This window comes from Microcystis aeruginosa NIES-4325, from assembly GCF_008974145.1.
In the GTDB taxonomy this organism is placed as follows: domain Bacteria; phylum Cyanobacteriota; class Cyanobacteriia; order Cyanobacteriales; family Microcystaceae; genus Microcystis; species Microcystis aeruginosa_G.
The window spans coordinates 128,647-179,410 of record NZ_BJKP01000003.1; the positions used below are offsets into that span (position 1 = coordinate 128,647).

Sequence of the window (50,764 nt, forward strand, 5' to 3'; positions counted from 1 at the left end):
CTTTTTTGCTTTTGCCTATCTTAATCAAGAAGTTAATTTTGTCCTATTGCTTATTGTCCCTATCTGAGCTTATCACTAATTTTCTGGCTGAATTGTTTGGGCTAATCCTTGCTCTAAAGTAAAGGGAGGTTGCCAATTCAGGGTTTTTTGAATATAGCTAGAGTCAACGGCAAGAGAACCAAGCAAGCGTTCGATATTATAGCTGTTAAAAGGTAGGTTTTTCCCTGTGATGGATTCTATGCTATCACCCAGATAACCTAAGAATCTAAGTAGGGTAGTGGGGACGGGCAGCAATTGACAGGGTTGTTGAATTTGTTGAGCAATGAGTCGAATTAATTGGGGAGTAGAAACAGCTTGGTTATCGCTAATTAAAAAGATTTGATTAGCGGCATTAGGATGATCTAAACAGGTAATAATGGCAGCAACTAAGTTACCCACAAAGACAAAACTACGGCGATTTTTGATCGCACCAAAAGGTAAGGGTAATCCCCGTTTAATTAGTTTCATCAAGCGCTCCATATTACCGGGATTACCTGGCCCGTAAACTAGAGTAGGACGAAGGATCGTCCAAGTAATGTTACTATCTTTGGCAAGGTTAATTAAAGCTTGTTCTGCTTGCAGTTTACTACGACCATAGGGACTATCGGGATGACAAGGAGAGTTTTCTGTGAGTATCCTATCGCTTTGAGTTGTCATCGCACCGATAGAACTGATAAAAATAAAGTGTTTAACTCCTGCTTGAATTGATTGTTGAACTAAGTTAGCTGTACCTTGAGTATTAACCTTAATAAACTCCGCTTCTGGATTGGGAATAGTTTCGTTGATAATATGAGCGCGGGCCGCTAGATGGATGACTATATCAATTCCCTGTAGTGCCTCTTGCCAATTAGTTTTTTCATCGATATTGCCAACTTTGATAGTTTTAATTGGGATAGATAAGGACTGAGACAAATTCTTTCGTACTGCCGCAGTAATCTGGAATTGATGCTGAGATAAAATTGGTAGAAGATAGCTACCGATAAAGCCTGTTGCGCCAGTAATTAGAAGTTTTTGCATAAAAAATCAATACAGTTAACATGGTTTGTTTTAATCTTTATTAAGTTGTTTGAGCAAAAATATCTCGGAAAAGTTGTTTATATTTCTGATCAGCAAGATCAAAATTATATTTAGTTTTAGATATTACAGCAGCTCTGTCGCCCATTTGTTTACATATATCAGGATGAGATGCGGCAAATTCAATAGTTTCCACTAATTTATCAAGATTTCCTGGTGCAACTACCCAGCCAATATTTTCTTCTTGAACAACCTGAGCTAGTTCAGACGAATCATCGGTGATTGCAATAATCGGTTTACCAGCAGCCATTTGATTATACATCCGACAAGGAACCGATACACCAGTCATTCCTGGGACAAATCCAATAAAAGCGATGTCACAAGCATTAAGAGAGGTGATTAGCTCGGAACGGGGTAGAAAAGATATAAGGCTGATATTTTCTAGATTTTTAGTTGCTGTATATTCAACTAACCAATCTTTTTTAGCACCATAGCCAATGACTATAAAGTGAATATTTTGATAATTTATTAGTTTTTCCGCTGCTTGAGCAAGGTATTCTATACCATGGGTTCTACCTATATTACCAGAATAAAGAACTATAAATCGATCACCAACATTTAGTTTTTCTAAGAGAGAATTATTCAGCCTGTCCGCAGGTTCTATCTCATCGTCAGACCAGTTAGGAATAAGAGCAATTTTTTCTAATTTTTTTTCTGACAACTTACTAGCAATTAATTGATTCATATCTCTGCCCAGAGAGATAATTTTTATAGAATTTTCATAAACTATTTTATTAACGATATTCAGTAACTTAACTAGCCAAGATGATGAAGACACCAGTTGAGTTGCTATTAGTGCCTCTGGGTAAACATCATGAACTAGCAAAACATAACGGCAATTCTTTAACCATTTGATTAGTAAAGCAACAAGGGGTAAAAGGGGAGGATTGGTAACTACTAATAAGCAATCTTCTTGCTTGCACAAAATCAAGCATTTCAAAAAAATTGCTATAGTCCGAGTCAGGATATTTAATATTCTGCCCCAAAAATAATCCTTATTAAAAGTTGTTCCTACACAGCGAATAACATCGACATTGTTAATGGTTTCCTGTGGAGGCGATTTCTCTGCTAAAAAGAAGTTTGTTGCTGGACCAGTGATGACCTTAACTTTATATTCTTTCGCTAGTCCTTCAGCAGTTTTCGTCAGTAAGTATCCTGTGGAGGTTTGTTCAGGAAAGTATAGTTCTGTCAGTATGATGATTCTGCTCATGATTTAAATTAAATGCTAAACTACATTAATAGTTGTCAAAGTATTTTGTGGCTCTCCTAGACTGGTTATAGCAAATTAGTAGTTTAAATGAGCCTAAACCCTTAAATAGCATGGAATCCAACAAAGCAAAAAGCTTTTTTTATTAAAATTGCTTTTTTGAATTATGGTTATCCTTACTTAGCAAGGCTTGCGTGGATTATTTTCTGCTAATATATCATAACTACTCTAGAAGATACTATTTTGTCAATAAAATAACCCTTGATAAACGTCTAACGTTTTTTTTGCGGCTATTTCCCAAGTAAAGTAATTTTGCTGTCTAAATTTTGCATTTTTCATGAGTTCCATTCGTCTAGACTGATTAGATAATAGTGACTCGACAGCATTCAGAAAACTTTCAAAATCGCCTGATTATTTGCGTAAAAATCGTCTGAATTGAGAATGCCAATAATATCTCCAGTTGCTAGGTTTAAACCTTTATTCATGGCATCATAAATCCCTTGATCTGGTTCGGAAATAAATTTGGCTATCTTTTCACTATAAGACTGAATAATTTCTATGGTACTGTCAGTAGAAGCACCATCAATTACAATATATTCAATATCTGGGTAGTCTTGGCTTAAGACAGAACTAATTGCATAGGCAATAGTTGCCTGATTATTGTAAACAAAAGTAATGATCGATACCTTCATTGTTAATAAGTAATGGCAGGTTGGCTGTTTAATCAGAACCTCATTATAGCATAAAATTTTAGCAATTCGGTTCTACAGGACATATTGTGCTAGATTCCCAAAAAGCCAGACGGGGCAAGGATTTTGTGTGCAGATAGATTTTTTAGTCTGAATTGCTTGCCCCGTCTGGCTTTCATCAATTCAGCGTATTATTGACACAGTAAATCGATAAATTTATTCGCAACTTCATCCCAACTATTAGGAATTTTTGCTAAAGCTTGTTTCCAGTTAACTTGCCATTTATCAGCCATTCTACGGTGCAACTCTTCGATTGCTTCACAAGCTGATTTAGCACTCAGGGGATCGAAGTAAATAGCTTGCTCTTCACATAGCCAACGAGCATAGGGAAGATCAGAACAAATAATTGGTAAACCTGCTATCATTGCTTCAACTAATGGTAATCCATAGCTTTCCAACAATGAAGGAAAAAATAAGGCTGTAACTTGCTCATATTGCTTTAAACATTCTTCTGGGGTTAATCTACCAACACACTTAAGCCAATTCAACTTGGCAATACTTGGCGATATTTCTGTAGAATTTAATGTTACGATTACTTGTACAGGAAATTCTATTTGATTAACAAAATCATTCATAGCTTCAAATATTTTAAAGTTTTTGTGAGGATAATTGTTGGCAGGATAAAATAAAGTAATGGAATCTTCTTGAAGTTTCCTATTAATCATTCTTCTATTAAACCAGACAGGAGCAGGCTGAGGGATGATTGTGACTCTGTCAGTCAACTCAGGATATGAAGCAATAATCTGCTCTTTCATTACTCCTGTTTGTACAACTATATGTTTGACAAATTTTAGATTGCTTTTAAATATCCAGCGAGCAATTCTATATTTAATATTGCGCCCCGAATAAGGGTTAATCTTAGGAGAAATTAAATTCGGTTGATGGACTAAAACAACTTGGTTGTCAAAGCCTCTGAGGGGAAGATCGCCCAAAATTAGTGATCGCTCTGTTTTTTTAAAGTACAATGGAGATAAAAGACTTTCACTGACACGAGATAAGCTATTCGGTAAAAATCGCTTTAATCTATGTACTTTTATTGAATCTAATTCCCCTGGTTCCCCTGGCTCAAACATAGAATCTTTCAAAGGCAAATAGAGTTCAATTTTTTGAGCTTTAAATTGCTTTATTAAGGAAGTAATTAAGGATTTAACTACCTGACAAGCCCCTAGTCCACTGATATTAGTACCATGAATCATGAGTTGTTTGTTCATCTTGATTGGTCTTGGCTCCGCTTAGGCTATGTTTGAGGAATAAGGCAGGGGTGAATTGGCAAAATAAAATTTAATCTGCATAATTGCTTTAAACTGCCTGAAAATTAAGTTAATTTTATTGGGTAATTTGCTACTGGTTAATTCACGAAAAATATTAATTTACATAAATATCTGTAGACTTAGTTATCTTCATCTTCCCCGCCAACAAAGATTGTCTTAAAAATCTCATTATGTAATGAGGCAAGTTATTTAATCTCCATTGTGTGAATACAACCCAGTCCTGTAATTGAGCAGGTTGAATGGGTGAATAAATTTGCTGTCTTTCAGCTTCCATAGCTTCTCTTTTCTTATTCGTCAATTGGTTTTCATGAATCCGAAAACAACTTATACTTTCACCAGAAAACCGAGAAAATTTTAAATTCGATAACAAAGCTCTCAGGTAAAAATCCGCATCCGAACTCAAAGAATAATCTTCTTTAAACCCCTTGAGCTTTTGGTAAACTCTATTCCGGAAAATCGCTGCTGGTTGAGCAAAGCCAAATATACCGATTCGGAACAGTGAAAGCAACTGCTCGGGTCTAGCGGCGGACATAGAATAGACGAAACGACCATAACCATCAGTATAGTCACAACTTCCATAGACTATATCTGCTTTGGTATCTTTTCCAAAAGTCGTTAGTCGATTCACGCTATCTGGATATAACCAATCATCGGAATTAATGTAGCCCAGCCATTCCGTATAACATTCCCGTAGCCCAGTGTTAATTGCTCGATACATATTGCCCGGTTCAGCGTACAAAGTTTTGACATTCCAGCGTTTACATATCTCTAGAGTACCATCGGTTGAGCCGCTGTCTACTACGATGATATTAACATCTACGTCTTTCTGCGATCGTAAAGAGAGCAAGGTCATATCCAGTGTAGCCGCACTATTCAATGTTGGAATCACATAACTAATCTCGCTTATTTGGCTCATTGGTTATCCTAGAAAATAACTTTAGACATTGTACCCTAATTAAGTAAATCTAGTCAAATCGTTTCATTTCCATTCCTTCCCTTTCCCTAATGAAAGCAAAAAAGTTTGATTTAAAACAAATCCCAAATAGCAAAGGCAAGACAATATTCCAGTAACTAGGACGGTTGAGCATTACAAATGCTAATTCTGCCATAGCACCTAAAGAGATTGCTACGCCAAGTTTAGCCCAATGCTCATAAACATTTCTTAGGTAAGGATTCGCAGTGAGTTTGCTTTCAGCTATAAGGTCTCTGATTTGACTTGCTCTACTGCCAAAGATATAGATAAAGATTATGAGTCCTGCTAACCCAGTTTCAACGATTAGTCGGGATAGCATAGAATAGCCGTCATGTTGGTTTAGACGAGCTAAAATGCCTGCTTTTAAAGGCGCAGCCTCCTGAAAAGCATAAGCAAAATTACCTAAGCCAATTCCTAGCAAAGGATTTTTTTGTAAAGCATAGATTGTGGTACTATAACTGTTTAAAATAGACCCCACACTTATATTTGTGATTTCACTATCTTTTAAAGCAAAAGGATCGATAAATTTTCCCGAACTCCAGAAAAGTTCTAATTCATCAAGTCTAGATCCAATAGTTGGACTAAATTGATTAATATCCTCTTTATAGGTAAACATAACAATCACCAAAAAGAATATAATTGCAAACAAAGGAATAACTTTAGTTAAACATAATTGTATTAAACTTTGTTTTGAAAATTTTCTAATTCGCCATTTTCGATTAATAAAAATAAAATAAGCTATCAGTAAAGAGAGAGCAAATATATTTGTTACTGACTGAGTTAAGGTGACAGAAGTTACAATAATAATCAAGGAGATAGTAGCAAAAATCCTCTTGTTTTTTTTGAAATATCCTGACAATAGCATCTGGCTAATAATTGCGAAGGCTGGCATAGCATAAATTCCTATATCTCCAGGTTCAGTAAGTACTCCTGAATGCCGTCCTCCCCCTAAAGACAGAGAATAATCCTCATCCGCCGCAGCAACCCTCACTGAATAGGGGAGAAGCCGAGCTATAGAAGCTAGGATACCAGCTACATAATCCCTACCAGTAAAGGAAACTATGAAAAATTGTAAAACAACCATAGAGCAAATAAATACAGATACCCTCACAAAGTCTTGGGCTAATATTTTTGAAGTAGCAGGATTTGTTGTTACCCATGATACAGTATAATAAACAGAAAATAGAATTAGAAGCGACATTAAAACTCCTAAAGACTTTCTGGTACTGTAAAAATTATCCGTAATAAAACTTAAAAATGTTGATATGATAATCAATGAAAAGAAAAATATAATAAGATTTATATATGTGCTTTTCCCAAAGGCTCGTTTAAACTGAAATCCTCGCAAAAATATCGATAGAATAAATACTATCAAAATTGGAACAAGTGCTGGCTCTATAAATCCAAACCCTGCTTCATGAACTCCCAGGCTAACAAGAGGCAAAAGGTAGATTGCCAATCTAATAAGCCAGCCTTCTAACAATTTGGTTTCGTTTCTCATATTTATCGACAGTGACAACTGGAACTTTTAAATTAGTGTTAACAGATTTTGTCCTATCTATCTAGGGCTTAAGGGTTACTTTATTCTCAATAATCCCCGCTTCCTACTGTGGCTAATTACAGGCAATTGGCTCTTCTGGTTTCTGTGTGGAAACGAAATCTATACTAATAGTTTCTTCCGCAAAATAGTCTTAAAAGTCTTGTCCGGTAAGCATTTTGCGTTCTATAAGCAAAAATTATCACACAAAGTCGAGAAGAGCCGGCAATTTAATTAACTAACCAGTTCAAGACCCGATTCAGGCGAGTAATCTTCAAGCAATCATCCAGAAAGAACCGGGTAATCGATCTTCATGATAAGCATTGATACTCTCAAGAAACACAGAATTCTTATAATAAGATAGCATAGATAAGGATGCCAAAACTTCAAACTTTTTGTTAAATTGCAGAAAGGTCTCTAAAAAGTATTGCTCGTTCCAGTATCGTGATTCTTTGAGATTCCATTCGATGGGATAATCATAGGGAAAAAATATATCGTGAATGTGAACTAAGACTCCTGTTTCTAAACGGGGATAAACTTGGAGAAATTCAAACTCCACATCACTACCAGACTTAAATACATGACTAGAATCAACGAACAGAATATCATTGGTTTGCAGGGATTCAAAAACAGACAAATCTACGGCTTCTACTTTCTGGGTAAGCAAACTAAATTCTAGAAAATCTTTACTAACATTAGCAAAGTCTTTTAAAAAATCTTGAGGATAAGGCTCGATCGAGATCAGTTGTGATTTTTGGGAATTTTCTATAAAATTCATTCTTAAAGCTGCGGCGATAATCTTAGTGCTACCACCTGAGCCAATTTCAATTACCCGATTAGGTTTTTTTTCTCTGACCATAGCATAGAGGACTTCCGCATCACCACTAATGAGACCAGAACTATCTTCGGAATAACCAAACGCTGAAAAAATTTCTTTATTGTTAAATTCTAAAGCATATTTTTCTAGTAAATATTTAACCAGTTCAGTTTGCTTGTCTAGATGCCATTCAATTGAGCTAAGAGGCCTTTCTTTGCCCGCGTATGTCATAATTTCCTGACGGTTAGGTATCGGCTGATAAAAATGGTCAGTAATTAGGGTGTAGCCAATATTTCTTAAGAGGGGATTGAATATTTTCCTAGCTAGGGCAAATTTAATATTTTTTCTACCCTGTTCGGTTTGCATACGGTTAAGTAATTTTTTCAACATTGTCAACCTTTACACTACTAATATTTACTGTCATGTTTTGTCGTCAAAGCTAACTGGGAACTGGTATTCTCGATCAAAATATTACTAGCTGGTTGCCTCCTATTAAATCTTGATAAAATACTTCTAGGGCAGGGTATCAATCATAATGGGCAATTTAATTAACCGACCAGTTCAAGACCGGATTCAATGGGCATAATTTGCTAGATTATACCTGATGATCAACTTTTTGTAAAGAAAATTTTTCATCAGCTAATATCTAGATTTATTCTGGCAAATCTCCAAAACGCTCTCGATAGCGTTGAAGCAATGCTTCTAAATCCTCAGCCCGCATCCTTTCCTGTTGGGCCCGCATTCTTTCCTGTTCGGTTAGCTCCGACTCCGTGGGCAGTAAATCGCCAGCAAAAGTCGCCCAACGCAGCCAAACTGCCTCAACTCCCTTATACTCTCCTTGCCAGCGTCCCAAAGTTAACCCTAGCCTTTGACTGAAAAATCTTTCTCCCATCTCTAGAGATAATGGCTCGTAGTTGCCGTCTCTGAGGGTAAAACCTGCCCAGTCTTCAGGATTGAAGAGATCGTACCAGAAATATTCTGGCACTCGCAAACGGTCTTGATAGATGGCTTTCTTTTCAGTTTTATCCTGTTGAGCGGTACTTTCAGAAAGGAGTTCGATAACCACATCGGGAGCTTTCCCCTCTTGCCAAACCACCCAACTTTTTCTTTCCGCTTTGGGAACCCCCAGGACAGCAAAGAAATCAGGCCCGCGAAATTCCTCGTTTTTTAACTGTGCGGCACTGAAATAAACGAACATATTGCCGCCTACATAGCCATCTTCCCTAGCAGCTAACCAGGGTAACAAGGTATCTATGAGTATATCCATCTGGAGTTTATGTCGTTGGGTTTCCATAGGAACGCCGTCATCGCAGGGCAATTCATCTTGGGTAGGCAGTGAAAGTCGAGAAGGGGCAATAGTTGAAGTCATCGGAGTTACCCTGGTGACTAGACTTATGGGGATTTTTCCTCTAGCACTAGGGAAAATGTCTGGCGGCTAGAATTCAGACAGGGGCAAAACATCACGGCAATTATAGCCTAAATGTATTATTGCTCATTCTTCTCTTCTGAATGGAAATATAAGTGGACTCTATCTGATGTCCAAGTTGGAACCCCTGTTCCAAAGAAATCTTGATCTTCCGTCCAGATCGGGCAGTTAAAAAGAAGGGCGGTTGCTAAAATCGGCCAGTCATCAAGATCTCTTTGTTTTATGCGTTTTATGGCCTCTGATTGATGTTGACTATAGAGCGAAGCTGGCACAACCTCTACAATGTTCGACACGCGGCCGAATCCTTCTCTAACAAGTGCCAGATCAAGTCCCTTGGAAGCCGCTATTTTAGGAATGTATTCTTGTGCATCATCAAGACAGACATCGGGAGTTAGAAAACAAGCGTTGTCGCCGACAGATTGCATCAACCTCGCCACCTTCACCCCAAATACACTTCTTATGATGATATTAGCGTCAAGAACGACGAATTTGAGTCTCACTTGTCCAAATCCTTTCTCTGATTCGCTCTGTCCGCTTCACGCATCTGACGAAACTCACGAACAATATCGTCTTCGGAAATTCCCTTTTGACTTAACAGGTACTCAAATTGAGCGGCCACCGCTTGTAAGGCAGCGATATCTGCGCTTTTACTCCCCTGTTTAACCGGGAAATAGAACCCAACAGTATGACCGTGACGTAGTACCTCAACGGGAGTCTCACCGTATATGTATTTAGGGAGTTCGCTCCGAAATTCTCGCACCCCAATTTTCTCAATGTCATGCTTATCCATAGTCTCTCTCGTTGTGTTCATACTGTGTACACAGTGTAGCACTATTTGAGAAGGGATATCAACAAATAAATTTGCTCATGTTTTACCATAGAGTAGTCACCCAACTTTTTCTTTCCGCTTTGGGAACTCCCAGGACAGCAAAAAAATCAGGACCGCGAAATTCCTCGCTTTTTAACTGTGCGGCACTGAAATAAACGAACATATTGCCCCCCACATAGCCATCTTCCCTCGCCGCTAACCAGGGGAACAAGGCATCAATGAGGATATCCATCTGGAGTTTATGTCGTTGGGTTTCCATGGGAACGCCGTCATCGCAGGGCAATTCATCTTGGGTGGGCAGTGAAAGTCGAGAAGGGGCAATGGTTGAAGTCATGGTAGCTACGCTGGTGACTAGACTTATGGGGATTTTTCCTCTAGCACTAGGGAAAATATCTAGCCGCTAGAATTCAGACAGGGGCAAAATATTATGGTCATTATAGCCTAAATGTATTATTGCTCTTGCTCAAGATATCACTGTATAACTCTAAATATTTTTCTGCCTGTAACTCTAAAGTAAATTCTTGCTCCACTTTTTGCCTTGCCTGAATACACAATTTGTTATACCTTTCTGTATCTTCTAATACCCAATTAATTCCGCTTGCTAAGTCTTCCACCTCGAAGGGGTGAGCCAGATAACCATTCTCTTGATGTTCGATCAGATCAGGCATTCCACCAATTTTAAAGGCCACAGAGGGAGTGGCACAGGCGAGAGCTTCCATGACTGTATTGGGAAGATTATCCTCGATTGAGGGAGCAACAAAAATATCGGCGGCGGCATAGACTAAAGCTAGGGAAATATCATCATTTAATCTGCCTAAATAATGGGTTTTCAAGCCAAAATCAGGCGGATTAACTGGTTCAGAAGCACCGAAGACCACTAACTCTAATTTATGCTGCCATATTTCCCACTGACTGAGTTTTTTTATGGCAGGTAGCAGCAGATGAAATCCTTTTCGGTTATCGCTTGTTGCCGTCATAGCACCAAAGAGAATAAGCTGTTTATCTTGGGGTAATCCTAAGAGATGGCGAGCAATTTTTTTCTCGATTGGTTTATACCTTTGAATATCTAAGCCATTGGCAATTACTTCTATCCGTAAATCCCGAAATAGAGAACTATTTCTAGCACAATCTGCTAACCATTGACTGGGGGTAACAATAGTCAGATTTAGATTTTTCCAAGCTTGAGATTTTCGCCACCAAACCCAACGAGAAATATCCCCATCTTGCTGACTTTTTAATTGAGGACAATGACCACAGGATTGGGTATAGCGATCACATTCTCCACTATAATGACAACCACCCGTAAAAGGCCACATATCGTGAGCCGTCCAAACAAGAGGTTGCTTAAATTTGGCTAGGGTTTCAATTTGTAAAAACCCGGCATTAATCCAGTGTAAGTTAATAATATCTGGACTAATTTGGGCTACTCTAGAAACAAGGCGATCGGGAAGCCATTGGATAGAATAAGGTGTTCTCTCTCTTTGAGAATATAATGACAAGGGCAAGTGATCAACCCCAGGTATTAGCTTTGTCCACCCCTTCATTAATTTATTTGCCGGCGATAAAACAGTATAGTCATCACGAGTTTTATCACCAACTAACAGAGTCGAATCTGTACCAGTTTCCCGCAAGCCTTGATGTAAACGATAAACGGCTGCATAGGCACCTCCCCGACCATCAGAATTACTTAGTAAACATACTTTCATGACTTAAAAAATATCCCGTCGATTTGTAATAGTCTTCCAGTCTGTTTATCAGCAAAGTTCGGAATAATCGTATATAGCTCGTAGCCAATTTCTCTCATAAACTCTAGCATATCTTCAAAGAGTATTTGCTGGTCATATAGTGGCACTAAAGACATTTCTATTTGAATCCCTTTAACTAAAGGAAGAATCTGAACAGCACCTTCAATAACTTGCTTTTCAAATCCCTGCACATCTATCTTCAAAAATATTGATTTAGTACCCTCTGTAACGTAGTCTTTAGCTAAAGTATCTAGCCGTCTTAATTGTACTACTTCGGAACCACAATAAGCTGATTCAGGAGCCGCTTGCAGATGAGAATCCAACATCGACAATACGGAGCTACTTTGACTATTCCCAGCAATATTAATGGTGATTTCACCTTCTTGGTTTCCCAAAGCGCAGCGAGGAGCAATTTCCCACAAGTTATCTTCCTTGCTAAGAGTAAGTAATTGGGAGTAAGCACTGGATAAAGGTTCAAAGGATACTATTTTGCCTTGATAACCACAGTCTCGCAGAAAACTAGCATACTGTCCACAGTTAGCACCCACGTCAAAGATTAGCTCTATCTGATGATATTCCAATAACCTTTCCATCAGAGCCACTTGTGAAGTATTAAGATTATATCTCTTGACTTCCAATCCCAGTTTTCTGAATAGTTTTTTAACGATATTTTTTGTCATCTTTTAGTTCTTGTAAAATTTATCAATGTTTTGAAGTTTAATTTAGTGTATTTATTTCTAGGGTTTCATCGCCTCCATAAATAAAGAGTCTGGTTTGCGAATTTTGCCCTCTATCATATCTAAACCGTAACTATTAAAATCTGGTATTCTACTATCATCAGCACGACAAATACGCACATCAATAAATCCCACTTGCTCCAGCAGCCGCTTTAAGGAATAGCGATCATACATCCAAAGATGAATTTCCCCTGAATTCCGAAATATACCCTCTTCAAAAGATTTTTTAGCTTCATTTCCTGCCACAAGTGCTACTAGATATTTAGCTATGATAATTCTCAGTTTCTGTAAAAACCAAGCGGTACTCTTAGCCATTATTCTCTCCCTCATGGACTTTTGATGAGCTTGAATTTCCCAAAACTTTTCCGCTTCCGCACCAATTCGATAACGCACGAAATCCTTATTATTAATACTGGGGTTTAGCAGAAAATCTCTCATTTTGCCTCCGCCAACACTGCGAACAGTTTGATCATAAAGTTCCAGCATCATCCAGTCATAGTCAGGTTCCGCTTCTTTAATACCTGAATCGACTTTTTCTAAAGTGGACAAATATTCTCTAGCTATTGCTTCGAGATCAGGGACAACGACTCTTATTATACCCTTACATTTGAGAATTCGGTAACATTCAGTCAGCAGTTTTCTTGCCTCATCTTGTTGAAAGTGTTCTAAGACATGGGAACTATAACAGGCATCAAATTCAGCATCTGGGTAGGGCAAGTTTTTACGAATATCATATTCTCTAACTTCCGGTGAAGATGACGCTATATCAATATTCACCCAAGCAGGATGAAAGGTGGAGCCACAGCCAAAATTTAATAATCTCATATTTTTACAATGTGTAAACGATTTTTTCTATAGAATTTATAATCATTCTTTTTGTTCCGAAAATATAAATCTACTGCTTTTTTACAGCCTGAATAGTAATAGTAATCATCTATTACTAAAGTTCCACCACGAGATAAATAAGGCTCGATTCGACTTAAACAACACATGACAGAATCATACCAATCACAATCAATATGGGCGAATGAGACGGGACTATTAATTTTCAAGGTATGTTGATATAGACCTTTAATGAAATTAACGTTATTCTCTTGAGGCTCAATTGAAAATTTCTTAAATGACTGTATAACTCTAGTATATAAATCATCTTCATACCCATAATATTTTTCTCCTCCTATACCACTAGAATTACCACTTGCTATAACCTCATAACGATTCTGAGCATCTATTCCATCTTGTTCTGATGGTGGAGGTATCGTTCCAAAGACATCATAAACATACAAAGGTCTTTCTTTGCTCTTGGCGCTTGCAATAGCTATAGCAGAACCACCTAAAGCACAACCAGCTTCAATAATAATTCCCTTTACCCCTTTCCTTTCATTATTTATGGCTATTTTTACCAGATCACAAATAGTTTGCTTTTCCAGATAACTTAACTTTTGTAGAATAATTGCTTCTATGATACTAGCTATTTCTGGATTTTTCATGCAAAATATTTTGAAATCAATCTTGGAAAATAATGATCTTGATGTAGCAACCACTTCTTTTATGTTTAGTTCAGGCATATAAATTTCTCCAATACTTGTTTATGTTTTATGACTGAAATTGAGATTTCCACTGATTAATGCTAGACCAAGGAAGTCTAATTCGAGTTTCATAGGCTGATTCTATCCAAGATGTTATACTTTTCCAATCGTTTCTAGATACTACAGGTAAATTAGTATCTTTATAAATTTCTATAGCTCGGTTATCTACCGCCAGAATTAATGTTCTCTTTTTGTTTTGCAAAGCTCTAACACCAGCGTGTAATCTTGTCCCAATGTAATCAAGTTCGAGAGTTAATACTTGATCTAATGCTTGCAGGCTAGGTTGAACATATATTGCTTTATTTCCATAAATGCTATACATATACTTGTAGTCTTTTGGCTGCTGAGTCCAAAAATAAATATTACTATATTTTTCTCTTAGGAGTTCAATTAAATTAGAATCATATTCTTGATTTTGGTTATATTCTGTAAATGTGACTAAGACAGAATCTGATTTCCTTTTAGGAATATCTTCACAGTGTTCATCAGTTAATGACCACATAGTTGGACAAGCAGTATTAACTACATTGTTGATCCCTATAGATTCTAACTGTCTTTTTGTATAATTATCTCTCACGGAATGCAAATAGCCTTTATGGAGAACCCTATGATACAATATCTTGGTGTATAAATTAGGCTTGTTTTGGTATTGCCACCACCCCACCCCCATCAAAATTACATCCCTAATAAATAAGCTGTCCCATAAATTAATTTTCCATTGATTGTAGTAATTCATATTAGAGGATAGCAAATTTGTCCCTCCAATAATTTTAATATCACTATTTTCTAGATACCTGTAAGAGGTTTTAGATAGAACATCTTGAGTTTGAATTTTTATCAAGAACAAATTTTGAAATATATCATCTAATATTTTTTGCACCGAATCTACAATAATTTGATCGCCAAGATTTGGACTACAGATTGATGGGTCTAGAAGAGCTACATATTTGAAATTAGTCATTTTATTAAATGTTTTTTAACACAATTTTAAGTCTTAACTTTTGTTGGTCAAGAAATTTAGTTTTTGTCATGATATTCTTAGTAAACTTTAAGTTTTCATTAACTTGTCAAAATATTCTTTATCAACAACAGAAGGATTGATTTTGAGAGTAAATTCAAGGGAAGTTGTAGTTAGGTTGGCCAATTCTGCGATGGTCAGAAAAGTGGTAATTTTTTCGAGAATAATAGCTTTCTCAATTTGTTCAAAAACTCATGTAATCCCCGTGACTGGACGTTGACCACATCCTACTAAATCTACATTTAGCATAATTCCTCAATACCTGACAATTTCACTTCACGCTTTCGATAATAGCACGAACTGCCTTACACTTCTCAATATTATCGGCTCTATCTGGACGAAGGCCATAGGCAACGACTAATAATCAAGGTGGTTTAGCCTGACGGATGACTTCAAACACCTTTTCCGTCGTATATGATCGATTGAAAATCAAAAACGCCATTGGCGTTTTTAGTTGAAGTTCGCCCATAGTAGAAAAATTTGTGGTTAATATGGTAGTTGATTGCATTACAGTTGTCAAGTTATTTTTGTCTCTCCCGGCGGACATCTCTTGAAGATTATCGAAGCCACAAAATCCTCACTAAACAGTTGTTGAATATCAAATCGATTTAAGGTTTACTGACAAATTTGTATATTACTCATTAAATATACTATTAGTATCATCTGGAATAGAGTATTTTTTTAAACTGGCGCATATAAATTAGATTTTGCTGATAACGGAAAGGTATAAATAAAGCCCGGGTCAACATTAACCCCATCTCAAACGTTGCTGGATACAATAACATGGAAACATAATAGGCTAAGGACAGAGAAATAGTTGTTGCTATTGCCGCACCCACACCACCATAAGAAGGAATAAGCAAAAAATTAAGTAAGATATTAACTACAGCACCTAAGGTAGTGGTCAAGAAATTAAACTGATTCATATTTTCCGCCAGCAACCATTTACCACGAGCAATACCCAAAAAGACAAAGGGTCCCGCCCAAATGTGCCATGCTAAAATCCTACCAGCTTCAGCATACTCTTGACCCAACAAGTTTACTATCAAAGGGAGAGAAAAAAAGTTCATAGAAACTGCAATCAAAATTGCTATCCAAGCCATTATATCGTAAAGCTGTTGCAGTCTGGCATAATATTCACTTTTACTGCGCTGTTTAGCTCGCATGATGGCAGGAAAAACTGAAGAACAGACAGCCATGGGAATAAAATACCAAATTTCTGAAAATCTTACCGCTACTGAATAGTTGCCAACTGCTTCTATACTAGCCATATTGCCTAACATTACTTGATCGATCTTCATATAAATAGTAACCATTACACCTGCAAGCATTAAAGTCCAGGAATCTGTTAACATCTCTGTCCCTTTTGACCAATTGAATCGCCATTGCAGCAAAGATTGATTTTGCTGATAATAAACCCAGATTATTCCAAGCATTTTAATAAACTGATCGACTAGAAGTAACCAAACAAAAGCCATAAGAGGCAGATGAAAAGCAATGAATAAAACTTTAACCAGAGAACTCAGAATCAATTGGACAATTGCAACAACAGCTACAATTCCTGAACGTACCTGTGATTGAAACCAAAATTCAATGACATCAAAGGCACTAAACAATAAACCAAAGGCAATCACCAAAACCATAAAACGGGTGTCGGATTGGCTATTAAACCACCAATTCGCTCCACCAATTAGAATAATCGTGGCGCAACTAGCCATTAGCTTCAACAGAAAGGATGTTCCCAAAATTTCTGGAGTTGCCCTTTCTTCTTGGACAAGATTACGGACAACAATCCCATTCAGTCCCAAACCAGAAATAATACCAAAAAGAGCAACAAAACTGCTACTGTAGCTTAACTGACCGAAGTTTTCTGCCCCTAGATACCTAATCACATAAATCCCTACCCCAAACGCCACTATCATGGTCAACAGACGCTCGGCAAATAGCCAACCGAAATTGCCCAGAATATTTCGCAATCCAGGACTCAGTTTTTCCATCACCGCTCTCCACTTTGCCCCCATTTAGCCCCTATGTCTTAACATATCGCTCTGTGTCCCAAGCTGTTTAAAAGCTAAATATACACTATAGAAACCGAAAGGGCAAGCCCATGACCAAATCCCTACCAAGCATCCCTAGCAAGCTCAGATATTTGAGGACACCGCTCTAGATTCTTCGATCCAGAGTAGGATGACAGGGATCACAGTTCGAGTAGAATGAGAATAATTTGAGAATATCCCTATGTCAACACAGAGGAAGGATAGTTGGCAATTTCTGCCACAGTGGTATAGCATAGCCGATTATCACCAGTTAACCTTAACCAGACCTCCTGACACCTAACCGCAAGAGAGATTTTAAGATAAATTTACCTACAGAGTAAATCATAGATTAATGATGAACAACCAACAAAACGGGGCTTTGAAAACCCAAAGCCAAGGAAATCTACCAGTTTTTGCTCAACCGGCTTTTATCCCCTCCGTGACGCAGGAAGAAGAGGAACTCAACCTGCGCCAAGTTCTTTCCGTGATCAAGCATCGCTGGTGGTTAATCGCTGGCATCACCCTAGGAGTGGCGGGGGCGATCGCTGCTTGGACTTTCTTAAAAACCCCTATCTATCAAGGCAAATTCTTGCTGCTCATCGGTCAACCGATTGAGGAAAATAAAAGTTCTTCCACACTGGCAGCCCAAGATATCCTGCCTCAGTTGGGTGGAGAGAACATCGATTATGATACCCAAATCGCCGTTTTAACAAGTCCTCAACTCCTTAACCCCATACTTGGTAAAATAACTCCTAAATATCCCGACTTTACCTACAGTGACTTAATCAGTAAAACTGGCAAATCTGATCTCAAAATTAGTCAATTAAAAAAGACGAAAGTTTTAGAAATTTCCTATCAAGATGCGGAACCGGAAAAAATCAAGCTGGTTTTAGATAATTTAGCCCGTCATTACCTAAACTATAGTTCTCAGGAACGGAAGACCGAAATTAATCAAGGGTTAGATTTTGTTAACGCTCAATTGCCCGTGCTGCGGGAACGAGTTAATACTCTACAAAAACAAATGCAGCAATTCCGGCAGCAATACAATTTCCTCGATCCTGATAAAGAAGCGACTCGTTTATCACAACAGTTAACCGCTACCGAACAAGATTATCGGGCAGCCCAAGTCGCCCTTAACGAAATTAACTCTCGCTATCAAGCTTTACAGCAACAGGTGGGATTGGCCCCTAATCAAGCAATTATCGCTACTTATCTCAGTGAATCTCCCGGTTATCAAGATTTGCTCAAGCAGCTACAGGAAGTAGAAGTGGAATTGGCCAAACAATCGGCGGTTTTCGCCAAAGATAGCCCTATAATCGCCACCCTAGAGGAAAAACGGGCTAATTTACTGCCCTTACTGCAAAACGAAGCCCAGAGAACCCTAGGGGAAAAACTGCCCCAGACAGTGGGTAATTCCCCGGCTTTGGTATCTCAGAGCGCTTTGCGAGTACAATTAACCCAACAATTGGTGGAAGCCGCTAACAGTCGCCAAACCCTAGAAATTAAGGTAGAATCCCTTGCCCGGGCCCTCGAACAACAGAAAGCCTCGGTCAAAAATCTGGCGGTTTTAGCCCGTCGCTATACGGATTTGCAGCGAGAATTGGAAATTGCCACCACCAGTCTCGGCCGTTTTCTGGAGGAACAACAAAAATTACAGCTACAGGTGGCACAACAAGTGGTGCCTTGGCAACTGATTGCCCCTCCAGAAGTAGAGGAAGATTTCGTTTCTCCTAAACCCGTGCGAAATCTAGCTTTAGGGGTTATCGGTGGCCTGTTACTAGGTATGGGGGCGGCCTTTTTAGCTGAAAGATTAGACCCCGTTCATCATAGTGCAGATGAACTAAAAGAAGATACCAAACTACCCCTTTTAGGCGCAATTCCTTGGCAAAAAGACCTCGGTACGATCGAAAAAGTGATCACCGCCGCCCTACCCCAGTTAACAGTCGGCGATCGCAAACTTACTATCCCTAATGCTACCCCAAAATCAGCCAACGAAAACCCCTCCTACTATAATTTCTCCCCCTTCTCGGAAGCTTTCCGCACTCTTAACACCAATATTCGTCTCCTCGGTTCCGATTCCCCCCTCAAGTCCCTCGTGATTAGTTCTGTATCACCGGGAGATGGTAAAACCACCATATCAATAAATATCGCTAAGGCGGCCGCTAGTATGGGACAAAGAGTCTTGCTGGTGGATGCCGACCTGCGACGACCCCAAATTCATCTGCGACTTAATCTCGATAACGACCACGGCCTTAGTAATGTCATCGCCGAGGGTCTCGATTGGAACGAGGCAATTCAATCCCTACCCCGCTACGAGAATTTATCGATTCTTACCGCTGGTCCAATTCCCCCGGATCCCACCCGTTTGCTTTCTTCCCAGAGAATGCAGGAGATGATCTCGCAATTACAGCAAGACCACGCCTTCGATCTAATTATCTACGATCTACCACCGATCGCCGCTTTTGCCGATGGGAAAATTCTCGCCGCCATGGCCACCGGACTGATTCTCGTCACCAAATTGGGCAAAACCGATCGCTTTGCGCTGAAAAATCTGCTCGAAGATCTGAAATTATCCCACATTTCCGTGTTAGGTTTAGTGGCTAATAACGTTAGTCGAAAAGACCACAATTATCGTTACTATGGCCATTACTACGGGAAAAGATAATTAAATCCCATCCCAGTTACTATTTATCAGTTATCAACTTTTAATTGATGTTAAATGCGAGTTTTAATCTGGTATCGCAATGATCTGCGGCTTCACGATCACGAGGCAATTTATCAAGCCATTCAAGAACAATTAGAGATAATTCCCTTCTATTGTTTTGATGAGCGTCAATTTGGTTTTACTTCCTACGGGTTTCCAAAAACTGGCAAGTTCCGGGCTAGATTTTTATTAGAAAGCGTAGCCAATTTGCGACAATCTCTGGAAAGTTTAGGCGGTAATTTAATTATCCGACGGGGAAAACCAGAAGACATTATCCCGCAATTAGTTCAAGAATTGCAGATAGGCAAGGTTTATTATCATCAAGAGGTAACAGCAGAGGAATTAGCGGTAGAAAAAGCGGTAAATAAGGCTTTATCCGGGGTTCCTGTGCAGATAAAAACTTTTTGGACAGCCACTTTATGTCATCCTGATGACTTACCTTTTACCCTTAATCAACTGCCAGAATTATTTACTAATTTTCGTAAACAAGTCGAACGTCATTGGGAAATAAGAACAACTTATCCCAGTCCGAAAAAGTTGACAAAATTACCTAAAATAGATTTAGGAAATCTTCCTAGTTTAAACGATTTAGGCTTAACAGAACCAATTCTAGATCAGGGAGGTGTTTTGTCGTTTCAAGGGGGTGAAATGGCAGGAAAATCACGGGTTAAAGAATATATTTGGGATAGTGATTCCTTAAAAACCTATAAGGAAACCCGCAATGAAATGTTAGGGACTAATTATTCCTCAAAGTTCTCAGCTTGGTTAAGTTTTGGCTGTCTTTCCCCCCGTTATATCTATGAGGAAGTAAAAAAATATGAGCAAACAAGAGTAAAAAATGACTCTACCTATTGGCTGATTTTTGAATTATTATGGCGAGATTTTTTCCGATTTATTTGCAGTAAACACGGTAATAAAATCTTCTATAAATCTGGATTGCAAGAACTTAATTTGCCTTGGTTAGAAGATTGGGAAAGATTTAATCTTTGGTGTCAGGGAAAAACTGGTTATCCCCTTGTGGATGCTAACATGAGAGAGTTAGCCGCTACAGGATTTATGTCAAATCGGGGCCGGCAAAATGTCGCTAGTTTTCTGACCAAAAATCTCGGTATTGATTGGTGTATGGGAGCAGAATGGTTCGAGTCATTATTAATTGATTACGATGTCTGTAGTAATTGGGGTAATTGGAATTACACAGCTGGTGTCGGCAATGACGCACGAGGATTTCGTTATTTTAATATCCCGAAACAGTCGAAAGACTATGATCCCAAAGGTGATTATTTACGTCACTGGTTGCCCGAATTATCCCTAATAAAAGGCGATAAAATTCACGAACCCTATAAATTATCCCCAGAGGAACAAAAGCGTTATGGGTTGATTTTAGGGGTTAATTATCCTCGTCCCATTGTCGATTTTTTTCAATCGATTAAACACAATGAAAAAATTTATCTTCAGTATTTCAGTAATCAGTAATCAGTGGATATTGACTTAATATTATCTCAAGACTATAATTCCTTCTAGACAAGAAACTTATCCAAATACAAATGATTTTTATTGCTCCGTATTTTTTCAGTTAAATTGAATGAACAACGATAGATATACATTTCAGTCATCCAACTATTTATACTCAACGGATTTAGTATTATTGCGCCATCTGATAACTGATAACTGATAACTGATAACTGATAACTGATAACTGATAACTGATAACTGATAACTGATTAAGACATTTCTAACATTCTTTGAATCGGCAACAGCGCCTTAATTCTTAAATCTTCAGAAATAGTAATTTCTGGAGTTTTATCTCGCATACAGAGATACAATTTTTCGAGAGTGTTCAGTCTCATGTAGGGACACTCATTACAAGCACAGTTATTTAAAGCTGGTGCGGGGATAAATACCTTCTCTGGGGCGTATTTTTGCATCTGGTGAATAATCCCTGGTTCTGTGGCGACAATAAAGGTTTTTTCAGAACTTTTCAGGGAATAATTTAATAGTGCCGTCGTGGAACCAATATAATCGGCATGGCGTAAAACCGATGCTTCACACTCAGGATGGGCGATAATTTTTGCTTCTGGATGGGCAACTTTTAATTCTATTATCTTGCGTTCGGAAAAAGTTTCATGGACAATACAACTACCCTGCCAGAGAACTAAATCTCTACCAGTTTGCTGACTGACGTAACGGCCTAAATTGCGATCGGGAGCGAATATAATCGGTTGATGGACAGGGATTTGATTGACTATTTTGACTGCATTGGAACTGGTGCAGATAATATCACTCATGGCTTTAATTTCTGCACTGCAATTAATATAGGAAATCACGATATGATCGGGATATTGGGCTTGAAAACGAGCAAAATCTTCAGGATGACAACTATCTGCTAAAGAACATCCTGCATCTAAATCCGGCAGCAATACCAACTTATCTGGATTTAAGATTTTAGCTGTTTCTGCCATGAAGTGAACCCCCGCAAATACGATCACATCTGCTGGCGTTTGGGCAGCCTGTTGGGATAAACCTAGAGAATCACCAATATAATCAGCTATATCCTGTATGTCAGAATTTTGATAGTAGTGAGCCAGAATAACGGCGTTTAATTCCTGTTTAAGCTCTTTAATTGCTATAAATAGGTCATCAGGTAAGCTCGATCGATTTGCGGGTTGAACAGTTGTGAACACGGTGGAATTTATGGTTATTTTTACCAAATACTAAATGAGTCTCTACATCATAGCAAATTTTTTTAAAGTGATTAGGGAGTGGGAATTATGAATTATGAATTGGGGAGGAGTGGGCTGACAGGTGTAGGTTTATTACAAAGAGGTGAGCAGTCACACACTAGACCTCGACCTAATTTAATTAAATCACAATAATAGGATATAGTGCGCTTAAATGAATTGTGAAAAGGCATCGTATTTCTTAAGGTTAGGAAAATTAAATAATTGAAATTTGGCAAAAAACTCGAACAAGCGTTTAACCACTCGAAAATTTTTGTCCAACCAATAAAATCTTCTCAAAAGATTTTTTATAGTCATTTCAAATAAGTATGATACAAGTAAAAAATAAGGTAAAATAAGGAGAAACAAGCAACCCATACAGAAAAATGTCCTGACAGGGGGACAAGCCAGCTAGAAGGTAGATAGGGCAAGCGATATAGCTCTTTGTCCCTTGATGTAATCCTTCAACCGATAGCGGCTAATTTGCATTAGCTCTTCTATATTTTTTGGGAACATTTGATGTAGCTGGAGTCAATGATAGAGATGTTGACCCACATAAAAACTACTGTGTCTGCGTTGACCTTTATATAGCGGTTCTCGCATCTGTGCGGCACACTTAAACCTTTGCTGATTAAGCTGTTCAGGATCGGGAATGTACCTCGTGTGAATCAGAAACGCTATAAACTATCAGTATAGACCTCGTTTCCACACAGAAACCAGAAGAGCCGAAACTGAAGAAGAAAAATTACGGGTTTTAACTGATAGCGTTTCTCATAAAGATTAAGATGTCCGCCACGAATAAGGAAAAATGGTACTAGGGGATTGATTGACAAGATGGGTGGGTTGGGGGATTTGTCAGTAATCAGCGAGGGGGAGTAGCTGCGGATATCTAATAGCCATCCCTTTTGCTCAAAAAATATGGTATGATAGAGAATTGTGAGTTTTACGAAAGCCGATGAAAACGGAAGAGATTATCAAATCAATCGAAGCCGAGTATCTCAAGAGCGATCTGCCCATTATCCATGTCGGAGACACGATCCGGGTAGGGGTGCGAATCGTAGAAGGAGATAAAGAGCGGATTCAGCCCTACGAGGGCATTGTCATCGCCAAACGCCATGGCGGTATCAACGAAACGATTACAGTCCGCAAAGTCTTCCAGGGTGTGGGAGTAGAAAGAGTCTTCCTGCTTCACTCGCCGCGGGTTGCCAGTATCAAGATCATCCGTCGTGGTAAAGTACGTCGGGCGAAACTCTACTATCTGCGCGATCGGGTTGGCAAAGCCACCAGGGTACAAGAACGTTTCGATCGCCCCCTCTAAAAAATTTCCGGCGACAGCCTAACCAAGAAAGTTGCACAATCGCCAACAACTACGCTATAATAAATAAAGGCCTTAAAAAAGCCAAATCGTTTAGCGAATGGGCGCTCTTAGTTCAGTTGGTAGAACGCAGGTCTCCAAAACCTGATGTCGGGGGTTCAAGTCCTCCAGGGCGCGTTTGGTAACTACCAAGCCGATAACTGCAAAGGACATAATCTAAATGTCTGGGGGTTAGTGTGGGTTGTCCGGTGAAAATGATAAGTTAAGGATAGCCTGAGTATCATTTTAAGGAGTAGCGATCGTGGCCAAAAAAGAAACCCTAGAAAAAGACGCGAGCGACAAGAAAGAGGGAAGCTCTTTTCAAGTCAAGGAATTCGTCAATGAAACCAAAGAGGAACTCGCCAAAGTCGTCTGGCCTTCCCGTCAGCAACTTTTGAGCGAATCGGCGGCGGTGATGTTAATGGTGACTTTGGTAGCCACTCTCATCTATCTGATTGATAAATTCTTTGCCTGGGGTGCGGGGAAGGTGTTCCCATGAATCTAGAAGAAGAGCAGTTTCCCGAAGAAGTCAATCTTAGCGGCCTACCGAAAAAACCCCGTTGGTATGCCGTGCAGGTGGCATCCGGTTGTGAGAAACGGGTCAAAGCTAATTTGGAACAGCGCATCCACACCCTCGATGTGGCCGATCGCATTCTACAAGTCCAGATTCCCCAAGCGGCCACCGTCAAAGTCCGCAAGGATGGTTCGCGGCAGCACGGCGAGGAAAAAGTCTTCCCCGGTTATGTCCTGATCAGAATGATCATGGATGATGACGCTTGGCAGGTGGTAAAAAACACCCCCCACGTGATCAACTTTGTCGGGGCTGAACAAAAGCGGCGCTACGGACGCGGCCGCGGTCACGTCACCCCGTTACCCTTGAGTATGTCAGAAGTCGATCGCATCTTCAAACAAGCTCAGATTCAAGAACCCGTCGTCAAAATCAATATGGAGGTTGGCGATCAAATCTTGGTTCTATCCGGTCCATTTAAGGACTTTGAAGGGGAAGTGATCGAAGTTAGTCCCGAGCGCGGCAAACTCAAGGCCCTGCTCTCCATTTTTGGTCGGGATACCCCGGTCGAATTGGAATTTAATCAAGTCGAAAAACAAAACTAAATCATGGCTAAAAAAGTCGTCGCAATTATTAAACTAGCTTTACCTGCTGGCAAGGCTAACCCTGCTCCTCCGGTCGGTCCTGCTTTAGGTCAACACGGGGTAAATATTATGGCGTTCTGTAAAGATTACAACGCTAAAACCGCCGATCAGGCCGGAATGATCATCCCTGTGGAAATCTCCGTTTTTGAGGATCGTAGTTTTACCTTTGTCCTCAAAACTCCTCCCGCGTCCGTTCTCATCCGCAAAGCGGCTGGTGTGGAAAGAGGTTCCAACGAACCTAACAAGAAATTTGTCGCCACCATTACCCGCGACCAATTACGGGAAATCGCTCAGACTAAAATGCCCGATCTTAACGCTAACGACATCGAAGCGGCCATGAATATTGTGGCGGGGACGGCCAGAAATATGGGTGTCAAGATCTCAGACTAAATCTTATTACGGGGAGAAGCCCAGCTTCGTTATCACCCAAGGAGCAACAAATCAGATGGTAAAAAAAGTTTCACGACGTTTGCGAGATGCCCAGGCTAAGGTAGAAAATAAAGCCTACGAGCCATTGGAAGCACTGACATTATTAAAGGAATTAGCGACGGCGAAATTCGACGAAACCGCCGAAGCTCATATTCGTTTAGGTATCGATCCTAAATATACCGACCAACAACTGCGGACAACGGTAAGTTTACCCAAAGGAACCGGACGCACGGTGCGAGTAGCGGTCATTACTCGCGGGGAAAAGGTACAGGAAGCGAACAACGCCGGGGCTGATATCGTTGGTTCAGAAGAATTAATCGAAGAAATCGCCAAGGGGATGATGGATTTCGAGGTGTTGATCGCCACCCCCGATATGATGCCGAAAGTGGCGAAATTAGGTCGTCAACTCGGTCCACGGGGTTTAATGCCCTCACCGAAAGGGGGAACCGTAACCACGGATTTAACTGGGGCGATCTCTGAGTTTAAAGCGGGTAAATTGGAATTCCGGGCCGATCGCACCGGAATCGTTCACGTTCAATTTGGTAAAGCTTCCTTTAGTTCCGAGGATCTGTTAATCAATTTGAAAGCTTTACAGGAAACGGTGGACAAAAACCGTCCTTCTGGGGCCAAAGGTCGTTACTGGCGTACAGTTTACGTTTCTTCTTCCATGGGTCCATCGATTCAAGTGGATATTAGCGCCCTGCGGGATCTGAAATTAGCAGAAGGTTAATGACAGTTATTTTTCTTTGAAAAAGCCTCCAAGTGATTGGGGGTGTTTTTTTAGCTTGATCGCCCGATTGATATAGAATCAAAAGGCTACACTCAAGATTAATCGCTTGAATTATTCTCTTGTATCTGTTCTTAAAGCCAGCGTGTGGATTGTAGATTCCCCTAATACTCGTATTTTAGCCCCTAGTGCGATCGCTCTTGGTAACTTTGATGGTTTGCACCTAGGTCATCAAACCGTCCTACAGCCAATTTTTCAGGATCACCCCGCTTATCCCACCGTTGTTAGTTTTACTCCCCACCCGCGGGAATTTTTTACGGGAGAAAAATGGCAATTATTAACTCCTCTAGGGGAAAAAGTAGAGGTTTTAGAGAATTTAGGCGTTAAACAATTAGTTTTACTGCCTTTTTCGTCTAAATTAGCTTCCCTGACTCCCTTGGCTTTTATCGAACAGATTTTAGTAGAAAAATTACAGGCTAAATCGATCAGTGTTGGTCAAGATTTTCGCTTCGGTTATCGTCGTCAAGGTACAGCGGAAGATTTATTACAGATCGCCTCTCAATTTAATATTAAAGTCGAGATTGTTGGTTTAAAAAACTGTGGGACGGGTCGAATTAGTAGTTCCCTAATTCGTCAAGCTTTGGCAGCGGGAAACGTTGAGCAAGCTGGACAAATGTTAGGTCGTCCCTACAGTTTAACCGGTCGTGTGGTCATCGGGCAACAGCTAGGCAGAACATTAGGTTTTCATACCGCTAATCTACAGGTTCCCCCCGATAAATTATTGCCGCGATTCGGGGTTTATTGCGGTTGGGTGCATCTCGATGGTTCTCGTTTACCAGCAGTTATGAACATCGGTTATCGTCCCACGATCGAGGGAAAAACTATCAGTGTGGAAATCCATTTATTGGATTGGTCGGGCAATGTATATGATCGTATTTTAACGATGGATTTAGTGCAATTCCTGCGACCAGAACAGAAATTTAATTCTCTTGATCGATTAAAAAATCAGATCGAGATAGACTGCGATCGCTCTCGGTTAATTCTAAGTTCTTAACCTCAGTTATCAGTTCACTGTTTTACTGGACGGCTACGCCGTGCCTTTGGCAACACAGCAAAAAAGCTCCCAACTCCGGCACTCCAGTGCAGTCTTAACGAGTAATTTAGATAGTCAACAGCTTAACTAATTTTCTCCCTGCTCACAACCCTAACCCCGATTAGCTCCCTAGCAGAAAATTTCCCGCCATTGTCTGTCAACTTTTCTCGCTAGTGTGGGCAAATTAGGAAAAGAATCGTTAAGATCAAAAAAACTTAACATTAATCTTCTTGAGAAAATCCCCCATTTGTGCTATGAGAGACGCTATTGATATTTTGATGGAAAATTTGAGCCAGAGCATCGTCGGCCAAACCGAATCGATTCGCATTGTGCTGGTGGCTTTACTCAGTGGTGGCCACGCTCTCCTGGAAGATGTCCCCGGAGTCGGCAAAACCCTCTTAGCTAAATCCTTAGCGCGTTCAATTAACGGTCGTTTCCAACGGGTACAATGCACCCCCGACCTCCTTCCTAGTGATATCACGGGAACGACGATTTGGAACCCCAACAGTCGCGAATTTGAATTTATCCCCGGCCCCGCTTTTGCTAACGTCCTCTTGGCCGATGAAATCAACCGGGCCACCCCGCGCACCCAATCGGCACTTCTAGAAGTCATGGAAGAAAAACAAGTTACCATCGATGGAGAAGCGCGGCCGGTCCCCCAACCCTTCTTTGTTATCGCCACCCAAAATCCGATCGAATATCAAGGCACTTTTCCGCTTCCAGAAGCGCAAATGGACCGTTTTGCCGTTTGCCTGAGTTTGGGTTATCCCAGCGCCACAGAAGAACTAAAAATGTTACAAAGACAGCATTCTCAAGAGACAGTTAAATCCCTAGAAGCTTGTATTTCCCTAGAACAGGTGGGAGAATTGCAAAGATTAGTCAGTCTAGTCCGGGTAGCTCCTGCTTTACAGCAATATATCGTCGATTTAGTCCGCGCTACCCGTGATCACGAAGATATTAGTTTAGGAGTCAGTCCCCGGGGTTGTGTGGTTTTGCAAAAAGCAGTTCAAGCTTACGCTTTCCTCGAAGGTCGCGATTATGCTATTCCCGATGATGTTAAGTTTATTACTCCCTACGTCTTCTGCCATCGTCTGATTCCTAGTCACGGTCGTCAAGCTAAAGCTATCGTGGAAAGACTTCTACAATCGGTGGCGATCGAGGATCGTATCTATGCTTAAACTACTTTGAACCCCTAGAGGAGAGAATTGCCACGATCAAAACTCCTAGCGGGGGAATAACAACGACTAGCAATTAAACCCAAAACTAACCACCAGAGGGTACTAACTTGGGGACGATACCAAACCGTATCAAAAAAACCGTGGGCAAGAATTCCAGCTATAGCGGCAATTGCCCCAATTAACCAAAAGCCTTGACTGTCCATTTTATCTCGTAAAAGTTTAATTTGATGGATGCCTTGGCCGATAGTTGTAACTAATAACCAGAGGAAACAGGTAAAACCAATGATTCCCGTTTCTACCATGATTTCTAATAGCACAGAATAGGCACTTAAAGCCGTGTATTTTGGTTTCATGAATAGGGGGTAAATTTTCTTAAAAGCATCATTACCCGGTCCGATGCCCAAAAGCGGATAAGTTTGAATCATGCGGATAACTGCATCCCAAACATTAATCCGAAAGTTATTACTACTATCTTCCCGGCCTGCAAAAATACTCATCACCCGAATTCGCAGCGGATCCACCAATAAAATTGCCCCTAAAATCACCACGGCTAAACCCCCTAAAACTAAGGGTAAAAGCCATGTTTGCCAAAATAACGGTAGATAATTTTTGAACCAATAAAATAATAGCAATAAGAAGACGATTCCTAAGACCATCAAACCAATCCAACCGCCACGACTCTCGGTAAAAAATAAACAAGCACCATTGGCTAAAGTTAATAAAGCCGCTAAAATTTTCGGTAGCCATCCCTGCCACACAAACAAGGCTGCACCGCTAAAAGCAATACCAGGGAATAAATAACTAGCTAATAAATTAGGATTACCGAGATAGCTATAAACCCTAGTATCCCCCGCTAATTCTGAGGTGGGATCGTTCCAAGTTGCTAACTGTTCCGCACCAAAAATTTGCTGACGAATGCCGTAAACACTGACTGCTAAGGCGGTTAAAACTAAAGTAGTCAGAATCCAATTTGTTAGGCGTGGTGATCGCATAATTCGGGCAGTAAAGGCAAAAAAGATGAGATTGAGAGTTAATTTAATTAATCCTTCCAAAGCTGCGGTTTTAACGGGAGAAAAAGCCGTGGAAACCGTGGCAATTCCCCAGTATAAAAGCACTAAAATATGAATCGGTGTCACCCCGATTTTGCCTTCGTCCACAAGGGTTAAGAGTAGCCAATAACCAGCTATTGCTAACAATAAAAAACCGATTTGACTGGTGGAGAAAAACGGCGCGGTGGCGATAAGAAGAGAGATTAACAGCGCACCCATCAGTTCTGTCCACTCCACAAACCTACTACCCTGTCGCCATTGACTAAAAAGGCCGACGAAACGATGCAGATAGCTATATTTTGACCAAGAAGCGGGGGAAAAGTTCAGTAGGGTGATTTGTTTCCATAAAGCATTCATAGGGTTTTTAGTTGCGGTTGTCACCATCACACTTGAGATTTAGATACCGATTGTATCTTGATTGTTGACTCTTGGGAGCGAAAAGAGTTTCAGTCTGGTGTCTTAGGACAGCTTCACACAGTCAAAACCTAATAGCATAACCAGTCTAAACATGGGGTGAACGTAAAGCTTGACCTAAACGAGTTAAGCCTTGGGAACAGTCAAAACGATCGAGATGTACTTCAATAAATGATAGGCGATCGATGTTACCCTGGGCAATCGATAAAGCCTTTTCTAATTCCCCTTCTGTCTGGACTTGACAACTCCAACTTTCCCCGTTAAATACTGCCGGTAATTGGTGATATTTCCACGGTTGTAGATCATTATAAATATTATCCTGAATTACCCGCTCAATCGTGTAACCATCGTTATTAATTAAAAAGATAATTGGATTGAGATGATGACGGATAATGGTCGAAAGTTCTTGGGCAGTCATTTGAAAAGCACCATCCCCCACAAAGACGATAGGACGAGTATTGGGTGCGGCAAAAGCTACTCCTAAACAGGCGGGTATTGAATAACCAATAGAGAGATAAAATGCTTGACCGATAAAGTCAGTTTGTTGAGGCATTAATAAATCAATTGTGGCAATAATTGCATCCCCTGTATCGGAAATAACAAAAGATTCTTGAGCGATAAAATGATTCATTCGCTCATAGAAACGAGCATTAGTTAATTTTTGATCTGGCACGGGGATGAATTCTAAATCCTTTAATTCGGCTGCGGGTTTAATCTCTAGTGTAGCCGCTTTTTTATGACTTAGCTTATTAATTAAACCATCGATAAAATCCCCTAGGAATACCGGTTGATAAAAGTGATGTTTAATTTTTACTTTCTCGGAATTGGCATTAATCAAATTATTGGGATTTAAATGAGCCGTAAATCCGCCTAAATTCATATCGGACATAATCGCCCCTAAACAGAGGACACAATCGGCATTTTCCACCCGTTGATTAACGTATTTGCGACTTAATGCCCCCACATAAGTGCCGATAAATTGCGGCTGCATTTCCGAAATTGACGATTTACCTAAAATAGTGGTGGCCAAGGGATAACCCGTTACTTCTAAAAGTTTCAGCAACTTATCTTGGAGTTTAAACCGATGGAATTCTACCCCCGCTAAAATAATTGGTTTTTCCGCTTTTTCTAATAATAAAACCGCTTCTTCAATGGCTTCTTCTAAAGCGGCGGTATCCGTGAGATTATCGGTTAAATAAATTGGATTTTCTGAGGGGATACAGGGACGATAGACCAGATCCCGAGGAATTTCGATATACACGGGACGTTTGTGATGCAAACAAGCTGCTAAAGTTTGATCGATTTGACTGGCTGCTTGGGCAGAATTAGTGAGAATAACCGAGGCAACCGTGACTTTTTCCATGATGGAAAATTGCAGATTATAATCGCCCGTGGTGTGGTGTAATAATAAATTATCCCGGCGAATCGAGCGATCGGAAGCCCCACTAATTACCACCAGGGGAACTCTTTCTGCGTAAGCACCGACCACAGCATTAACGAGGCTAAATCCCCCAACACCGTAGGTGACACAGACAGCGCCCATACCTTTGACTCGCGCGTAGGCATCGGCGGCATAACCCGCATTAAGCTCATTACAGGTGCAAACTAATTCGATCGGACTTTCCACCAAAACATCCATCAAATCGAGGACATAATCCCCTGGCACCCCAAAAATATGATTAACCCCTAAACTATGGAGACGCTGGAATAAATATTCGCCGATGGTGATCATAGCAATTTTCTCGCAAAGATGAGCGGGATATCGGTGCGGAATTTTCCTTACTCACTTTCAGCCAAAATGCCGACCGCTCTTGCTAGGAAAAGACCGACTAACTTACATATCATATTTACTAATGATAGCAACTCCCAGATCTACATCTAGAGTACCTTGAGCGCCACCTCCGGGGATTAAACCGCAGAAATCTCGCAAATAACGCTCGTAATGGTTAGTTTTTAGTTGTCCTGCCCCTCCTAACAAACGTTGGGCAATCAAAACTAATTCGATGGCACTGTCGGTAGCATAGGATTTAGCTAAGCTAGTAATCGGTTCCCAGAGAGGATCTACCTGACCAGCGGCCTCAGCTTCTAGGGATTGATAGACGATCGAGCGACTGGTTTCTAGCAGTTTATACATTTTACCGATCTCTGCCTGTACCGATTGCATAGCGGTTAAGGGTCGATTGTAACGGATGGAATGACTGAGACTTTTGACGCAATCTTCCAAAATTGCCTCCATTCTGCCCAAAACGGGACTAACCAAGATAGAACGACGGGCGTTTAAAAATTCCTGCACATGACTTAACCCATCGGCTGCCACCATCACCGAGTCATGGGGAAGAAAAACATCATGAAAATGTACCGTTGAGATGCCAGCAGCGCGCCATCCTGCCATGGGTAAGGGAACAATTTCCACCCCGGTGAATTCTTTTTCCACCAAAAAAACCTTAAGATCGTCAAAACTATCGGTTTTATGACGGGCATAGGTCATAAAGGTATCAGCATTGTAACCGCCAGTGGTGAAAAGTTTTTTGCCGGAAAGGATATATCCGCCTTGGGTTTCTCTGACGCAGGTGTTAAAGGAAAAAGGGTCTGCACCGTCGGTATAGGCAAAAGCGGGCGCTCTTTTCCCCGCGATCATCGGTTTCAGGTAACGTTCGATCAAGTCCTGTCGTTTTGACTTGTAGATCATTCTCATCACCGAACCGCGCAGAGAAATCACGAAGGGAAAGGATAGATCTTGACAGAGATAACCGACTCGATCGAGCATCATTCCCCAGGATAGCTGATCAGCCCCTCCACCTCCTAATTCTTGAGTCACAGGATAGGGAGTCATCCCTAAACGACAAGCTTCAGCAAAAATATCTTCTGATATACAAGTACCATTGGCATCCCGTTCTAAAACTCCGGGGTTAATGCGTTTGCGAATAAAATTGCCAAAACGACCATCGACTTCTGCTGCTATTTTTTTGGCTAGGGTACGATTCATGATGTTTTTATCAACCTCTTGTCTCAATTTTGTCCGGATAACGATTTGTTTTCCCTATATACTTAGCAGGGCAATCGCACTTATTTTGTATAAATTGTACTTGACAAACAGACAGTTTAAGCGGTGGAGACCAGGGGCTAGACATGGCCGCTTGAATCGAGGACAGTATCTAGGGCTGGCTGAATAAATCTAAAAACCTTGTTGAGTAAGACTTTTAGACTTTTTGGAAATCAAAAAGTACGGCTCTTCGGTAATTGTTATGCAAATAATTAACTTAAAATAAAATTTGATGAGAGAGCCTATGCCCAAAAATAACTGAAACCCATACAGGGAAAGATTTTAGGCACAAACAGGTTAATGCCAAAAGATAGACAATTGAGTTAAGATTTGATATAATAGCCAAAAACCAGAGTATTTTACTTAGGGTTTGCTGAATAATGGTAAAACCTTTTTAAAATAAGGCTTTTGACCTGTTAAAATCCGATGTTAGTGCCAGAAAATCGGATTGGTATCCTCAAAAACCTTGCATTATCCTTGCTATAGTACACAAGTTAGTACGAAAGAGAGGGCAACAAAGCCTGAAACTCCTGACTCCCGACTCCTGACTCCTGACCCCACCAACAAACTTTTTCAGCAAACCCTACTTATGATACTTGACAAATTTTTGAACCTAAAAGGAACCTCTATTCAAGGCTATCGACACCTAGAAAATATCGGTATAGTTTTCCGAATCGAATCGAAAAATAAAAAAGCAACGGCAGAAGCGCGGAAAAATAAAAAACAGAAAGCGGAAAAAGAAGCGAAGCTAGAAGTTTTAAAGCGAAGTAAATATAGCCTGTTAAAAAATGAAGAAGATTTAACGGAACCCCAAAAAATCAAACTGGAAGCTATCAAAAAAACTTGGCTAAATTTGAAAGAGATGCACCAATTAAAGGAAGAATTCAGAAGGATTTACGAAACTTCAAAGAATCCGACAGAGGGAATGCTATCTATCTCGGAATGGTTGGCAAAATCCTCTAGTGTTTTTACCAAGAGTTGTCAAACAATCCGAAACTGGTTTGGAGAAATCATTAGTTATTTCGAGCGAAGAACAACGAATGGGGTGGTCGAGGGAATCAACAATAAACTGAAAATAATAAAACGGAGAGGCTATGGCTTTAGAAACTTTCGGAATTTTTGGGTTAGAAGTATGTTATCTAGGCATCTTGTATGTTGATTTAGCATAAAAAGTAACGAAGAGCCATCTTTTTGCCGCAAACCCTACTCAGCGATCGGTACTCAATTGACCGATCGCTGTTTTTGGCGAGATTTTAGATGATTACTGGTCAAATTGTTCGATCGCCGTGGCGTAGCTCTCTTCCGCTCCCGTGCCGTAACCTAGTAAGCGATGGATAAAAACTACCCGGTGCTGCCAAAGATAGACTTTCGTGTCCACAACTCCTTCATCAAGCAGAAAATAGGGTTTGTGCAGTTCGATATCTATTTGTTGTAGGGGATTACTGAAACCCACTTTCAGAGCCGGTTGTTTGCTACCTTGGCCAAGAACCAGTTTTTCCCGACTAGCATTAATATAGGCTGCCGCTTCCATAAAAGCCCATTGATCGGCAAAATCAAGAGCATAGCGGTGCAATTGGAAGGGATAACGACCTTCTGCGATTAATTCACCCTGTTTTTGTTCTTCAATTTGTTTAGTTAATTTTTGGACTGGACGTTCAAATTTTTTCGAGATTTCTTCTTCCGAGAATAAATTTATCAGTTCCTCTGGCAATCGCCCCGGTTTTGCCCCTAAACTCACTTGATCGGTGATTGTTACTGGACGTAAACTGATTTTTACCTGTGCCACTTCTTGATTATCAGCCAAGATACTAGAAGGCATTTCTAATAATACTCCCCCCTTAATGCAACTGGCACGGGTGACGAGTTGAATCGTTTCGCAATCGTGAAAAGTGACATTTTTGATGTAGCGCAGATGGGCCATGGCAACTACCATACTGGTTTGATAGTTTTCCACTAACTTTTGAATACTCATCAAGTGATCGCGCAACCATCCCGCCCAACCATTTAATCCTAAGCGCAAAAGTTCTCGCTGGTGCATCTGCAAGGGAGTGAATAAAGTCGGACAGGCGGCGAGAGTAAGTTCACTGGTTCTCGGTGGAGATAAAGTGGGAGTAGTTGCGGCAACTGTACTAATCATTTTGTCGTCCTCAGCTAAAAATTTTGTGGCAATAAAATAAGACTAGGTAATTGGCTCTTCTGGTTGCTGTGTGGAAGGAAGAAGAATAGGGATAATTTTCTAAAAATATAGTCTTCAAAGGCTTGCCTAGCAAGACTCCTACCAATGATAAGCACTGATTTATCACACAAAGTCGAGAAGAGTTAGTAATTAGGTAGATAAACCTGCCCGACAAAACAGTTAATCTTCCCTGTTGATAGTTAAAGCTGGGAATTATTTCATATTTTTAATTAACCACCGGCAATTGCTGTTAAAATTTGCAAGCGATCATTTTCTTGAATACTCCGGTCTAATTCATTCGAGAAAAGCTGTTCCCCATTTAAAAAGAGTCGATGAACTTTGCGAACTTCGCCATTCGCATCGTAGAGAGAAGCCGTTAAAGAGGGATATTTTTCCGTGAGAGTCCGTAAAGCTTTGGAGACGGTTTCCGCTTCTAGGGAAACTTCTTTTTGGTAGTCCACAAATCGTAGGAGAGTTCCAGAAAATGCAATGTTTAAGGTGGTCATTGTGGTGTTCCTCTTGTCTTAATGATTCAGGAATACAAGCTCCTTGAGATTTATTCCGTGAAAATTGATTTGCCAATTTAGACCTGAATTGGCAATTATCTTCATCTTGCGTCATGATACTGCCCTTTCCCTTATTAAGTCCATTGTGTATATATTTCTTAACAAAAAGATAGAAAACTAAAAAGAGTCCGAAACGATTGATAGGTATAGTTTTGAAAGAATTAATCCACTGAGAGGTCATCAAAAAAAGGGAAAATGGGCAGCCCAAGGATTATTTCTGTGGAAAACTTATCGAGCCAATGTTGTCCATTGCAACTTTTTTTAAGCTTTTTTTAAGCTTTGCCTCCCCCTAAAGTACGATCATTTTTTTGACAAAACTTAACTTGACGCTGGGCATAAATGCGCTTACACTGATCGGAAAAGTTAGTCATCTGTCTTTGGGAGTAGCTACGCTGATGCTTCAGCAAAAGTTCTGCTTCTAATCAACTGCTATAGTACAAATTTAAAGCCCAAAATGAGCAAAAAATTAACAGTTTCTACCATCGCTTTACTAGGCGCATTTGTCGCTACCTACCCAGCGCAAGCGGCTCTCGTTCAAAACGTATCTCTTTTAGACTTGGTTAATAGCGGCACCGTTGCTGGTTCCACGGGAACCCTAACTAGAACGGCGACGGGAATTGCAAGTACCGTGTCCACTAGCAATTTATCCCCTGGGGCTGCCTATACCATGTGGTGGGTTATCTTCAATAACCCTGAGTTTTGCGTCGGGGGTTGTGGTGAAGACGACTTCTCCAATCCTACTGTCAATGCTTCGGTATTTTTTGCCGATGGAGAAGTAATTGGTTCAAATGGACTGGGTAATTTCTCTGCTCAAGTCGGTATCGGTCAACTGCCTAATCCTAACCAAGTGGAATTAGGTAATGGGTTATTCAATCCCTTGACAGCAGAAGTGTGGAACGTAGTTCGCGACCATGGACCAGCTAGTAGCGACCCCGCACTGTTACAAGCACAGTTAACCACTTTTAATGGTGGCTGTACCCTTACCCCAGGGGATGGTCTTTTCCCCTGTCGTGATGAGCAGTTAGCGGTTTTTTCAACCCCTGTTCCTGAACCTTCCGTTTCCGTGGGGTTAGTTGTCTTGGGAACCCTGGGAATTTTATCGAGATTCCAAAGATCCAAAAACTAAGCTGCCCTGAATTGAAATTATCTGAGAGATAATCCTTCTCTTGGCCTGTTTTTCCCCGCTTTCCGCTCATTTATTGCCATTTGCTGGTCATGTACAAAAAAATACTCTCTTTAACCCTTTTCCCTTTAGGGATTGCTTCCACTGCCTTGCTGCCAGTGTCATCTGCTCAAGCGGTCACGGTGGCCAGTGATTGGATTGGTGCCGCCACTCAAGGTGTTAGAAATCAACCCCAGGGACCAACGGTAGCTTCTCGGCTCTATGGCATCCTTGGCACTGCTATGTACGATGCTTGGTCAGCCTACGAAGCTACCCCCATTAGTACCGTTCTGGGAGATACTTTACAACGTCCTACGAGCGAAAATACTCAAGCCAATAAACAGGAAGCGATTAGTTTTGCCGCCTATCGGGTGTTAACGGAACTGCTACCCACACAAACGGCTAATTTGACTGCTCGGATGAATAGTCTCGGTTACGACCCCAACAATACCAGCACCGATACCACTACGGCAGCGGGAATCGGTAACACCATCGCCGCCACACTGATGAATGCCCGTCGTAATGATGGTTCCAATCAGTTAAACAACTACGTTGATACCATCGGTTACAGCACCCCCAACACTCCCACTCAAGTGGTCAATATCGAACTCTGGACTCCAGAGAGTGTTCCCATCGATTCTGGTTCAGCACTACAAACCTATCTCACCCCCCACTGGGGAACGGTGCAATCCTTCTCTTTAACCGATAATGCTCAATACCGTCCCCCCGAAATCATCCGTTTTCTGTTAGATCCCAACGCTTCGGCGGATTTACAGGCAGGAACGATCACCAGAGGTGATGGTACAGTGGTTCCTATTAGTGCAGCTTTAGTGGGAGTAGATATCAATCCCGCTTTCATTCAGCAGGCGGTTGATGTAGTGGAATTCAGCGCCAATCTCACAGACGAACAGAAACTAATCGCCGAATTTTGGGAAGATGGCCCTGGAACCCCTTTCCCTCCGGGTACATGGATGGAGTTCGGGCAAGATATCTCGCAGCGGGATAATAATACTCTCGACGAAGATGTGCAGTTATTCTTCGCCCTCGGTAATGCAGTCATGGACGCGGGGATTGCCACCTGGGAAGCGAAACTATTCTATAATTCTGCCCGTCCCGTGCGCGTGATTCGCGAGTTAGGTCGCTTGGGTTTAATCGGGACTGACAATAACGGCGATGGAGTCTTTGAAATTAACGCTTGGGGCGGCCCTGGTTTAGGCACAATCACTATTCCCGCCACCCAATTTCTCACCTACCAAAATCCCTTTGGTCCTCCTTCGCCCCCCTTTGCCGAATATACCTCTGGCCATAGTGCCTTTAGTGCCGCCGGGGCGGAAATCCTGCGTCTTTTCACTGGTAGTGATGTCTTTGGTGGTTCTGTCACCTTTGCCCCCGGTACTTCAGCTTTTGAACCGGGCATCACTCCGGGTAGTCCGGTAACTCTCTTTTGGGATACTTTCTCAGAAGCGGCGGATGAAGCCGGTATTTCCCGTCGCTATGGCGGTATTCACTTCCTCGACGGCGATATTCAAGGCAGAATTTTAGGTCGTAACGTGGGCGGAAGTGTTTGGAACCGCTCTCAATTCTTTATCAACGGTGGCGTTACTACTCCAGAAGCGGATAATGTTCTCGCCCTCTTGACCCTAGGCGGTATTTTCTCCCTAACACGCCTGATAAAAAGCAAAATTAAATAAAAATTCGACATTTTGCTAAATTTCCTAGAGACGTTGCCCCCAACGTCTCTATTTTACTTTCTCCCTAGTCTGCCCATCCCACAAGCCGAAAATAGGGAGATTAGCTCCGATCGCTTGTTATACTTGTCTAGGATAGAAATTACCGCTCCTCACCCCTGACTGTTAATGATTTTTACTGAATTAGTTTTGCAAAATTTCGGACCCTACGCTGGTCGTCAAGTGATTAATTTACGTCCTGAAAAAGATAACAATCCCTGTCCGATTATCCTTTTGGGAGGTATGAATGGGGGCGGTAAAACTACTTTAATGGATGCGATTCGTTTGGCTTTGTACGGTGCGCGGGCGAAGTGTTCTACTCGCAATAATTTAAGTTATGCCGAGTTTCTTAGTCAGGCAGTTAATAATCAAGCTTCTCTCATCGATCAAGCGAGAATAGAACTGGCTTTTGAACATCTAGTTAACGAAAAATGGCGACAATATCGTATCGTTAGATACTGGACAAAACAGCCTAAAGATGGTAAGGATACCCTCGGTATTTTAGATGAAGATTGGCCCGATCCTGCCTTAGCTAATACTTGGGATGAATATATTGAAACTTTATTACCGTTGGGTATTTCTAACCTGTTTTTATTTGATGGGGAACAGGTAAAAGAATTGGCAGAACAGGATGTACCTCCTGACAGTGTTAAGGATTCGATGCAGACTTTATTAGGGTTAGAATTAGCGGAAAGATTAGCCGTTGATCTTGATATTTTAGCTAGTCGCAAGCGCCGGTTATTAGCAGCAGAAAATGAACTGGCAACTATTGAAGCGATCGAGAAAAAATTAGCCGAGTACCAAGAAGATTTAGAATTGGCTCGGCAAGAGATGGAAACTCAACAAAAAAATTTAGATGTGGTTAGGAATGATTTTGATCTAGTCTCGGATAAATTTCGCATTGATGGTGGCAAAATTGCCGCCGAAAGAAGTCAATTAGAGAGCAGAAAAAAAGAGGTAGATAAAAAGTTAGATAACCAGAGGGAATATTTAGGTCAATTAGCGGGGGAATTTTTACCATTAAAGTTAATTTTTCCTCTCCTAGAAGCGGCTAAAATTCAGGGAGAAAAAGAGCTACAATTTCAATCAGCTAAGGTCGCTCAATCGGTTTTAGAATCCAGAGATAAAAAGTTACTTGCTTATTTAAAACAACTGAATTTAACCTTAGAACAATTAGAGAATATTAGGGAGTTTTTAGAGCAAGAAAATCAGTTTTTCGCTGAGAATAGCGATTATTTGATTACTTCTTACTTAGATTTAGACGACGAGGCGATCGAGTTATTAAATCGAGTCTTAACCCATCAATTACCGGCACAAATTAACCTCGCTCATCAAACGATGGAACAATTAAGAAATCTGGAAGCTGACTTAGATAATTTAGAGCGAGAATTAGCAGTAGCAGCCTCTCCCGAAGAATATGAAACCCTGAGTAATAACTTAAAAAACGCTCAGAAAAAGTATCTAAATGCTCAAGCAGAATACGAGCAAAGCCACAAAAATTATGAGGAAATCAAAAAGAAAATTGAGAAAACTAAAAAAGAATTATTTGCCTATAGTGAGAAAGCTTTAGAATCCCAAAGTAACGAACATATCGTTAATGCTATTGTCAAAGCACAGCAAACTTTAAAAGTATTTAAAGAACGCTTAACTTTAAAAAAAATAAATAGATTAGAGGGAGAAGTGGCGGAATGTTTTCGTTATTTATTGCATAAGTCCGATCTAGTTCAGAAAATAGCGATCGATGCTGATACTTTTGGTCTATCTCTCTTTGGTCCCGATGGACAAAATGTGCCTAAACACCGTCTTTCTGCCGGAGAAAAACAACTATTAGCGATCGCTTTTTTGTGGGGATTAGCGCGAGTCTCTGGACGAGATTTACCCATCGCTATCGATACACCCCTCGGACGTTTAGATTCTTCCCATCGCCATAATTTAGTTGAACGTTATTTTCCCGCTGCTTCCTCTCAAGTCATCCTCCTTTCTACCGATACAGAAATTGGACAAAATGAGCTACTCTTATTAGAAGAACAGGAAGTAATCGCCCGAAAATACCTGCTAGAATACAATTCCCAACAACGTCAGACAACTATTCACCCCGATCGCTACTTTTGGTAAAATCATGACCGAGATAAATTCCCAAAAAATCCTCCCCCAACAGGATTGAGAATGACTAACTATTTTCTCATCACTCAGATCGAGGTAAAATTATAAATTATGGAATCACCGATCGAACGTTTTCGACTATCTCAAACCGCCAAAGATAGCCTAATAAAATTAAAACGCTACACCAAAATTGACCAATGGAATATCCTCTGTCGTTGGGCTTTTTGTCGTTCCCTTGCCGAACCAAGTCTCCCCTCTCCCGTCCCCATTCCTGCCGATAGCAATCTAGAATTATCCTGGAAAGTATTCGGGGGAGAAATGGCCGATATTTTCTTGATTGCCCTTAAACAACGTTGTCATCAAGACGGATTAGGAACCGATAAAGAAACTCTAACTCAACAATTTCGCTTACATTTACATCGCGGTATCGGTTATCTTGCTGGGGATACCAAGCTAAAAAAAATCGATAATTTAATCGAATTAGAGAGAGAAAGTCTCAGAGAATCTTAATCAAGAATGATCTGTTTTCAGGGGGAGCGCATCTCAAACGCTATTGACAATTGGCCAATTTTGTGATGGTATTTAAAAGAGGGCGGCTATCGGGGGATGAGAAAAAATGGAAAATTTAATCAAGGAAGCACTAAGCCATCGAGCGATTAATCATCCGTATTTACTGGCTTTAGAAAAAGGAGAATTTCAACATATTGATGAAGTTCTCAAAGATTTTGCCAGTCAATACGGAGCTTATAGTGACTGGTTTTCCCGTTATTTAACAGCAGTAATATCAAAGCTAGAAAATCCCACTCATCGAAATCATCTGCTGGAGAACTTAGCTGAAGAAAACGGACATCTACACGATGAAGGTCTGGAAGCAATCCGTAAATTAGGTATTAAGGACGAGTGGGTACAGGAAATCCCTCACCCACAGTTATTCAAGCGTTTTCAAGAAGCGATGGGAGTAGATAGCAGGCAACCGCCTTGTGTTGAAGTACAAATTTGGCGTGAATCATTCTTATCGCTGCTCCAGAATGGAAGCTCACTCCAAGCTATTGGAGCCATAGGTTTAGGGACTGAATCTGTTGTTAAATTTATCTACAAACACATTATTGAAGCGATTAAAAAACATACATCATTATCCTTGCAGCAATATGTATTTTTTCCTTTACACACAGAAGTGGAGGATGAACACAGCTTAACTTTAGTTGAGATTGCTAAGGAATTAGCCAGTGAAAGCGAACAGGCTGTTCTGGAATTACGGAAAGGAATGTTAAAAGCCTTAGATCTACGTGCTGCTTACTGGGACAATATGTATGAACGTGCGTTGGTGCTAGATAAATCTTTGACATCATCAGACCAACTCAAGATTGTTACGCTTTTCACTAAAATGATTAAAAGCAAAAAGCTGTCTAATCAGGAACAGGAACTTTTATTGCACCAAATCAATGACGTGCGTATTGGATTGACGGAAGACTTATCTACTGTTCCAGTGGAAAAACTACTACCCGGATTGAGTTCACTTTTGCTATACGGGATGCAAAGGGAAAAGCACAGGGAAGAAGTTCTGAACTTATTAGATTGGCTTGCGGATCCATCTGGTGAATGCCAATGCACTGAAACAATATTAAGGCTTGCATCACAACTTTACCATGATTTTCAAACGATGCGTCTCGGGGTCTTGACTCAAAAAATCAATGAACAAAAAAGCTTGACTCATGTGCAAGAAGGTAAAGAGCTTATTTCAACAATCAGCGCCAGCAACTTAGAAGCCTTATACAACAATAAGGTTGATAAACTCAATATTGATTTTAACGTATTTCGCCTGCCATTTGATCTAGAAGTTTTAGATGCGCGCCTAGTTATAGTCAAGCCAGGAAAAGCGAATGAAATGCACAGACACGCACATGAAACCGTATTTGTATTTCTTCAGGGTCAAGGAAAAGTTATTGTTGATCAATACGAAAACGAAGTCGAACCGGGTACTTTTGCTGTTATTCCCCGTTGGTGTGTGCATCAATCTGTGAACTTAGGAGAAGAAGAGCTAATTTTTCGGGCGATAGCTGATTTTGGATTAACTGGTAAAAGTTTTATGGGTAATTACTTACACAGTGCTAGACTAAAACAAAATTAGTGCAAATTTTATCACGTTAGATAGGTATGAAAGCAACACAAGAAACCAAAAAACTTTACGACGAAAGCGCAGGAGACTGGAAACGAGTAGAACCGATTTTGCTTTCTGATTACTCCGCACGTCCCTTTGTCATTGATTTATGTGAACCGATTGTCAACAAGAATATATTAGATCTAGGCTGTGGGGAAGGTTATGTAGGAAGAGAGTTAATTAACCGAGGCGCTCAATATGTTCATGGGATTGATATTTCATCGCAAATGATCGAGCAGGCCTTGATTCAAAAAAACGAGCATCAGATTACTAATGCTTCCTATGAAGCTGGTGATATTCGTGATTTTGCGGTCACTGAGTCCGAACAATACGATTTAGTTCTGGCTATGTTTCTGTTCAACTACTTAAATGTTTCAGAAACTATTAGCACGATGCAGAAAGCCTACCAACTTTTAAAGTTGGGTGGATATTTCCTGTTCGCCGTCCCCCATCCCTCTTTACCTTTTCTGAAAAAAGATAAGTTTCCGTTTTATTTTAAACCGAAAGCTGGCTATTTTTCCGGACGCAATCAATTATTCCCCGGTGAGATTTGGCGCAGAGATAGAAAAGCCGTCGCCGTGCAATGTGTTCATAAAACTATGGAAGATTACTTCACATCTCTTCGTTTAGCAGCCTTCACAAAAATGCCAGAAGTTTATGAACTAAAAATTAATCAGGAACATTTAGAACTAGACCCAGAATTTTTTACTCCGCTCATTGACCTTCCCCTTCACGTTGCTTTCAAAATTCAAAAATGATTATACCGATTTCTGATCCTAATATTTCATTACTGACTTGGAAAAAATTGCCTGATCCTTCTCAACTATTTTTTCATTTACCAGAATCATTAGTCTCAGATTTACTAAAAAGAAGCAATCACAAATGGCTTGAAAAACCCAACGAAATAGGACAGGAAACAGTCAATAAAAATCTTGATTGTTTCCTACCATTTCGTGAAAAATTGCTCCAGGAACCAGGCATAATTATTTTCCGATTAGAACCGGAATTAACAGAAACGGAAATGCGGTTAATTTATGCTTTTATTTCTCGCATTTTTGGACTGCTAAACCACCGCTATGGCTATTTTTTTGATGTAATCGATCGAGGAATGGATTACACTAAAGAAGCTATACCCGTTTCGATGACGAATGCAGAAACTGGCTATCATACCGATAGTACAGACAAAAACTACTTCCCTGATATTGTTGGCTTACTCTGTCTTGCTGCTGCGGATGAGGGAGGAGATTCCCTAGTAGTAAACGCCGCCAATTTGTATCAATATTTCTGGCAAAACCATACAGACCTAGTTTCCTGTCTCTACGAACCTTTGGCGAGGGATGTGATTACACCTGGAGAGATTAATTCTCAAGAAGCTATTCAAAAGAATAATTTCCCCTTATTCTCAGCCGATTCTCAGGGTCTGGTTTTTCGTTATATGCGGTATTGGATTGAAGTCGCTTACTCCAAACTGGAAATAGCGCAACCGGAAGCTATCACAAAAACACTCGACATCATCGACGACTTTTTTTCGGAACTGGAAAATACAGTCCGCTTCAAAATGAAAAAAGGTGATATATTTTACATTAATAATCGCTTTTTATGCCACAATAGAACCGCTTTTAAAAATTCAGGAAAACCCCGACAGATAGTCCGTAGTTGGATTAACCTTTAAACAAAATACGTCCAAGGGAGAAAGTGAACCGGTCAAGGTACAGAGTACAATGACCTCAACTTCCTTGTCACCCCTTCAGGGGTTCAAACTCACCTTAAAAAACTTTCGGTCGGCCTAAAGTAGTGATATAGATAACTGCTTCATCGGAGGGAATGCCTAACACTTCATTCACTTGATCATCAAAAAAACCACCGATACCACTAACCCCTAACCCCAGATGAATAGCCGCTAAATTTAATCTCTGTCCCAAATGGCCCGCATCTGCATGAAGATAACGATAAACTCGATCGCCGTATTTAGCCACTGCTTTCGACAGATCCGCCGTATGAAAAACCACAGCAGCCGCATCTCGTCCCAAATCCTGACCTAAACAGAGATAATGTAACTCTTGCTGGAAATTTTTAAAGCGAATTTGCCGCAATTCTTGGGCTTTAGGAGCATAATAATAACAGCCTTCCTCTAATCCAGTTACTGCCGAAACAGCGATAAAAGTTTCCAATAAATCCAGAGCAAAATAATCGGGATTGGGATCGAGATTTTGACTGGCATAATCTTGGGGTTGATAGGTAAAATGCAGCAGCGCTCGCAATTCGTCTAAACTGAGACTAGCACCACTATAAGCGCGGGTAGATCTGCGTTTAAGCATCGTACTTTCGAGATCGATTAAATCTTCCCCCCAATTGACGGGACGGGAGGTCACGGAAACTTTCAGACAAAAAGGAAAATTATATTTATCTTCCCAATTAGACGGGGTAACGGCTGCTTCTATCTTCTCATCTGTATCTATGATAGTCGCTCGCTGTAGGGAGCTTAATAATTCTCCCTCGGGAATTTCGGGATAAAGAGTCGTGGTTGCCGAAGGGAGTGCCGTGGTACTAGGGGGGAGATTTTGCTGAATATTGAGCAGATCTGCCAAAGGAATCACCGTCATGACACTTTCTTTCTCGGAATCAAGATAAAGCAATTCATTCATCTGACTATCGTTAAAACCACCGATTAAATGAGCGCGATAGTCATTAATCGAGGCTGATAGCTCAATATTGCCTAATAAATGCCCTGTATCGAGGAAAATACGCCGATAAGCTCGATCCTCGTAGCGCCAAGCGGACCGATAAAAAATAGCGCTGGTAACTAAAGCGATATCGGTATTTTCTAAAACAGGATTCCAGAAACAGGCAGATTGTAGGTTCGTCCAGACATCACTTTCCCAGAATAAAAGCAGCGAGTGACTTTGACCTTGATAACTGTAGAGACCGGCGGGTAAAAATTCCGTGCCACGGGAGATCAGATAGACCTCGGCGGGGTATAATCCACCGGCAGAGGGTGCGGAACGTAGGTACAAAGGACTGCCCATAGTGGCGATTTTGGCAGTTAAACCATAGCTACAGCCCAAAATTCGCGATATACGTCGCCAAAAGTCTCCTTTTTGGGGAACTGTTTGACGGGAGAGGTAGGGTTTGAGATCGAAAGTCTGACCGATTTTGTATTCTTTGAAGGGATAGGGTTGTTGACTCCAATCAAGACCTTTACTTTTGGATGCGATCGTCTGGGGGTCGTATTTTGTCCGCTCGTGGTAGTATTGGGCGATCGAGATTGGCTGATCTGGCATGATAAAGATGGGCTGTCTAAGCTTTACTTTTCAGTTTAATATCGATACCCCCCAAAAAATCAACCAGCCAGAGAGTCGATCGGCTAAAAGTAAAGATAATCACCAATTTCACCCACATAAAATCTATGGAAATTATCGCTGTTTTACTGGGAGTTTTCGGTTTAGGGACAGGTGCGGGTTTACTGGTCATCCGTAACTATTACCACATCTGTCAACCGAGTGAAGTCTTAATTTTTGCCGGTAGTCGTCGTCCCACGGCCACGGGCAAAACCATCGGTTATCGTTTGGTAAAAGGGGGCAGCAGTATTCGTTTACCTATGCTAGAACAAGTGTATCGAATGGATCTGACCAACATGATCATCGATCTCAGGGTGGTTAATGCCTATTCTAAGGGCGGTGTGCCGTTGATCGTCACTGGGGTGGCGAATATTAAAATTGCTGGGGAGGAACCGATTATTCATAATGCGATCGAGCGTTTATTGGGCAAGAAACGCAAGGAAATTGAACAATTGGCGAAAGAAACCCTAGAGGGTAATTTGCGCGGTGTCTTGGCGAATTTAACCCCAGAACAAGCGAACTCCGATCAGATTGCCTTTGCTAAAAGTCTCCTGGAAGAAGCGGAACAGGATCTGGAAAAATTGGGTTTAGTTTTGGATAGTTTGCAGATCCAGAATATTTCCGATGAGGTGCGTTATCTCGATTCGATCGGACGGAAGCAAAAAGCCGAATTACAGAGAGATGCCCGGATAGCCGAAGCAAAAGCTCGAAAACTATCGATTATCAAGGATTCCGAGAATCAACGCCTAACCGCTTTGCGTCGTATCCAAAAAGATTTAGAAATAGCCAAAGCTGACGCAGAAAAACGGGTGCGCGACACTCAAACTAAGCGCGGCGCCATGATTGCCGAGGTAGAATCGGTGGTGATGTCCGATTTAGCTAAAGTACAGGCAGAAGTGGCGGTACAAACTGCCCGAATTAAGCAGGTGAAACAGCAATTACAAGCAGATGTGATCGCCCCTGCAGCAGCGGAATGTCAACAAGCGATCGCAAAAGCCCGGGGGGAAGCAGCCAAAATTATCGAACAGGGGAAAGCGCAAGCGGAAGGAACCAAAAAACTGGCAGCCTCTTGGCAAGGAGCGGGAAATAACGCTAAAAACATCTTTTTGTACCAAAAATTGGAGTTATTGCTGAAATTAATGGCCGCTAGTGTGCCAGAAGTGCAGGTACAAACTGTGACGGTAGTGGACGGAGGTGATGGTAATCTTGTCCCCAAAATGACTGCCTTTGCTGAACAATTGCGGCAAGCTACCGGGGTGGATCTGGTACAAATGGCTAATCGCATAGCACAAACCGAGCCATCTGTCAAGGGAAAAGAGACAAATTTTGATTTTAAACAATTGCCCTCTTGAAGCAGTTATCAGTTATCAGTTATCAGTTATCAGTTTTGAGTTTTAAGTTTTGAGTTTTGAGTTTTATAGCGGTTCTCGCATCTATGCGGCACACTTAAACCTTTGCTGATTAAGCTGTTCAGGATCGGAAATGTACCTCGTGTGAATCAGAAACGCTATAAGTGAGCAGTGTGTATTAAGTGATCATCATCAAATGGCAGTTTACTGCTGTCTTTTCACTGATAACTGATTACTGTTCACTGATAACTGATTACTGTTCACTGATAACTGATTACTGTTCACTGATAACTGATTACTGATTATTGTCCACTAGAATGTTAATCAAGTTTAGAGACCACCGCCATGGATGACTTAATTAATGATCCCTCCCCTTCTCCCCAAGACATAGAAATGACGCGGACTCCCCCCTGGGGGACGGTGACGGTATTGGAGGAAGGTCCGCGGTATCGCATCAATCGCATTGTCATTAAACCCGGCCATCACATGAGTACCCAAATGCACTACCATCGCAGTGAACACTGGATTGTCGTCTCCGGTACAGCGCGGGTAATTTGTGATGAAAAAGAAACTCTCCTCAAACAAAAAGAATCCACCTATGTTCCCATGAATACCCGTCATCGGTTGGAAAACCCCGGTTCTATTCCTCTGGTGATGATCGAGGTGCAAAATGGCGAATATTTAGGAGATGATGATATTCACCGTTTTGATGATCGAGAATAGGACAGTTTTCTCCCCTATATACTTTAGTTGTTTGCCAAAATCTCGATCGTGGATGAAAAAATTATCCTAGTTACAGGGGCTGCCCGTTCTGGGAAAAGTGAATGGGCCGAATATTTAGCCAAAATCAGCCAAAAACCCGTTATTTATATCGCCACCTCCTCGGTGGATGAAAAAGATCAAGAATGGTGCGATCGCATTGAAAAACACCGGCAGCGACGTTTACCCCAATGGCAAACCCAAGAAATTCCCCGACAATTAAGCGAAACTATTGATAATAGCCCATTTACTCACTGTTTATTGATCGATTCCCTCGGTACTTGGGTAGCCAATTGTTTAGAAATGTCGGCAGCTGAATGGTTAGAAATTAGCGATCGATTCTTGTATTCCCTCAAAAATGCGGCGGTTGATGTTATTCTGGTGGCGGAAGAAACCGGTTGGGGTGTGGTTCCCGCTTATCCCCTCGGTCGTCTGTTTCGCGATCGTTTAGGCGATCTCTGTCGTAGAATTGGCACAATAGCAGACGCGGTTTATCTGGTTACCGGCGGCCATGCTCTTAATTTAAGTCAATTGGGTCAGTCTTTGTCGATAATTGGGCAGTAGAGAAGATGAGCAACGATTATCAGCGTCAAGTGATTGATTTTTATGCCCTTCGTCACGATTACGATAACGATTTTACGCAAGCTCGCGCCCTTAAATTAGTAAATTATCTCTATTTACAAAAAAGCCAATCTGTGCTAGACGTGGCAACGGGAACGGGATTTATAGCGGTCGCAATTGCCCCAAAAGTAAAAAGTGTCATCGGGGTTGATTTCACGCCGGAAATGATTGCCAGAGCCGAAAAAAAGCTAGAAGCATTAAATATCGAGAATATTGACCTAATTAACGCTGATATAGCTGCCATTGACTTTGCCGAGTCTAGTTTCGATCTGATTACCTGTTCTCTGGCGATTGCACTTTTCCCCGATATCCCGCAAGTGCTGGCAAAATGGTATCAATGGTTAAAAAAAGGCGGTTCGGTCGCTTTTTCCTGTAATAATTTAGAATCCCACTTCCTACCCTTGATCAGTGGTGTTTGTCGCGAAACCTATGGTTTTGAGTTGCCTAATCTGCACACTCCCATCGCCACCCCAGAAAAATGCCATCAATTGCTGGAAAATGCGGGATTTACCAATATATCGGTCAATGTCGAGCAATTAGGTCGATATTTGCCCCTAGAAACTGCCAAAAACTTCTGGTATGGGCAGTATTTTCATCCTCAGGATAACCCTTTCGACCGCCTATCGGCTGCCGAAATTGCGACTCTAGTGAACAATTATCGCCGAGAAATCGAGAAAAATGCCACCGATCAGGGGGTATGGCAAGATGCAACCACTTTTTTTGTCACTGCTAGTAAAAGTTAGAAAAAGATCATGAGTCAAGTTAAAACCATCTCCGGACGAGCTTTACCCTTGCGAGGCAACGATATTGACACCGATCGCATTATTCCGGCTCGTTTTTTGCGTTGTATCACCTTTGAAGGCTTAGGAGAACAAGTGTTCGCCGATGATAGAGCCGCTTTACAGGGAAGTCATCCGTTCGATCTACCCCAGTACCAAGGAGCGAAAATTCTGGTAGTTAATGGTAATTTTGGTTGTGGTTCTTCTCGGGAACACGCACCGCAAGCGATTTTACGTTGGGGAATTCAAGCAATTATCGGGGAAAGTTTCGCCGAAATATTTTTTGGCAATTGTATCGCTAATGGGGTTCCCTGTGTCACTGCTGAGGCTAAAACCATCACCCATTTACAGGATTTAATTGCCGCTAATCCCGAAATTCCCCTCGATCTTTCTTTGACAACCATGACGGTGGAATGGGGGGATTTTGTCGCTACCGTCTCCATGAATGAAGGTTCCCGACAGATGTTAATAGAAGGGGGTTGGGATACCTGCGGACAGCTTCTACAAAATCTCGATCTGATTCAATCTACCGCGCAAAAGTTACCCTATTTAAGTTTCGTTTAGAGAAACAATCTAGGCTGAGGGTGCGTTAGTAATAGATTAACGTACCCTGGCAGGGATTTTGTTTGAGATGCAGCATCTGTAAATATTAAAAAATCTGCCCTATGACTAATTCTGATAATAATCTCCAAAATATCCAAGAACCGATTTTAAATGCTCCCGAAGATGTGCGAAAAATTATTGATCGCGTTTTAAAATTGGAAAGAGATAAGTTATACCAGCGCAATCCTCGCAATATCAATGATGATGTTTTAACGATTATTAAAGAAGTAATCCAATAATCAGCTTTTAGCTGTCAGGAGATAGGGTGATAGGGTTTTGGGGTGATAGGGTGATAGGGATTTAGGGGTTTAGGGAAATTTCATCCAAATGCTCCACTTCCCCACTTCCCCACTTCCCCACTTCCCCACTTCCCCACTTCCCCACTTCCCCACTTCCCCACTTCCCCACTTCCCCACTTCCCCACTTCCCCTCTTCAACTCCTTTAAATTTTAACATCTTATATTACTATAATATTTATTTACAATATTATGTCAGTATATTGTGATATAGTGAACA

The 50,764-nt window shown here is 40.9% G+C and carries 45 protein-coding genes, 1 tRNA gene and 3 pseudogenes; 24 read left to right on the forward strand and 25 right to left on the reverse strand.

Going from position 1 to position 50,764, the window contains the following annotated elements; all coding sequences use genetic code 11:
• Positions 1-75 precede the first annotated feature (75 nt).
• The 17 genes and pseudogenes from MiAbW_RS02720 to MiAbW_RS02800 all read right to left on the reverse strand — a co-directional run bounded on the left by MiAbW_RS02720 (position 76) and on the right by MiAbW_RS02800 (position 17,008).
• Positions 76-1,056, reverse strand: a complete 981-nt coding sequence (locus MiAbW_RS02720; protein ID WP_151694823.1) for an NAD-dependent epimerase/dehydratase family protein — start codon at positions 1,054-1,056, stop codon at positions 76-78.
• Positions 1,057-1,096: 40 nt separating this feature from the next.
• Complete coding sequence (locus MiAbW_RS02725; protein WP_151694824.1) at positions 1,097-2,323, reverse strand: glycosyltransferase family 4 protein; 1,227 nt, start codon at positions 2,321-2,323, stop codon at positions 1,097-1,099.
• A 383-nt stretch (positions 2,324-2,706) separates the two neighbouring features.
• On the reverse strand, positions 2,707-3,012 hold the full coding sequence (locus MiAbW_RS02730; RefSeq protein ID WP_103112724.1) for a glycosyltransferase: 306 nt from the start codon (positions 3,010-3,012) through the stop codon (positions 2,707-2,709).
• Positions 3,013-3,200: 188 nt separating this feature from the next.
• Entirely contained in the window at positions 3,201-4,280 is a 1,080-nt protein-coding gene (locus MiAbW_RS02735) for a glycosyltransferase (protein WP_149977728.1), read from the reverse strand.
• A gap of 154 nt (positions 4,281-4,434) precedes the next feature.
• Positions 4,435-5,256, reverse strand: coding sequence for a glycosyltransferase (locus tag MiAbW_RS02740; RefSeq protein WP_149977729.1), 822 nt, complete (start codon positions 5,254-5,256; stop codon positions 4,435-4,437).
• A 49-nt stretch (positions 5,257-5,305) separates the two neighbouring features.
• Complete coding sequence (locus tag MiAbW_RS02745) at positions 5,306-6,814, reverse strand: O-antigen ligase family protein (RefSeq protein ID WP_151694825.1); 1,509 nt, start codon at positions 6,812-6,814, stop codon at positions 5,306-5,308.
• A gap of 310 nt (positions 6,815-7,124) precedes the next feature.
• Positions 7,125-8,057, reverse strand: coding sequence for a class I SAM-dependent methyltransferase (locus MiAbW_RS02750; protein ID WP_151694826.1), 933 nt, complete (start codon positions 8,055-8,057; stop codon positions 7,125-7,127).
• A 262-nt stretch (positions 8,058-8,319) separates the two neighbouring features.
• Positions 8,320-9,036, reverse strand: a complete 717-nt coding sequence (locus MiAbW_RS02755) for a Uma2 family endonuclease (protein ID WP_151694827.1) — start codon at positions 9,034-9,036, stop codon at positions 8,320-8,322.
• 116 nt (positions 9,037-9,152) lie between these two features.
• Positions 9,153-9,593 (reverse strand): PIN domain-containing protein, encoded by a 441-nt coding sequence (locus MiAbW_RS02760; protein WP_052275598.1) that lies wholly within the window; start codon positions 9,591-9,593, stop codon positions 9,153-9,155.
• Entirely contained in the window at positions 9,590-9,883 is a 294-nt protein-coding gene (locus MiAbW_RS02765; RefSeq protein ID WP_151694828.1) for a hypothetical protein, read from the reverse strand. Before MiAbW_RS02765 ends, MiAbW_RS02760 begins: the two co-directional genes overlap by 4 nt.
• Before the next feature lie 97 nt (positions 9,884-9,980).
• Positions 9,981-10,256: pseudogene (locus tag MiAbW_RS02770) on the reverse strand (Uma2 family endonuclease); the annotation flags it as partial.
• Positions 10,257-10,356: 100 nt separating this feature from the next.
• Complete coding sequence (locus tag MiAbW_RS02775; protein ID WP_151694829.1) at positions 10,357-11,628, reverse strand: glycosyltransferase family 4 protein; 1,272 nt, start codon at positions 11,626-11,628, stop codon at positions 10,357-10,359.
• Positions 11,625-12,347, reverse strand: coding sequence for an FkbM family methyltransferase (locus tag MiAbW_RS02780; RefSeq protein ID WP_151694830.1), 723 nt, complete (start codon positions 12,345-12,347; stop codon positions 11,625-11,627). The genes MiAbW_RS02775 and MiAbW_RS02780 overlap by 4 nt, the downstream gene beginning before the upstream one ends.
• A 57-nt stretch (positions 12,348-12,404) precedes the next feature.
• Entirely contained in the window at positions 12,405-13,229 is an 825-nt protein-coding gene (locus MiAbW_RS02785; RefSeq protein ID WP_151694831.1) for a class I SAM-dependent methyltransferase, read from the reverse strand.
• The gene (locus MiAbW_RS02790) at positions 13,226-13,972 is read right to left on the reverse strand and encodes a TylF/MycF/NovP-related O-methyltransferase (protein ID WP_151694832.1); all 747 of its coding nucleotides are present in this window, start codon (positions 13,970-13,972) and stop codon (positions 13,226-13,228) included. The genes MiAbW_RS02785 and MiAbW_RS02790 overlap by 4 nt, the downstream gene beginning before the upstream one ends.
• 28 nt (positions 13,973-14,000) lie before the next feature.
• Entirely contained in the window at positions 14,001-14,954 is a 954-nt protein-coding gene (locus tag MiAbW_RS02795) for a polysaccharide pyruvyl transferase family protein (protein WP_151694833.1), read from the reverse strand.
• A gap of 716 nt (positions 14,955-15,670) precedes the next feature.
• Complete coding sequence (locus MiAbW_RS02800) at positions 15,671-17,008, reverse strand: flippase (RefSeq protein ID WP_238707181.1); 1,338 nt, start codon at positions 17,006-17,008, stop codon at positions 15,671-15,673.
• A gap of 391 nt (positions 17,009-17,399) precedes the next feature.
• Between MiAbW_RS02800 and MiAbW_RS02805 the strand changes: the two genes are divergently transcribed.
• Together MiAbW_RS02805 and MiAbW_RS02810 are read left to right on the forward strand one after the other, a co-directional pair.
• Complete coding sequence (locus MiAbW_RS02805; protein ID WP_151694835.1) at positions 17,400-19,712, forward strand: GumC family protein; 2,313 nt, start codon at positions 17,400-17,402, stop codon at positions 19,710-19,712.
• A gap of 54 nt (positions 19,713-19,766) precedes the next feature.
• The gene (locus tag MiAbW_RS02810; protein ID WP_151694836.1) at positions 19,767-21,224 is read left to right on the forward strand and encodes a DASH family cryptochrome; all 1,458 of its coding nucleotides are present in this window, start codon (positions 19,767-19,769) and stop codon (positions 21,222-21,224) included.
• Positions 21,225-21,472: 248 nt separating this feature from the next.
• On the opposite strand, the gene nadA is transcribed toward MiAbW_RS02810, so the two are convergent.
• Together nadA and MiAbW_RS19870 are read right to left on the reverse strand one after the other, a co-directional pair.
• A complete protein-coding gene (nadA, locus tag MiAbW_RS02815) occupies positions 21,473-22,432 on the reverse strand; it encodes a quinolinate synthase NadA (protein ID WP_151694837.1) in 960 nt (319 codons plus the stop codon).
• 207 nt (positions 22,433-22,639) lie between these two features.
• A pseudogene (locus MiAbW_RS19870) lies at positions 22,640-22,780 on the reverse strand (IS630 family transposase); the annotation flags it as partial.
• Positions 22,781-23,423: 643 nt separating this feature from the next.
• On the opposite strand from MiAbW_RS19870, the gene rplS reads away from it, so the two are divergent.
• From rplS to MiAbW_RS02860, 8 genes are all read left to right on the forward strand, one after another.
• Positions 23,424-23,786, forward strand: coding sequence for a 50S ribosomal protein L19 (gene rplS, locus MiAbW_RS02825; protein ID WP_002738040.1), 363 nt, complete (start codon positions 23,424-23,426; stop codon positions 23,784-23,786).
• A 101-nt stretch (positions 23,787-23,887) separates the two neighbouring features.
• Positions 23,888-23,960 (forward strand) — tRNA-Trp (locus MiAbW_RS02830).
• Between the two features lie 124 nt (positions 23,961-24,084).
• A complete protein-coding gene (gene secE / locus MiAbW_RS02835; protein ID WP_002737505.1) occupies positions 24,085-24,321 on the forward strand; it encodes a preprotein translocase subunit SecE in 237 nt (78 codons plus the stop codon).
• Positions 24,318-24,935 carry a transcription termination/antitermination protein NusG gene (gene nusG, locus MiAbW_RS02840; RefSeq protein WP_151694838.1) on the forward strand — a complete coding sequence of 206 codons (618 nt, stop codon included), beginning with the start codon at positions 24,318-24,320 and terminating at the stop codon, positions 24,933-24,935. The genes secE and nusG overlap by 4 nt, the downstream gene beginning before the upstream one ends.
• Before the next feature lie 3 nt (positions 24,936-24,938).
• Entirely contained in the window at positions 24,939-25,364 is a 426-nt protein-coding gene (gene rplK, locus MiAbW_RS02845; protein WP_002735897.1) for a 50S ribosomal protein L11, read from the forward strand.
• A gap of 55 nt (positions 25,365-25,419) precedes the next feature.
• Positions 25,420-26,133, forward strand: a complete 714-nt coding sequence (rplA, locus tag MiAbW_RS02850) for a 50S ribosomal protein L1 (RefSeq protein WP_151694839.1) — start codon at positions 25,420-25,422, stop codon at positions 26,131-26,133.
• A 142-nt stretch (positions 26,134-26,275) separates the two neighbouring features.
• Positions 26,276-27,184 carry a bifunctional riboflavin kinase/FAD synthetase gene (locus MiAbW_RS02855; protein ID WP_151694840.1) on the forward strand — a complete coding sequence of 303 codons (909 nt, stop codon included), beginning with the start codon at positions 26,276-26,278 and terminating at the stop codon, positions 27,182-27,184.
• Between the two features lie 293 nt (positions 27,185-27,477).
• Positions 27,478-28,401, forward strand: coding sequence for an AAA family ATPase (locus MiAbW_RS02860; RefSeq protein WP_151694841.1), 924 nt, complete (start codon positions 27,478-27,480; stop codon positions 28,399-28,401).
• Positions 28,402-28,415: 14 nt separating this feature from the next.
• Here MiAbW_RS02860 and MiAbW_RS02865 read toward each other — a convergent pair whose 3' ends face one another.
• The 3 genes from MiAbW_RS02865 to MiAbW_RS02875 form a co-directional block, all read right to left on the reverse strand.
• Entirely contained in the window at positions 28,416-29,807 is a 1,392-nt protein-coding gene (locus MiAbW_RS02865; protein ID WP_151694842.1) for an IctB family putative bicarbonate transporter, read from the reverse strand.
• A 145-nt stretch (positions 29,808-29,952) separates the two neighbouring features.
• Entirely contained in the window at positions 29,953-31,596 is a 1,644-nt protein-coding gene (locus tag MiAbW_RS02870; RefSeq protein ID WP_151694843.1) for an alpha-keto acid decarboxylase family protein, read from the reverse strand.
• A gap of 102 nt (positions 31,597-31,698) precedes the next feature.
• Positions 31,699-32,850, reverse strand: coding sequence for an acyl-CoA dehydrogenase family protein (locus tag MiAbW_RS02875; RefSeq protein WP_151694844.1), 1,152 nt, complete (start codon positions 32,848-32,850; stop codon positions 31,699-31,701).
• A gap of 754 nt (positions 32,851-33,604) precedes the next feature.
• Here MiAbW_RS02875 and MiAbW_RS02880 point away from each other — a divergent pair.
• Positions 33,605-34,066: pseudogene (locus tag MiAbW_RS02880) on the forward strand (ISL3 family transposase); the annotation flags it as partial.
• 102 nt (positions 34,067-34,168) lie between these two features.
• Here the strand turns inward: MiAbW_RS02880 and MiAbW_RS02885 are convergent.
• Together MiAbW_RS02885 and MiAbW_RS02890 are read right to left on the reverse strand one after the other, a co-directional pair.
• A complete protein-coding gene (locus tag MiAbW_RS02885; RefSeq protein ID WP_151694845.1) occupies positions 34,169-35,044 on the reverse strand; it encodes a hypothetical protein in 876 nt (291 codons plus the stop codon).
• 269 nt (positions 35,045-35,313) lie between these two features.
• Positions 35,314-35,589 (reverse strand): MoaD/ThiS family protein, encoded by a 276-nt coding sequence (locus tag MiAbW_RS02890; protein ID WP_151694846.1) that lies wholly within the window; start codon positions 35,587-35,589, stop codon positions 35,314-35,316.
• Positions 35,590-36,103: 514 nt separating this feature from the next.
• Here MiAbW_RS02890 and MiAbW_RS02895 point away from each other — a divergent pair.
• The 7 genes from MiAbW_RS02895 (at position 36,104) to MiAbW_RS02925 (ending at position 44,471) form a co-directional block, all read left to right on the forward strand.
• Positions 36,104-36,775, forward strand: coding sequence for a hypothetical protein (locus MiAbW_RS02895; protein WP_151694847.1), 672 nt, complete (start codon positions 36,104-36,106; stop codon positions 36,773-36,775).
• An 89-nt stretch (positions 36,776-36,864) separates the two neighbouring features.
• Positions 36,865-38,502, forward strand: a complete 1,638-nt coding sequence (locus MiAbW_RS02900) for a vanadium-dependent haloperoxidase (protein WP_151694848.1) — start codon at positions 36,865-36,867, stop codon at positions 38,500-38,502.
• Positions 38,503-38,667: 165 nt separating this feature from the next.
• The gene (gene dndD, locus MiAbW_RS02905) at positions 38,668-40,653 is read left to right on the forward strand and encodes a DNA sulfur modification protein DndD (protein WP_151694849.1); all 1,986 of its coding nucleotides are present in this window, start codon (positions 38,668-38,670) and stop codon (positions 40,651-40,653) included.
• Between the two features lie 99 nt (positions 40,654-40,752).
• Positions 40,753-41,151 (forward strand): DNA sulfur modification protein DndE, encoded by a 399-nt coding sequence (dndE, locus tag MiAbW_RS02910; protein WP_151694850.1) that lies wholly within the window; start codon positions 40,753-40,755, stop codon positions 41,149-41,151.
• Positions 41,152-41,257: 106 nt separating this feature from the next.
• Positions 41,258-42,769: an iron-containing redox enzyme family protein gene (locus MiAbW_RS02915; protein WP_151694851.1), complete on the forward strand. Its 1,512-nt coding sequence runs from the start codon at positions 41,258-41,260 to the stop codon at positions 42,767-42,769.
• Positions 42,770-42,795: 26 nt separating this feature from the next.
• Complete coding sequence (locus MiAbW_RS02920) at positions 42,796-43,557, forward strand: class I SAM-dependent methyltransferase (RefSeq protein WP_151694852.1); 762 nt, start codon at positions 42,796-42,798, stop codon at positions 43,555-43,557.
• Complete coding sequence (locus MiAbW_RS02925) at positions 43,554-44,471, forward strand: TauD/TfdA family dioxygenase (RefSeq protein WP_151694853.1); 918 nt, start codon at positions 43,554-43,556, stop codon at positions 44,469-44,471. Before MiAbW_RS02920 ends, MiAbW_RS02925 begins: the two co-directional genes overlap by 4 nt.
• 94 nt (positions 44,472-44,565) lie before the next feature.
• Here the strand turns inward: MiAbW_RS02925 and MiAbW_RS02930 are convergent, their stop codons facing one another.
• The gene (locus tag MiAbW_RS02930; protein ID WP_151694854.1) at positions 44,566-46,080 is read right to left on the reverse strand and encodes a SagB/ThcOx family dehydrogenase; all 1,515 of its coding nucleotides are present in this window, start codon (positions 46,078-46,080) and stop codon (positions 44,566-44,568) included.
• A gap of 125 nt (positions 46,081-46,205) precedes the next feature.
• On the opposite strand from MiAbW_RS02930, the gene MiAbW_RS02935 reads away from it, so the two are divergent.
• From MiAbW_RS02935 to MiAbW_RS19490, 6 genes are all read left to right on the forward strand, one after another.
• Complete coding sequence (locus tag MiAbW_RS02935) at positions 46,206-47,489, forward strand: flotillin family protein (RefSeq protein WP_151694855.1); 1,284 nt, start codon at positions 46,206-46,208, stop codon at positions 47,487-47,489.
• 342 nt (positions 47,490-47,831) lie between these two features.
• Positions 47,832-48,209 carry a phosphomannose isomerase type II C-terminal cupin domain gene (locus MiAbW_RS02940; protein ID WP_151694856.1) on the forward strand — a complete coding sequence of 126 codons (378 nt, stop codon included), beginning with the start codon at positions 47,832-47,834 and terminating at the stop codon, positions 48,207-48,209.
• Positions 48,210-48,257: 48 nt separating this feature from the next.
• Positions 48,258-48,809 carry a bifunctional adenosylcobinamide kinase/adenosylcobinamide-phosphate guanylyltransferase gene (gene cobU / locus MiAbW_RS02945; RefSeq protein WP_151694864.1) on the forward strand — a complete coding sequence of 184 codons (552 nt, stop codon included), beginning with the start codon at positions 48,258-48,260 and terminating at the stop codon, positions 48,807-48,809.
• A gap of 5 nt (positions 48,810-48,814) precedes the next feature.
• Positions 48,815-49,609, forward strand: a complete 795-nt coding sequence (locus MiAbW_RS02950) for a class I SAM-dependent methyltransferase (protein ID WP_151694857.1) — start codon at positions 48,815-48,817, stop codon at positions 49,607-49,609.
• Positions 49,610-49,618: 9 nt separating this feature from the next.
• The gene (gene leuD / locus MiAbW_RS02955; RefSeq protein WP_151694858.1) at positions 49,619-50,209 is read left to right on the forward strand and encodes a 3-isopropylmalate dehydratase small subunit; all 591 of its coding nucleotides are present in this window, start codon (positions 49,619-49,621) and stop codon (positions 50,207-50,209) included.
• A 101-nt stretch (positions 50,210-50,310) separates the two neighbouring features.
• Complete coding sequence (locus tag MiAbW_RS19490; protein ID WP_002740601.1) at positions 50,311-50,487, forward strand: hypothetical protein; 177 nt, start codon at positions 50,311-50,313, stop codon at positions 50,485-50,487.
• Positions 50,488-50,764 lie beyond the last annotated feature (277 nt).

Bases quoted from the DNA above. Each gene is read 5' to 3' on its own strand.
- MiAbW_RS02720 (WP_151694823.1), bottom strand. From the start codon at position 1,056: ATGCAAAAACTTCTAATTACTGGCGCAACAGGCTTTATCGGTAGCTAT.
- MiAbW_RS02725 (WP_151694824.1), bottom strand. From the start codon at position 2,323: ATGAGCAGAATCATCATACTGACAGAACTATACTTTCCTGAACAAACC.
- MiAbW_RS02730 (WP_103112724.1), bottom strand. From the start codon at position 3,012: ATGAAGGTATCGATCATTACTTTTGTTTACAATAATCAGGCAACTATT.
- MiAbW_RS02735 (WP_149977728.1), bottom strand. From the start codon at position 4,280: ATGAACAAACAACTCATGATTCATGGTACTAATATCAGTGGACTAGGG.
- MiAbW_RS02740 (WP_149977729.1), bottom strand. From the start codon at position 5,256: ATGAGCCAAATAAGCGAGATTAGTTATGTGATTCCAACATTGAATAGT.
- MiAbW_RS02745 (WP_151694825.1), bottom strand. From the start codon at position 6,814: ATGAGAAACGAAACCAAATTGTTAGAAGGCTGGCTTATTAGATTGGCA.
- MiAbW_RS02750 (WP_151694826.1), bottom strand. From the start codon at position 8,057: ATGTTGAAAAAATTACTTAACCGTATGCAAACCGAACAGGGTAGAAAA.
- MiAbW_RS02755 (WP_151694827.1), bottom strand. From the start codon at position 9,036: ATGACTTCAACTATTGCCCCTTCTCGACTTTCACTGCCTACCCAAGAT.
- MiAbW_RS02765 (WP_151694828.1), bottom strand. From the start codon at position 9,883: ATGGATAAGCATGACATTGAGAAAATTGGGGTGCGAGAATTTCGGAGC.
- MiAbW_RS02775 (WP_151694829.1), bottom strand. From the start codon at position 11,628: ATGAAAGTATGTTTACTAAGTAATTCTGATGGTCGGGGAGGTGCCTAT.
- MiAbW_RS02780 (WP_151694830.1), bottom strand. From the start codon at position 12,347: ATGACAAAAAATATCGTTAAAAAACTATTCAGAAAACTGGGATTGGAA.
- MiAbW_RS02785 (WP_151694831.1), bottom strand. From the start codon at position 13,229: ATGAGATTATTAAATTTTGGCTGTGGCTCCACCTTTCATCCTGCTTGG.
- MiAbW_RS02790 (WP_151694832.1), bottom strand. From the start codon at position 13,972: ATGCCTGAACTAAACATAAAAGAAGTGGTTGCTACATCAAGATCATTA.
- MiAbW_RS02795 (WP_151694833.1), bottom strand. From the start codon at position 14,954: ATGACTAATTTCAAATATGTAGCTCTTCTAGACCCATCAATCTGTAGT.
- MiAbW_RS02800 (WP_238707181.1), bottom strand. From the start codon at position 17,008: ATGGAAAAACTGAGTCCTGGATTGCGAAATATTCTGGGCAATTTCGGT.
- MiAbW_RS02805 (WP_151694835.1), top strand. From the start codon at position 17,400: ATGATGAACAACCAACAAAACGGGGCTTTGAAAACCCAAAGCCAAGGA.
- MiAbW_RS02810 (WP_151694836.1), top strand. From the start codon at position 19,767: ATGCGAGTTTTAATCTGGTATCGCAATGATCTGCGGCTTCACGATCAC.
- rplS (WP_002738040.1), top strand. From the start codon at position 23,424: ATGAAAACGGAAGAGATTATCAAATCAATCGAAGCCGAGTATCTCAAG.
- nusG (WP_151694838.1), top strand. From the start codon at position 24,318: ATGAATCTAGAAGAAGAGCAGTTTCCCGAAGAAGTCAATCTTAGCGGC.
- rplK (WP_002735897.1), top strand. From the start codon at position 24,939: ATGGCTAAAAAAGTCGTCGCAATTATTAAACTAGCTTTACCTGCTGGC.
- rplA (WP_151694839.1), top strand. From the start codon at position 25,420: ATGGTAAAAAAAGTTTCACGACGTTTGCGAGATGCCCAGGCTAAGGTA.
- MiAbW_RS02860 (WP_151694841.1), top strand. From the start codon at position 27,478: ATGAGAGACGCTATTGATATTTTGATGGAAAATTTGAGCCAGAGCATC.
- MiAbW_RS02865 (WP_151694842.1), bottom strand. From the start codon at position 29,807: ATGAATGCTTTATGGAAACAAATCACCCTACTGAACTTTTCCCCCGCT.
- MiAbW_RS02870 (WP_151694843.1), bottom strand. From the start codon at position 31,596: ATGATCACCATCGGCGAATATTTATTCCAGCGTCTCCATAGTTTAGGG.
- MiAbW_RS02875 (WP_151694844.1), bottom strand. From the start codon at position 32,850: ATGAATCGTACCCTAGCCAAAAAAATAGCAGCAGAAGTCGATGGTCGT.
- MiAbW_RS02885 (WP_151694845.1), bottom strand. From the start codon at position 35,044: ATGATTAGTACAGTTGCCGCAACTACTCCCACTTTATCTCCACCGAGA.
- MiAbW_RS02890 (WP_151694846.1), bottom strand. From the start codon at position 35,589: ATGACCACCTTAAACATTGCATTTTCTGGAACTCTCCTACGATTTGTG.
- MiAbW_RS02895 (WP_151694847.1), top strand. From the start codon at position 36,104: ATGAGCAAAAAATTAACAGTTTCTACCATCGCTTTACTAGGCGCATTT.
- MiAbW_RS02900 (WP_151694848.1), top strand. From the start codon at position 36,865: ATGTACAAAAAAATACTCTCTTTAACCCTTTTCCCTTTAGGGATTGCT.
- dndD (WP_151694849.1), top strand. From the start codon at position 38,668: ATGATTTTTACTGAATTAGTTTTGCAAAATTTCGGACCCTACGCTGGT.
- dndE (WP_151694850.1), top strand. From the start codon at position 40,753: ATGGAATCACCGATCGAACGTTTTCGACTATCTCAAACCGCCAAAGAT.
- MiAbW_RS02915 (WP_151694851.1), top strand. From the start codon at position 41,258: ATGGAAAATTTAATCAAGGAAGCACTAAGCCATCGAGCGATTAATCAT.
- MiAbW_RS02920 (WP_151694852.1), top strand. From the start codon at position 42,796: ATGAAAGCAACACAAGAAACCAAAAAACTTTACGACGAAAGCGCAGGA.
- MiAbW_RS02925 (WP_151694853.1), top strand. From the start codon at position 43,554: ATGATTATACCGATTTCTGATCCTAATATTTCATTACTGACTTGGAAA.
- MiAbW_RS02930 (WP_151694854.1), bottom strand. From the start codon at position 46,080: ATGCCAGATCAGCCAATCTCGATCGCCCAATACTACCACGAGCGGACA.
- MiAbW_RS02935 (WP_151694855.1), top strand. From the start codon at position 46,206: ATGGAAATTATCGCTGTTTTACTGGGAGTTTTCGGTTTAGGGACAGGT.
- MiAbW_RS02940 (WP_151694856.1), top strand. From the start codon at position 47,832: ATGGATGACTTAATTAATGATCCCTCCCCTTCTCCCCAAGACATAGAA.
- MiAbW_RS02950 (WP_151694857.1), top strand. From the start codon at position 48,815: ATGAGCAACGATTATCAGCGTCAAGTGATTGATTTTTATGCCCTTCGT.
- leuD (WP_151694858.1), top strand. From the start codon at position 49,619: ATGAGTCAAGTTAAAACCATCTCCGGACGAGCTTTACCCTTGCGAGGC.
- MiAbW_RS19490 (WP_002740601.1), top strand. From the start codon at position 50,311: ATGACTAATTCTGATAATAATCTCCAAAATATCCAAGAACCGATTTTA.